This window comes from Okeania sp. SIO2C9, from assembly GCF_010672455.1.
Lineage (GTDB): Bacteria > Cyanobacteriota > Cyanobacteriia > Cyanobacteriales > Microcoleaceae > Okeania.
In genome coordinates this window covers 93397-151067 of sequence record NZ_JAAHGO010000016.1, presented here as the reverse complement: position 1 = coordinate 151067, position 57671 = coordinate 93397, and the positions used below count along the sequence as shown (strand labels likewise).

At 37.3% G+C, this 57671-nt stretch carries 46 protein-coding genes and 1 tRNA gene (1 of these 47 running past the window's edge); 20 read left to right on the top strand and 27 right to left on the bottom strand.

Annotation, left to right across the window (positions count from 1 at the left end; translation table 11 throughout):
* Both F6K23_RS15670 and F6K23_RS15665 read right to left on the bottom strand, forming a co-directional pair.
* Nucleotides 1-1169: the 5' portion of a response regulator gene (locus F6K23_RS15670; RefSeq protein ID WP_293157065.1), read on the bottom strand. 178 nt of this gene lie to the left of the window's left edge; only the first 1169 of its 1347 coding nucleotides appear in the window; its start codon is at nucleotides 1167-1169; its stop codon lies off the left edge, out of view.
* Nucleotides 1170-1570: 401 nt separating this feature from the next.
* On the bottom strand, nucleotides 1571-2461 hold the full coding sequence (locus F6K23_RS15665; RefSeq protein WP_293157062.1) for an alpha/beta fold hydrolase: 891 nt from the start codon (nucleotides 2459-2461) through the stop codon (nucleotides 1571-1573).
* 283 nt (nucleotides 2462-2744) lie between these two features.
* Here F6K23_RS15665 and F6K23_RS15660 point away from each other — a divergent pair, with 283 nt between their 5' ends.
* The 4 genes from F6K23_RS15660 to F6K23_RS15645 all read left to right on the top strand — a co-directional run bounded on the left by F6K23_RS15660 (nucleotide 2745) and on the right by F6K23_RS15645 (nucleotide 8930).
* Nucleotides 2745-2942 carry a hypothetical protein gene (locus F6K23_RS15660; RefSeq protein WP_293157059.1) on the top strand — a complete coding sequence of 66 codons (198 nt, stop codon included), beginning with the start codon at nucleotides 2745-2747 and terminating at the stop codon, nucleotides 2940-2942.
* Nucleotides 2943-4324: 1382 nt separating this feature from the next.
* Nucleotides 4325-5935 (top strand): choice-of-anchor L domain-containing protein, encoded by a 1611-nt coding sequence (locus F6K23_RS15655; protein ID WP_293157056.1) that lies wholly within the window; start codon nucleotides 4325-4327, stop codon nucleotides 5933-5935.
* Between the two features lie 530 nt (nucleotides 5936-6465).
* Entirely contained in the window at nucleotides 6466-6591 is a 126-nt protein-coding gene (locus tag F6K23_RS15650; RefSeq protein ID WP_293157053.1) for a hypothetical protein, read from the top strand.
* Between the two features lie 440 nt (nucleotides 6592-7031).
* Nucleotides 7032-8930 (top strand): TonB family protein, encoded by a 1899-nt coding sequence (locus F6K23_RS15645; protein ID WP_293157050.1) that lies wholly within the window; start codon nucleotides 7032-7034, stop codon nucleotides 8928-8930.
* 1692 nt (nucleotides 8931-10622) lie between these two features.
* On the opposite strand, the gene F6K23_RS15640 is transcribed toward F6K23_RS15645, so the two are convergent.
* From F6K23_RS15640 to F6K23_RS15620, 5 genes are all read right to left on the bottom strand, one after another.
* A tRNA-Arg gene (locus F6K23_RS15640) sits at nucleotides 10623-10695 on the bottom strand.
* Nucleotides 10696-10920: 225 nt separating this feature from the next.
* On the bottom strand, nucleotides 10921-11541 hold the full coding sequence (locus F6K23_RS15635) for a DUF6940 family protein (RefSeq protein ID WP_293157047.1): 621 nt from the start codon (nucleotides 11539-11541) through the stop codon (nucleotides 10921-10923).
* A gap of 351 nt (nucleotides 11542-11892) precedes the next feature.
* The gene (locus F6K23_RS15630; RefSeq protein WP_293157044.1) at nucleotides 11893-12192 is read right to left on the bottom strand and encodes a hypothetical protein; all 300 of its coding nucleotides are present in this window, start codon (nucleotides 12190-12192) and stop codon (nucleotides 11893-11895) included.
* A 277-nt stretch (nucleotides 12193-12469) separates the two neighbouring features.
* Nucleotides 12470-14395: a heavy metal translocating P-type ATPase gene (locus F6K23_RS15625; protein ID WP_293157041.1), complete on the bottom strand. Its 1926-nt coding sequence runs from the start codon at nucleotides 14393-14395 to the stop codon at nucleotides 12470-12472.
* Nucleotides 14396-14699: 304 nt separating this feature from the next.
* Nucleotides 14700-14906, bottom strand: a complete 207-nt coding sequence (locus F6K23_RS15620) for a hypothetical protein (protein ID WP_293157038.1) — start codon at nucleotides 14904-14906, stop codon at nucleotides 14700-14702.
* A gap of 601 nt (nucleotides 14907-15507) precedes the next feature.
* Here F6K23_RS15620 and F6K23_RS15615 point away from each other — a divergent pair.
* The 6 genes from F6K23_RS15615 to F6K23_RS15590 all read left to right on the top strand — a co-directional run bounded on the left by F6K23_RS15615 (nucleotide 15508) and on the right by F6K23_RS15590 (nucleotide 21345).
* The gene (locus F6K23_RS15615; protein WP_293157035.1) at nucleotides 15508-16140 is read left to right on the top strand and encodes a FeoA family protein; all 633 of its coding nucleotides are present in this window, start codon (nucleotides 15508-15510) and stop codon (nucleotides 16138-16140) included.
* 197 nt (nucleotides 16141-16337) lie between these two features.
* On the top strand, nucleotides 16338-16487 hold the full coding sequence (locus tag F6K23_RS15610) for a hypothetical protein (RefSeq protein ID WP_293157032.1): 150 nt from the start codon (nucleotides 16338-16340) through the stop codon (nucleotides 16485-16487).
* A gap of 403 nt (nucleotides 16488-16890) precedes the next feature.
* Nucleotides 16891-17103 carry a zinc ribbon domain-containing protein gene (locus F6K23_RS15605; protein ID WP_375340769.1) on the top strand — a complete coding sequence of 71 codons (213 nt, stop codon included), beginning with the start codon at nucleotides 16891-16893 and terminating at the stop codon, nucleotides 17101-17103.
* A 204-nt stretch (nucleotides 17104-17307) separates the two neighbouring features.
* Nucleotides 17308-19638: a Fe(2+) transporter permease subunit FeoB gene (gene feoB / locus F6K23_RS15600; protein WP_293157029.1), complete on the top strand. Its 2331-nt coding sequence runs from the start codon at nucleotides 17308-17310 to the stop codon at nucleotides 19636-19638.
* 210 nt (nucleotides 19639-19848) lie between these two features.
* A complete protein-coding gene (locus F6K23_RS15595; RefSeq protein ID WP_293157026.1) occupies nucleotides 19849-20073 on the top strand; it encodes a FeoC-like transcriptional regulator in 225 nt (74 codons plus the stop codon).
* 1026 nt (nucleotides 20074-21099) lie between these two features.
* Nucleotides 21100-21345, top strand: a complete 246-nt coding sequence (locus F6K23_RS15590; RefSeq protein WP_293157024.1) for a hypothetical protein — start codon at nucleotides 21100-21102, stop codon at nucleotides 21343-21345.
* A gap of 294 nt (nucleotides 21346-21639) precedes the next feature.
* Here F6K23_RS15590 and F6K23_RS15585 read toward each other — a convergent pair whose 3' ends face one another.
* Nucleotides 21640-22752 (bottom strand): YgcG family protein, encoded by a 1113-nt coding sequence (locus F6K23_RS15585; RefSeq protein ID WP_293157021.1) that lies wholly within the window; start codon nucleotides 22750-22752, stop codon nucleotides 21640-21642.
* A gap of 299 nt (nucleotides 22753-23051) precedes the next feature.
* Here F6K23_RS15585 and F6K23_RS15580 point away from each other — a divergent pair, with 299 nt between their 5' ends.
* Together F6K23_RS15580 and F6K23_RS15575 are read left to right on the top strand one after the other, a co-directional pair.
* A complete protein-coding gene (locus F6K23_RS15580; protein WP_293156978.1) occupies nucleotides 23052-23252 on the top strand; it encodes a hypothetical protein in 201 nt (66 codons plus the stop codon).
* Nucleotides 23253-23349: 97 nt separating this feature from the next.
* Nucleotides 23350-24207, top strand: coding sequence for an alpha/beta fold hydrolase (locus F6K23_RS15575; protein ID WP_293156976.1), 858 nt, complete (start codon nucleotides 23350-23352; stop codon nucleotides 24205-24207).
* Between the two features lie 357 nt (nucleotides 24208-24564).
* Here F6K23_RS15575 and ilvC read toward each other — a convergent pair whose 3' ends face one another.
* Nucleotides 24565-25563 (bottom strand): ketol-acid reductoisomerase, encoded by a 999-nt coding sequence (gene ilvC, locus F6K23_RS15570; RefSeq protein WP_293156973.1) that lies wholly within the window; start codon nucleotides 25561-25563, stop codon nucleotides 24565-24567.
* A 597-nt stretch (nucleotides 25564-26160) separates the two neighbouring features.
* On the bottom strand, nucleotides 26161-26673 hold the full coding sequence (locus tag F6K23_RS15565; RefSeq protein ID WP_367267712.1) for a pentapeptide repeat-containing protein: 513 nt from the start codon (nucleotides 26671-26673) through the stop codon (nucleotides 26161-26163).
* A gap of 223 nt (nucleotides 26674-26896) precedes the next feature.
* Between F6K23_RS15565 and F6K23_RS15560 the strand changes: the two genes are divergently transcribed.
* Nucleotides 26897-28426, top strand: coding sequence for a SagB/ThcOx family dehydrogenase (locus F6K23_RS15560; protein WP_293156967.1), 1530 nt, complete (start codon nucleotides 26897-26899; stop codon nucleotides 28424-28426).
* Between the two features lie 267 nt (nucleotides 28427-28693).
* Here the strand turns inward: F6K23_RS15560 and F6K23_RS15555 are convergent, their stop codons facing one another.
* Entirely contained in the window at nucleotides 28694-28942 is a 249-nt protein-coding gene (locus F6K23_RS15555) for a hypothetical protein (protein WP_293156964.1), read from the bottom strand.
* 625 nt (nucleotides 28943-29567) lie between these two features.
* On the opposite strand from F6K23_RS15555, the gene F6K23_RS15550 reads away from it, so the two are divergent.
* Entirely contained in the window at nucleotides 29568-29930 is a 363-nt protein-coding gene (locus tag F6K23_RS15550; protein WP_293156961.1) for a PleD family two-component system response regulator, read from the top strand.
* A 702-nt stretch (nucleotides 29931-30632) separates the two neighbouring features.
* Here the strand turns inward: F6K23_RS15550 and F6K23_RS15545 are convergent.
* The 7 genes from F6K23_RS15545 to F6K23_RS15515 all read right to left on the bottom strand — a co-directional run bounded on the left by F6K23_RS15545 (nucleotide 30633) and on the right by F6K23_RS15515 (nucleotide 38463).
* Nucleotides 30633-32330, bottom strand: a complete 1698-nt coding sequence (locus F6K23_RS15545) for a mechanosensitive ion channel family protein (protein ID WP_293156958.1) — start codon at nucleotides 32328-32330, stop codon at nucleotides 30633-30635.
* 1049 nt (nucleotides 32331-33379) lie between these two features.
* Nucleotides 33380-34114: a hypothetical protein gene (locus F6K23_RS15540; RefSeq protein ID WP_293156956.1), complete on the bottom strand. Its 735-nt coding sequence runs from the start codon at nucleotides 34112-34114 to the stop codon at nucleotides 33380-33382.
* A 109-nt stretch (nucleotides 34115-34223) separates the two neighbouring features.
* Nucleotides 34224-35006 (bottom strand): ABC transporter permease, encoded by a 783-nt coding sequence (locus F6K23_RS15535; RefSeq protein ID WP_293156953.1) that lies wholly within the window; start codon nucleotides 35004-35006, stop codon nucleotides 34224-34226.
* A gap of 971 nt (nucleotides 35007-35977) precedes the next feature.
* Nucleotides 35978-36643: a 2OG-Fe dioxygenase family protein gene (locus F6K23_RS15530; protein ID WP_293156950.1), complete on the bottom strand. Its 666-nt coding sequence runs from the start codon at nucleotides 36641-36643 to the stop codon at nucleotides 35978-35980.
* A gap of 459 nt (nucleotides 36644-37102) precedes the next feature.
* Nucleotides 37103-37279: a hypothetical protein gene (locus F6K23_RS15525; RefSeq protein ID WP_293156947.1), complete on the bottom strand. Its 177-nt coding sequence runs from the start codon at nucleotides 37277-37279 to the stop codon at nucleotides 37103-37105.
* Nucleotides 37280-37339: 60 nt separating this feature from the next.
* Nucleotides 37340-38101: an HpcH/HpaI aldolase/citrate lyase family protein gene (locus F6K23_RS15520; protein ID WP_293157146.1), complete on the bottom strand. Its 762-nt coding sequence runs from the start codon at nucleotides 38099-38101 to the stop codon at nucleotides 37340-37342.
* Nucleotides 38102-38328: 227 nt separating this feature from the next.
* Complete coding sequence (locus F6K23_RS15515; RefSeq protein WP_293156944.1) at nucleotides 38329-38463, bottom strand: hypothetical protein; 135 nt, start codon at nucleotides 38461-38463, stop codon at nucleotides 38329-38331.
* 379 nt (nucleotides 38464-38842) lie between these two features.
* Between F6K23_RS15515 and F6K23_RS15510 the strand changes: the two genes are divergently transcribed.
* Nucleotides 38843-39571, top strand: a complete 729-nt coding sequence (locus tag F6K23_RS15510) for a hypothetical protein (protein ID WP_293156941.1) — start codon at nucleotides 38843-38845, stop codon at nucleotides 39569-39571.
* Between the two features lie 169 nt (nucleotides 39572-39740).
* Here the strand turns inward: F6K23_RS15510 and F6K23_RS15505 are convergent, their stop codons facing one another.
* From F6K23_RS15505 to F6K23_RS15495, 3 genes are all read right to left on the bottom strand, one after another.
* Entirely contained in the window at nucleotides 39741-40349 is a 609-nt protein-coding gene (locus F6K23_RS15505; protein WP_293156938.1) for a hypothetical protein, read from the bottom strand.
* Nucleotides 40350-40629: 280 nt separating this feature from the next.
* A complete protein-coding gene (locus tag F6K23_RS15500) occupies nucleotides 40630-42162 on the bottom strand; it encodes a glycoside hydrolase family 10 protein (RefSeq protein ID WP_293156935.1) in 1533 nt (510 codons plus the stop codon).
* On the bottom strand, nucleotides 42128-42343 hold the full coding sequence (locus F6K23_RS15495; RefSeq protein ID WP_293156932.1) for a hypothetical protein: 216 nt from the start codon (nucleotides 42341-42343) through the stop codon (nucleotides 42128-42130). Before F6K23_RS15495 ends, F6K23_RS15500 begins: the two co-directional genes overlap by 35 nt.
* Before the next feature lie 546 nt (nucleotides 42344-42889).
* On the opposite strand from F6K23_RS15495, the gene F6K23_RS15490 reads away from it, so the two are divergent.
* The 4 genes from F6K23_RS15490 to F6K23_RS15475 all read left to right on the top strand — a co-directional run bounded on the left by F6K23_RS15490 (nucleotide 42890) and on the right by F6K23_RS15475 (nucleotide 49155).
* Nucleotides 42890-43807 (top strand): hypothetical protein, encoded by a 918-nt coding sequence (locus F6K23_RS15490; protein ID WP_293156929.1) that lies wholly within the window; start codon nucleotides 42890-42892, stop codon nucleotides 43805-43807.
* Between the two features lie 387 nt (nucleotides 43808-44194).
* Nucleotides 44195-45118, top strand: a complete 924-nt coding sequence (locus F6K23_RS15485) for a DUF1822 family protein (RefSeq protein ID WP_293156926.1) — start codon at nucleotides 44195-44197, stop codon at nucleotides 45116-45118.
* 550 nt (nucleotides 45119-45668) lie between these two features.
* The gene (locus tag F6K23_RS15480) at nucleotides 45669-45830 is read left to right on the top strand and encodes a hypothetical protein (protein WP_293156923.1); all 162 of its coding nucleotides are present in this window, start codon (nucleotides 45669-45671) and stop codon (nucleotides 45828-45830) included.
* 265 nt (nucleotides 45831-46095) lie between these two features.
* Nucleotides 46096-49155, top strand: a complete 3060-nt coding sequence (locus F6K23_RS15475) for an NACHT domain-containing protein (RefSeq protein WP_293156920.1) — start codon at nucleotides 46096-46098, stop codon at nucleotides 49153-49155.
* 506 nt (nucleotides 49156-49661) lie between these two features.
* Here F6K23_RS15475 and F6K23_RS15470 read toward each other — a convergent pair.
* The 6 genes from F6K23_RS15470 to F6K23_RS15445 form a co-directional block, all read right to left on the bottom strand.
* Nucleotides 49662-50327, bottom strand: a complete 666-nt coding sequence (locus F6K23_RS15470) for an HAD family phosphatase (protein ID WP_293156917.1) — start codon at nucleotides 50325-50327, stop codon at nucleotides 49662-49664.
* A 1296-nt stretch (nucleotides 50328-51623) separates the two neighbouring features.
* Nucleotides 51624-51800, bottom strand: coding sequence for an XRE family transcriptional regulator (locus F6K23_RS15465; protein ID WP_293156914.1), 177 nt, complete (start codon nucleotides 51798-51800; stop codon nucleotides 51624-51626).
* On the bottom strand, nucleotides 51793-52053 hold the full coding sequence (locus F6K23_RS15460; protein ID WP_293157143.1) for a type II toxin-antitoxin system RelE/ParE family toxin: 261 nt from the start codon (nucleotides 52051-52053) through the stop codon (nucleotides 51793-51795). The genes F6K23_RS15465 and F6K23_RS15460 overlap by 8 nt, the downstream gene beginning before the upstream one ends.
* Nucleotides 52054-52389: 336 nt before the next feature.
* A complete protein-coding gene (locus F6K23_RS15455; protein ID WP_293156911.1) occupies nucleotides 52390-52704 on the bottom strand; it encodes a DUF433 domain-containing protein in 315 nt (104 codons plus the stop codon).
* 416 nt (nucleotides 52705-53120) lie between these two features.
* Nucleotides 53121-54848 (bottom strand): succinate dehydrogenase/fumarate reductase flavoprotein subunit, encoded by a 1728-nt coding sequence (locus F6K23_RS15450; RefSeq protein ID WP_293156908.1) that lies wholly within the window; start codon nucleotides 54846-54848, stop codon nucleotides 53121-53123.
* 951 nt (nucleotides 54849-55799) lie between these two features.
* Nucleotides 55800-56108, bottom strand: coding sequence for a hypothetical protein (locus tag F6K23_RS15445; RefSeq protein ID WP_293157140.1), 309 nt, complete (start codon nucleotides 56106-56108; stop codon nucleotides 55800-55802).
* A gap of 582 nt (nucleotides 56109-56690) precedes the next feature.
* Between F6K23_RS15445 and F6K23_RS15440 the strand changes: the two genes are divergently transcribed.
* A partial coding sequence (locus F6K23_RS15440; protein ID WP_293156905.1) for a globin family protein occupies nucleotides 56691-57671 on the top strand: 981 nt, incomplete at its 3' end.

Below are 57671 nucleotides of genomic sequence, written 5' to 3'. Positions count from 1 at the left end.
AAAGGGTCGAAAATTTTATCTTTAACTTTTGAGCTTATTCCTATACCATTGTCATTGATATGGATTGCTACTTTTTCTCCTAAATTATAGGTTTGTACAGATAGGGTAGGATTAAAATCTTGATTAGCAGTTTCCTGTTGTTCTAACTTAGTTTTGAGAGCATAGCAAGAATTATCAATTATGTTCATAAAAGCTTGAAATATATCAGAAAATGACAACTTAATTTTATTAATTGACTCATCGTAATTAATCTGAATTGTCATCGGAACATTCTCTTTTTCCCACAGCTTCTGACAACTCAAGTGCAATGACTCATTTAGCATATTATGAATATCGCTAAGTTGTAAGCTATTGTGGTCAATTTGTGTATGTCTTATCATACCTTTAATAATTTTTTCTGCTCTTTTACCGTGTTGATAAATACTATCTGAATTTTGTTTTATATCATTAATAATTTCTTGAAATTCTTCAAATTTTTCTGGTTCCATTTTATTACTTTCTAAAGCTAATTCTTCCATGAGTTCCTCAACTAAATCTGTAGAAAGTTGAGCAAAATTTTGAATAAAATTAAGAGGATTACACAGTTCGTGAGCAATGCCTGAAGTTAAAGTACCTAAGTACGCAAGTTTTTCTTTAGCAATAATCTGTTTTTGAGCTGTTTTTAACTGTCGCAATGTTTCTTTAAGCTTTGCTTCTGCTGCTTTTCTTTGTGTAATTTCTTCTAGCAGCAGTACATTTTTATTCTTTAATTTTTCAGTTAATTGTCGCAGCTGTATATGTACTTTTACTCTTGCTAAAACCTCATCTATTATGATTGGCTTAGTAACATAATCTACAGCTCCTAATTCAAATCCTGTAATTTTATCTTCTATATCTGATAAAGCAGTCATAAATATCACAGGAATATCTCTAGTTTCTGGGATTGCTTTTAAGCGTTTACAAATTTCAAAACCGTCAATTATAGGCATTAAAACATCTAACAAAATAATATCTGGGCTACTTTCTATTGCTTGTTTTAAACAATTTTCACCATCTACAGATACTAAGACTTTAAAGTTATAGCTCTCCAGAACAGTAATTGCCAATTTCAAATCGATTGGATTATCATCCACAATTAAAATAGTAGTTTTTTTATCCTTCTTTTCAATACTATTAGCGACTTTATCCATTTGATTTATACCTATTCTACATTCGATAAATTTTGCGATTAATTTTATCTTTTATGAATGCGGGTTTAATACCCCACTGTCATTTCAGTTATCAGTTATCAGTTATCAGTTATCAGTACCTCTGCCTAAAGTCAGAGGCTTGAAATATTGAAGTTGATTTTCTCTTGGTCGATTGGATATGGTTAGCAAACCCATCCATCCCACCCAACGGGGAAGCTCCGAAGATCGACCGCTTTTTCATCCCCTTGAAAGGGGGGACTTGATACCTGATTTCTTGGTCAACGAGGGTGCTTAAAATTGTTTGAGTTTTGTAGACACAAAGTGGCTTGTCGAAGACTATTCATAAACAATTTTTCCTTCTGCCTTCTGCCTTCTGCTTTCTTCAATAAATTATCAAACGATTAACTAATTTTTTGTAAAAAATTACTAACAGCTTTAATAAACTCTTCTGTTGATTCATAAGGTAAAACATTTCGCCCTGATATTTGACAACCCTCTCCTTGAGGCAACAACTTTAAATAACTATTAATTCTTTGCTCTGGCCCTTCAATTTGCTCAGTTTTACTAATAGTTGATGCTTGCTTTCCTACTAATACTAAAGTAGGTTGATTAATTTGAGCAATATCTTGACTAAAATCCTGTCTCCAAAACCCTGCTAAAAAAGAAAAAACAGCATATTGACTTTTGGGATTTTTTGCCCCTTTTTCTAAAGTATCTAACCATTCTTCATCTACTCGCTCTTCATGAGCAAATAATTGCTTTTTTGAAAAAGAATCTAAAAATTTTCGACTGCGTGCATAGCGATAAAAAACTTTACCAATAGGTGAATAAAAAAGATTCCATCTCAACTTTTGGTTAATCGGTGAATCAGCCTTTGTCATCAATTCCAACTGAGGCGGACCCGATAATATTAAACCATTAATTAAACTTGATTCTTGCTGTAGTTTTACCAGAGATACAGCCACAGGAAACAAAGCACCTTGTACAACTAAAATTACTGGTCTTTGTACAACCTTCTCTAAAAAATATTGTAATTGTTCAGCCCAGTCCATAGGATAGTAAGCCACAGATGGCATATCACTTTCACCACACCCTAATAAATCTGGACTATAGATAGGATTTAGTAAACTTTGCTCCTGCCATAAACAACAAAATCTATGCCAGAAATTTTTAGATAAACCTACTCCAATAGGATGCAGTAATAGTAAAGGTATAGTAGAACAGTCTCCTTCTTTATGAGGATAAAATTCGTAAGCACAGCGGTATTTTTTCCAGGTATAAAATTCTTTCATCTGTCAGATAATCAAACATTTTTTGCATATATTCATACATAAATATATAACAATCCTGAGATTTTCTCAAAATATATCATTAATATTATTATTACTCCAGAGTAATGATATAAATGGTTTAGCCAAGGACTTTACCTGTAGACTATTTTGCAATATACACTACAGTTCATGTACCATAAAAATTTTTTTTTGCCTAAGGAATGGATATACAGCAGTTTCCTACTTTTTAGAAGAAGCACATATATTGATGATTTTAGGGAGTAGGGAGTAGGGAGTAGGGAATATGGGTTGGCCGGATCTCGAACAAGCAAAAAATATTGGTAGTCCTGTAGATGTAGTGATATTTATAAGTAAATCCCTTTCACTGTCAGAAACAAAACTACAAAAATCACTACTTGTACACCACTACCAAAATATTTGGCGTTGCTTACAGCGCTTTTCGCTCTTGATGAACCACATCTTCACACATCAAACTTTGTAGGGACGTTCCATGGAACGTCCCTACTGTGGTCTACCCAAATGAAAACCTGAAAAACGTCGGGAGGAAAGTTCCCGGAAGATTTATCCCCTGGTTGAATAACGACACGCGGGTTTTAACCCGGAGTCAAATTCTGCTATACTAGAAATATCAACTAAGAACAAGGTTTGTCGCCATGACAAGATCGCGCTTTGCGGTGAGATTCCGGCGGACAGGAGACGGGGACGATGCTTCCTACGACGGCTGTTTGCGCAGCATTCCGCAGGAAAAGCAAGCAATGCAGCTAAAGCAGCGATTTATTGCTCCAACTTGAGTAAAACCACTCTGAAAGTAAGCTCACAGCTAGATTTCGGTCTATGCCGAGTAGTATAGAAGTCTGCCCTTCAGGCTTTAAGCAAATGTGGATTTATGAGGGGCTGCGTGCGGAATTTACTTCCGCACATTTATTCGCCCCGTCCCAAATGGGGGTGGACTAACCACAGAATCCAGGGTGTTTCAACCCCTGGAGATGTCAACGCTGTAAATGTCATGATAATTAGACATCTCCTCCACCCATAGGGAGTAGACAGTAGGCAGTAGGCAGTAGAGAACCCACCCCAACGTCCCTCCCCCTCCCAGGAGGGGAAATAATTGATGTATCTATTGGGATAATTGATTTGATTTTTTATTCTTGGATATGTCTATTAGCTGAAGGTAAAATTGAAAAACTTATGTTTTGCGTCCAAAGTTAATCTCAAAATCATTACCACGACTCAACGCCAAAATATTTACCCCGTCAGTTGTACCACATAAATAAGCAAATATACTGTAATAGTTGAGTTTGGGTTAATACCCTTGACTTCTTTACAGCGCTTTTCGCTCTTGATGAACCACATCTTCACAAGCAAAATCCTGTAGGGACGTTCCATGGAACGTCCTTACTGTGGTCTACCCAAATGAAAACCGCTGTAATTAAAAAATTTCTTTTTTGCATAACCTCGGTTTAGCTAAGAAATATATTATCTGTGAAAACAATAGGCCATAGCAAAGTCAATTTTATGGGATCTGCTAATAAATAATCAAGAGTAAAAAATTCTTATTTATAAAACTCTGGGCAATTTAAACTTGCTGCCTTTTGTTCGGCATACCTGTGAGCTTTAGACTTTGCTGTGGTGAGAGCTGGGGATAATTGTTAATTGTACCAAATGTACAAAATTCGATCCCCTAGAATAGACAATTTGGTGGTTCTGTAGACAGAATAGCAGGTAGAGACAAACAACACTTAGAACGGGAACAAGATCCTCCCACTGTCCATACCATTACAATGCAGGACTACCGAAAATTTAACTCAACATTAATTTGTGCAAATTTAGTTGTTAATTTTTTTTTAGGAGTTAGAAAATATTATGGCATTCGTAGAATTCGATCCAACAGTAGACACAGTCCAAGACCTAGTAGATGCAATTGTAGACCCAGGAGCTAGCTTGACAGTCATACCTGATTCTATAAATTTTGAAGGTGCGGTTGTTACACTCTCCCCTAGCGTTGGTGGCACCTCCCCAAATGGCATTGGTCAATCCTCATTTTATGATGGTACTCTGCCTTTAGGAATCGATCCAGGCATCTTGCTGACTTCTGGCGATGGCTCCCCACCCGACCAAAATACTGAAATTGGTTATAGTGTTGAACAATTGGGGAACTCCGATCCAGACCTTCAAGCTGTGGCCAGCAGTGCTTTTTCTGGAGCTGGCCAAGTCCTGGATGCAAACATACTAGAGTTTGAATTTGTAATCGAAGACCCCACCGTCAGGTCTATAACCTTTGATTTAATTTTTGGGTCTGATGAGTTTCCTGAGTTTTCCGACACCTCCTTTGTGGATGTAGCAGGAGTCTTTGTTAATGGAAACAATGTTGCATTGTTCAACAACGATCTTACTCAACCTTTAAGTGTTATCAGCAATAATCTCTCATTAGGCAACTTCATTGATAATGCCAATAATATTCTTCCCATCGAATATGATGGAGTCAGCTCTAAACTAACTGTTTTTGCCCCCGTCCAACAGGGAGAAAATACCGTTAAGTTCGGCGTTGCTGATACTGGCGACCAAGTCTTAGATTCAGGTCTGTTTATTGCTAACCTGAATACTAGCAACTTAGATATAGGCGATCCAGATAGCGGTGGCAGTGGTATTTTGCTAGAAATTCCTGGCAGTGAGAGTAATGACTTCTTAGCTAGCGATGACCCAGAAGCAGAGATAGATGAATTCTTTGATGGTGGTGATGGAGACGATGGTATCGCATCTGGCAATGGAAATGATGTCGTCGATCCTGGCGCTGGTGATGATACAGTTAACGCTGGTAATGGTGATGACTTCGTTGCTGCAAGCGCTGGTAACGACCGCCTCAACGGTGACGATGGTGATGATACCGTGAATGGTGGTGGCGGTCAAGACACTGCTAGTGGTGGTAATGGTGATGACGAGATAAGTGGAGCTGGTGGTAGCGATCAACTACTTGGAGGAGCTGGTGGTGACCTGATGGTAGGTAACTCTAATAACGATATTTTGTTAGGAGGAACAGGGGACGATACTCTACTAGGAGGTATTGGTCGCGATCGCCTCAATGGTGGAGCAGGAAACGATGTACTCACAGGTGGTGCCAGTGTTGACCGCTTTATCTTTAATAGTAATGAAGCATTTCAACCAGAGGATTTTGGTATAGACGAAATTACTGATTTTTCCCAAACACCAGGAGACATAATTCTTCTAGACCGCAACAGTTTCACCGCTATCAACAGTGACTCAGGAACAGGTTTCAGCATATCAGATGAGTTTGATGTAGTTAATAGTGATGCTGCGGCAGCAACCTCAGATGGAGTAATTGTTTACAACAGTAGCAATGGTAACTTATTCTATAATCCTAATGGTAGTGCAAGTGGTTTCGGTAATGGTGCTCAATTTGCAACTTTAACAGGTAGTCCATTGTTAGAAGCAGACGATTTCTCGATCAGAAATTAGCGATCGCTCTTTGGTAATAGTCAGACATTAGATATCTCCTCTAAAAGAGGGAACAGGGAACAGGGAAGAATAATTGATGATTTATGGATAAGAATTGATTTTGTTTTTGATTTTTACGCCTATGTCTATTAGATATCCTCAGAAATTACAGCGGTTTTCATTTGGGTAGACCACAGTAGGGACGTTCCATGGAACGTCCCTACAAAGTTTGATGTGTGAAGATGTGGTTCATCAAGAGCGAAAAGCGCTGTAATACTTTTTCCAGTAACCTCTGTAGAGACCTCCCATAGAAGGTCTCTATATTCTTTTTCAATATTTCAATAAATTGACATCAAATCCGTTTAATTCGGTATACAAAAATGTTCCATCTTCAACCATTACCAAATATTTCTCGATTTTCCGGTCTTATATAGAATCCGGGTAATTAGTTATCGTATTACTGAGGAGTAAGGAGTAACGAGTAACGAGTAACGAGTAACGAGTAACGAGTAACGAGTAACGAGTAATATCAAATCCAGTTGAATACTTAATTGTATTGTTGGGGGAGATGGGGAGATGGGGAGATGGGGAGATTGAATAATGAACATATACTATATAACCGGATTCTATATTACCGAAAAATTGTGGGTATGCGCCTCCCCTTGGATAGGGGATAATAAGCGGTCGTTTGCGCAGCATGACCTAGGATGGGATGGCGAGGTCTCGGAGCTGTCCGACCATCGACTCCTGTGAAAAAAAATTTTCATGAATTTGTCAATCCTCTCCTTGAAAAGAAGAGGTAATTATTCATTATTCATTATTCATTATTCATTGTTGAAGGTTGAAGGTTGCTCCATAGTACGTCGCCCATCCGATGACTCTCCTCCTCCCCTGCTCATACGCTCCCCCTCACCCAAGAAAATGTAGCAAAATTTTTGATATTTGTATTATATAATGTCCGGTTGAACAGTTATAAATAAATGAATTTTTTATCTCACACTTGTTGGGAATTGCTATAGCAACTTTCTCCCATTCTCTATTATCCATATTGAGAATGTTAAAATGCAAATTGCAACTCTATTATTTATTTTATCGATCGTTATAGGAGTTTCCTGATATGTCTGACTTTTCTTCCCTAGACCTAAATCAACCGATAGAACAACCTTCCATCATAGACACCCTCCGTCAACCAATATGGATAGCACTCTTCACCTCTTTGGGCATCCATGCCATATTAGGAATTAACCTACCAAAATTATCCCTATTCTCAGAGAAAGCCAAATTACCACCAACAGTAGGATTAATAGAATTAACACCAGAACAACTCGAACTCCTCCCTCAACCAGAAGAACCAGAAATTACATTCTCAACCATACCAACACCATCCAACTTATCCCCTATTTCACCACCATCTCCCAGTGAACTACCTGTTGTCCCCGAATCATCATCCTCAGAATTACCAACAATACCTGTAGACCCTTCAGATTACAACTTACCAGAATTACCACCAGAAGATTCTACTACCTCATCCTCTTCTACCCGCTCAAGATCCACTCCTTCCGTCTCTAGGTTGCCCAGAAATCCATCCCCAAGCGAATTTTCCTACAATTATCCATCTATTATACCAGGTAGGTCGTCATTACCAACAACACCAATATCTCCACCCCCACTACCTAGTACAAATAGTCAACCAGCAGAGATATTTCGAGTTGACCCACAACAACAATCAAATCAAAATCAAATAGATGAATATCAACTGAGAAAAAATTTGAACTTGACAGATAAAGTCTATGAATCAGGTTTATCACGTCGTCCAACTCTAGAGATCGACCCTCAAGAGCAAACTTCTATAGTTGAAAACTCAACTGGAGAGTCATACTCAGCTAATTTAAAATTGCCTCCACGACGTTACCAAGATAAAGTTGAAAATCAAATTGCTATTGCTCCAGATAAAAATGATACCGATACTCAAACTCAAACAGAGAAAAAACCTATAGCAACAGCAACTCCTCAAATACCTCCAACTCCTCCAACACCAGACCCTACAAAAAAAGGCAGACTGCCAGAAGCACCAATAGTTAGGCAGTTACGAGAAGGAAAAACTATTCAGGATATAGCAGAGGAAATCAAACAACCACAAAAAGTAGCTGTTGTCACTCCCGCACCAACTGAAACTAACAAGTCTCAACCAGAAGTTGAGGTTCAGGAAACTCCTCCTGTTGCTCCTACTCCTAAACCATCTCCCACACCAGAAACACCAAAAGAGTTTAAAGGTTCATTATTAGAAAAATTTGAACAACAAAAGCAACAAACAGTTACTGCAACTACTCCCGTCCCTCAATCATCTCCAACACCTGAAGAAAATGTGGCTGCTGCTACTGTCGAAGAAACAAAACCACCAACACCAGTAATAACAAATGTTGAACCATCCCTACCAGTACAGCAGCAACCTGAACCATCCCCATCAATACAGCAGCAAGCAGAATTTAAAGGTTCACTGTTAGCAAAACTACAGCAACAAAAGCAAGAATATGCTGCTGTCAATGAAGAATCAGAATCAAGAGATATTGCTTTAGGTGCTGTGGGTACTTATTTGCAGTGGGCAATAGAATTGGAATTAGAAGAAGATAATTTGACTGAACCTACAACTATTGCTGATGCTTATCCAGAAGCAGCTTGCGAGCAAAAGTTAGAAGGTAAAGCTACTGTGGGGGTATTAGTTAGTCCAGATGGCAGTATTACTAATGGACCAAAGTTATTGCTAGAAAGTGGTCATTCAGTGTTGGATGAAGCAGCTATAGGTGCAGTCAATAATCAATCTTTTTCCAGTAGCGATCGCTCAAAACTTTATCAGTATGAATTTAATTTTGATAGTTCTAACTGTAGTACAGCAAAGTCAGCAGAAGCAGAAAACACATCCATTGGAGAAACATTACCAACTCAGGATGGGCAAGAGGAGGAAGGTATACCTATTGAAGTGATGCCACCGGAAGCTGAAACAGCACCAATAGAATAAGGATATAGTAATCTTATAGCAGTTTTCACCCTTAGTATACCACAGTAGGGAGTTCTATGGAAATCCCTACAAGGGTTTTTATTCTTAGGAGTGTGTTCTATCTTTCTGAAAACCGCCATAATATAATTTTAGGATAATTATAGCGCTGTGCGCAGCTCCGGAAAGCAACAGCTCCGGAAAGCAACAGCTCCGGAAGGGGGAATAAAAAACCGATAATATAAGGCTTTTAGCTATTGAACACCTCTTGTAATTTGTAAATATGCCAGCGCACATTGCTATACTTATAATAAAGTTTTTGTTTGTAGTTGTGCTTTAGCTCTTACCGAAAAATTGTGGGTATGCGCCTCCCCTTTTAAGGGGATAATAAAGAAAATTTTCATGAATTTGTCAATCCTCTTCTTTTCAAGGAGAGGTAATTATTCATTATTCATTATTCATTGTTGAAAATACTTATGTATTAGGGATAGAGCAAAACTACGAAGCCCTATTATAACTATTATACCGTAAGCGTAGCTCCCCTGATATAGAATCCGGGTAATTAGTTATCGTATTACTGAGGATTAATGAGTAATGAGTAATGAGTAATGAGTAATGAGTAATATCAAATCCGGTTAAATACTTACAGCACTTTTGAGGATAGTGAGGTACACTTGTAGAGCTATTCTCATATTCCCTGTTCCCTGTTCCCTGTTCCCTGTTCCCTAGAGCAATAAAACTTTGTACCTCATAAACTAGAAAACTGCTGTAATTGTATTGTTGGGGGAGATGGGGAGATTGGGAGATTGAATAATGAACATATACTATATAACCGGATTCTATATAACGAGTAATATCAAATCCAGTTGAATACTTAATTGTATTGTTGGGGGAGATGGGGAGATGGGGAGATGGGGAGATTGAATAATGAACATATACTATATAACCGGATTCTATATGAAGGGGGCACATGATATAAAATACAGCGCTTTTCGCTCTTGATGAACCACATCTTCACAAACAAAACTTTGTAGGGACGATTTCCTACGGAATGCTCCGCAAACGCGAATCGCCCCCACTGTGGTCTACCCAAATGAAAACCGCTGATAAACAAAAATATTTCTACCTCTAGGTAATATTCGGCCCTCTTTTCAAAACAAGAAAAAATTTTTTATTATCAAAAAACTATATATCTATAAAAAATGCTCATGTAAACTCAGTGCATTTTCATTTGATTTCTTTAATTTCTGGGTCTGGGTGAAAATTAAGTAAAAAATGTCAGAGCTAGACCAAATAGTTTAATTGTTGAGCAATATTTTATCGGAAAATAATAAAACCTAAAAGGCTTACTAAAAAAGCTTTTGAGTTGAATATAGCCATACCTTGACATCCTCCCAACGCTGCTCTACGAGACAGCGCGGGATTCCTAACCATCGCGTTCTTAGGCCTTTCTGCTGCCTCTTGCAGAGGAGCTGCGCTAACAATGCACCAGCCTCCAAGGTCGAGCCTCTTTTCGGTCTTACAGTCGCTCCATAGACTGACACTGCTAGCCCAGCAGCCATATTTTAAGTCTAACACACTATTGAAAAAACCGCAAAATTGATTGGTTTTTCCTGCGGAATGCTCCGCAAACATGCCCTAGCTCCCCTTCGGGAGAGCGCGGGTCTTCAACCAACGTTGAGATAAAATAGCTCAAATACTATGTATACTTCAAAACGAGCACGGAGGGATTCGAACCCCCGACACCCAGAACCGGAATCTGGTGCTCTATCCACTGAGCTACGCGCCCTCATACTGATATTAACAATAGCATCTTAAGTCTCAAATTGGCAATAGGAAGAGCTATTATTTTTCTATGATATCATGTCCGTTTAATAGCGTGATAAAAAACTTTCTTCTTCCCTCCTGACTCCTGAGGAGGTATTCCTGACTCCTTCATGGTTATTTATAAGTATTCAACCGGACATGATATGATTCCTATTTTTGTTGTTCTAACATTCAGCAACTATCAAATCTAGACTCGATCTGATAAACTGTATATTTTGTATCCGTAATATTTTGGTCGAGAATCTAATCTAACATGAAGCCAAGCCACTCCGCCACCTGCTGTACTGACCCAAAGCGGGTGGTCTGAAATCTTTTGTTGCACAGTTTGTCCCACAATTCGCCACAATGCCTGTTTTTGACCATCTGGCGCACCGCGAATGAAGGCTGCTAGATGGGAATAAGCTGAAAACGCAGTTCCTCCCCAGGAGGGATTTGAATCCCTGGGAGATGGAGCTACAAGTATTGCATCTTTGCCTAAATTTTCAAATACAACAATTCCATTGTTAAGATCGTCGGTTGTGAAATAATCACTAAATGTCCTTTTGTCTGGGTTGCGTGCTAACCCTGGAGAGTTCAACAACACAAATTCAAATTGACGCTTTGAGGTATCTTTTGTAATGGATGGTGTTTCCCATCGATAGGCAGAAAAGGGAGACTCAGATAAAAGTGAAATGAAGAAAGAGCGAAAGTTTGACTCATACTGCCATAAGTTTAAAACCTCACTATATGGTATTGGTTGCCTATTTTGAGTCACTGTGTATTTATGAACACGACCATCATTCAAAATTTCATGGGTGGCATCAAACATTTTTATCGGAAGTATTTTCTAGAGTAATTCCCTAGAAAGTTCGGAACAAACTCTAGCTAGGAAATGTTGGCCACCAATGAGTTAGGCGATCGCTATAAATAGCTCAATTGCTTTACAAATTAAAATATTTTCTTGATGGCCAATAAAGTTTTTAATTTGGAGTAGCGATCGCCAGTATAGCTTTCAAACAATCTTTATAATTCTATCACCTATTGCTGTTGTAGCAGTTCCTGTGCCCGCATCAGGAGTCGCTATAGAACCCATTTGAGATCTATATAATTATGGTAGTCAAGTCTTTTCGCGCATTAATTTTGAGAAAAAATCTGAAGAAGGAGTGTTGAATTTTTTGTATTATCTCTCCCCACATCTTCCCTGTTCCTTTTTCCCTCTTACCTCCTGTCTCCTGTCTCCTGTCTCCTGACTCCTAGCTAAAAAAACTTGATATTTATAAAGATACCAAATGGGTTCTATAGACTGTCGCCCAAACGGCATACTTCCACTTCTTGTCCTTTGTTTGTAGTATTGTCGAGTTGACAATTGAGATGTGGTTTGTTGTCCGGTGTCATTTATCCCTGCAAGAGTGAACGACGGATCACCTGTTTCCCATTCCTCAAACCACTCTTCAAGGGTATGACCAAAACCCAGTCGCAACGACAGCTCATCATGCAATGGCTTAATGGCAGAAGTCTACACAGCTACAATTGGATATAGCGAGGTCTCCTCGCCATCCCACCCAACGGGGAAGCTCCGAAGATCGACCGCTTTTTTCCCTTAAAAGGGTCGACTTTAAACCAGAATTATTTAATTATTAATTATTAATTATTCGGTAACAAAATGTAGAGACCTCCTAACTCAACTGTTTGGAGGATCTGGAAGTTGGCTTACAAATATTTATTAATATAGTTAAGCTTTATAGTCATAATGATTATTATTTTAGTAAACGTAAACCACTTAATGTTACTAAAACTGTAGATCCTTCATGACCAAGTACCCCAAAAGGCATATTTATATTTCCAGTAAAGTTAGCCACTAATAATAGGAAAATAAACCCAATAGCAAAAGTAATATTTTGTTTAATAATACGGTTAGCGCGACGACCTAAATTTATAGCTTCTACTAATTTTTCTAAGCGGTCTGCCATTAACACAATATCTGCCGATTCTAAAGCAACATCACTACCTGCATTACCCATAGCAATACCAACTGTAGCTAGGGATAAAGCGGGAGCATCATTAATACCATCTCCTACCATTGCTACATTTCTATTTTGTTGTTGCAACTGTTTAATTACCATTAATTTATCTTCTGGTAATAATTCATAATAGACTTGATTTATACCAAGATTTTGAGCAACACTATCAGCAGTTTGTTGATTATCTCCTGTCAGCATAGCTATAGATTTGATATTCATAGACTTGAGTTTATTTATCATTTGACTAGCTTCTAAACGGACAGTATCAGCAACAGATATTAAGCCAATAATTTCTTGTGATTGTGCAACAAAAATCACTGTTTTTCCCTGCTTTTGGAGGCGGTTACTTTCCTCTAAAAAGTAGGAACTAAAATTATTTACTTCTGACTTAATTAAATTTTCTTTGCCTACTGTAATAATTTCACTATTAACAATACCTGTAATTCCTTCGCCAGTTTTTGCTGTGACATTAGTTGCTACTTGCCACTGAATATTTTTTGTAATTGCTGTTTGAGTAATAGCTTTTCCAATAGGATGTTCAGAACAAGATTCTAGGGCAGCAGCTAACTGTAAAACTTCATTTTCTGACTTACCTTTTCTAGGGATAATATCAACAACTTGTAGTTTACCAGTAGTCAGAGTTCCTGTTTTGTCAAAGGCGATCGCTTTGATTTCTCCCATCATTTCTAATTGAGCACCATTTTTAAATAAAATTCCTTGTCTAGCTCCATTAGCAATGCCAGATAATAAAGTGGGCATAATTGCTGCCATTAAAGCACAAGGAGAAGCAACTACTAAAAAGATTAAGGCTCGATAGATTGTTGTTTCCCAACTCCAATTTAATAAAAATGGCGGTAAAATTCCGAGTAATAGACCTGAAATAACTATAACTTTGGCATAAATTTTCTCAAATTTTTCCACAAATCTTTGAGAGGGTGGAGTTTCAGTTTTTGCTTGTTCAACTAAACGAATTACACGCTGAATTAAACTACTTTCTGGAGATTTATTTACTTGTAGTCTTAAAACACCATTACCATTTAATGTACCTGCAAAAACTTCATCTCCTACAGTCTTATCAACGGGTATAGATTCTCCTGTAATTGGAGCTTGATTAATAGTACTACTGCCTTCAATAATAATACTATCAGTCGGGATAAGTTCTCCAGGTTTAACTAAAATAAAATCTCCCATTTTTAATTGATTAACTGGAATTTCTGTTTCTTGATTATCAACTATTAATCTGGCAGTATCAGGAGTAATAGCCATTAATTTTTGAATATTACGTTCAGTTCGCTCCATAGCAAAAGTTTCTAGAGCACCACTAATAGCAAAAATTAAAATCAGCACTGCTCCATCAATTATTAAGTGATATTCTTGTTGCCATAAACCTAAAGCAGCAGCTCCCAAAGCAGCAACAATCATCAATAAATCAACATCTAATTCTTTTTCTGACCAGAGAGTTGTTATACCTTCTTTAGCACTTTCATAACCACCAATTAAATAAGCTGTTGCTAAAATTAATAGTGCTAAACCAACCCAATTAATTTCTAAACAAAACCAACTCAAAAAAATCAGTAAAGCACAAGTTCCTGCAGCAAATGCTTCTGGATAATATTTAGCAAGTTGGAGGTATTGAGATAGAGAAAAGTTTTTTTGATTCATAGGAGTTTATTTGACAATTAATAATGAATAATTAATAATTAATAATTACCGAAAAATTCAGGTATAAAGCCTCCCCTTTTAAGGAAAAAAAGCGGTCGATCTTCGCAGCTTCCCGAAGGGTGGGATGGATGGGTTTCCTAACCAGATCCAATCGACCAAGAGAAGAAAAAATTCCTTTTAACCCAATTCTCTTCTTTTCAAGGAGAAGTAATTCTAAATTCTAAATTCTGAATTCTAAATTCTTGAACTCTCTTTGAAAGCGGATAGGATTGACTAATCATAAAAATTTTTATTTATTATCCCCCTATGCTTTATCAACATCTTTCTTAACATGAAACGTAGACATTATATATAAGTTATGTTGAAGTCTTGGAGTGACTTTTTTAGGAGAAAAGTGTATTGAAAAGTACATTTTTTTGAGAACTGTAGACAAAATTTTTGCCCCCCACACTCCCCACACTCCCCACACTTCCCACACACACTCTCTACCGTTACTATGCACCACTACCACTTATGTTTTGTATAACTCCTATTAATAGGATGGGTTCATATTCTCAGACCCATTTCTTAATCATTTTTTAATTTAATCAGGGGAAATTTTCAATTAATTTTGATAGTATGGTAAGCATTAATGAAAAAAAAAATCAATTAATTACTAAATATTTTCTTATATTTTTTTAATTAATTGAAGTTGCAGGTTAAATTAATTACCGCAATTACCTCTAATTAATTACTGGTAGACTTATCAGTTTATAGAGTGTTAAAATCGTGAAAATCTTTGCTCTTTCAAGCTTGTAGCTATCAAATCATAAAAAATACCATAAACGAATGATTGCTATATCTAAAGTTTTAGCAATTTTTCAACCCGACATTCCGCACCACTATTGGTAGGGTTTGTATTTTGCCTTTGAGCGCTACTGATAGAGTAAATGCAAATAGTAATACACTGCCAATAGTGTGTTAACTTTTTAAAACCCCTTTATCTAGACAAAACCTGCGGAATGTGGCATCTAAATGAGAAATTTTTTAATTAAATTTTAACTAAAAAAAATGATTAAAAAATAAATCAAATTCAAGTGATTGTAAAACCTTAGTATTTTAAGAAGCTTGATATGGATTGGAAAGTGAATCACACAAATGAAAACCTTCTCTCTATCTCTAGTCATCGCATAGATAGGAGAATTGACTTTTTTAATGAGTTGAGTAATCGTCAAATTGATACGGATGAAGTTAGGGCAACAGTTAAGGATAATAACCCCTATCCCCTATCACAAACAACAGTTGGACAAAAGGTTTGGTTAGTTGGTTTTCAGGGAAAAGGAGGAATTAATCGCCTCTTAGGAATGGGATTAACTCCAGGGGTTCAATTGCAAATTGTCAGCGCTCAACCTAGTGGTTCGGTTCTAGTCGCCATAGAAGATAACCGGATCGGTGTGGGTTCAGGAATGGCTAACAAAATTTTAGTGAGTGACCAGTCTTCAACTCAAGGAGAAAACATGAAAAATCAAACAAAGACAATATTGTTGCGAGAAATGTCAGAGGGAACTGAAGGCCGAGTTGTGGGTTACAACCAAGTAAAACGAGGCTATAAGAAAAAACTGTTGTCGATGGGGATGACCCCTGGCGTCAAATTTGAGGTGATTCGGATAGCACCTTTGGGAGACCCAATAGAGATTTTAGTCAGAGATTTTCATCTGAGCTTACGCAAAGAAGAGTCAGATGCTTTAATAGTCGAGGCTGTTTAGATGGGTAGCTAAATTTTGGGATTCCGCAAGTATAGTGCTATGGGCAAGTTAAAAATTAAAAGTCAAAAATAAGGTTTGATAGGCTTTGTTGTATGAAAGCAGCAATATAGTTCCCGCACTTGCTCCGCAGATGTACAACAATAACGCACGCAAACTGCTGTAACTATTGTCCAACAGTTGTAGGCATTGATGTAGGTTTGAAAGAGTTTTTAACTACCAATACTGAAGAAACTGTTTCTGTTCCCAACTTCTATAGAAAATCTCAATCTAATTTAGCTAGAAAACAACGGAAAGTAGACAGAAAAGAAATTGGTTCTAATAACTGGAGGGGGCACAAAATAAAATAGCTAGATTGCATCAACGTATTGCTAGACAAAGAGAAAATTTTCATTTCATAAATTAGTTAAAGAGTATGATTTAATTGCTGTAGAAGACCTAAACATTAGAGGTTTAGCTAAAAACACTAAACTCTCAAAATCAATTTATGATGTAGGTAAATAATTAACAATGAATAATGAATAATGAATAATGAATGATATCAAATACGTTTGCTTCGGAGTAGTATAATTCTGTTGATCGTCATACAATCGGTAAGGGTAAATGGCAATTCGCCCCTACAATATAGACTCTTATCTTTAAAGATTAGATAACACCGATGCTACCGGATTTGATATGATTCTTTAATTATTAATTATTAATTATTAATTATTAATTATTAATTATTTAAGGTGTTCATGTAGGTAGGGGCGAATGGCTATTCGCCCCTACATCCTCACAATACATCACATGCATTGTAGTAATTGTGGTCACAAAGTACCTAAAACTTTATCAGTGAGAACTCATTCTTGTCCTCAATGTGGAACAGTTTTAGATAGGGACGAGAATGCAGCAATCAACATATTAAATAAAGCATTAAACGAGGTGGGTATCATCTTGTCTGCTTGTGGAGGCGTAAGACGTTAGTCAGCCTGTGAGACAAGAAACTTCTGAGATTTGGATTCAATTATCTCTGTTTTAGAAGCTCTCGTTAAATCAGAGATTATAACGAGAGAGAACTTCACTCATAACCAAAACCCTGTAAGGGCAAATCGCCATTCGCTCCTACTGTTATCTATCGAAACGAAAACTACTGTCAAAACAAATTCTCAATTGTAATCTTCAAAACTAATGCTAAAACCGATTATTGCCCTCATTGGTAATCCCAATTGTGGGAAAACAACCCTTTTTAACGCCCTAACAGGAGCCAACCAACGGACAGGTAATTGGCCTGGCGTAACTGTAGACCGCAAAGAAGGTCAGTTTCAACACCAAGGAAAAGAAATTACCCTAGTAGACTTACCTGGAGTTTACTCTCTCGACGTAGAAGAAGAGGGAACCGGGATGGATGAACTGGTGGCGCGGGATTACCTGCTTGCTGGGGAAGCCGATTTAATCATTAATATCATTGATGGCTCAAATTTGGAGCGTAATCTCTATTTAACAACGCAAATCATGGAGATGAGGCTACCAATGATTGTTGTCCTCAATATGATGGATGTAGCCCAAGACCGAGGTATTTTCATCAATGCCGATCTCTTACGAGAACGGTTAGGGTGTCCAGTTATCCCCATGAATGCTGCTAGAGAAGAAGGAATCAAACCCTTATTGAATACAGTAGGTGAACTGGTGAAAAATATCAATCGTTCGCCGAGCTATGTTGCTTATCCAGCAGTGATTGAAGATGCCTTAGCAGAATTGGTTCCCTACATCATTGAAAACAGTAGCAAACGCATTGTTGAACCTCGCTGGACCGCTTTAAATTTACTGCAATATGAAGACCAAGTTGCCCCAGAATTAGGAGGTAAAGACTTGGTAAAAATTGTGGTTAAAAATCGTCGCCAAATCCATCAGGTATTGGGGGAAGATATTGATATCATCATTGCCGACAGTCGTTATGGTTTTATTCGCCAATTAACAGAAGGAGCTACCGAACGCATTGGTGAAGCCAGTAGTACAATTTCCGATCGCTTAGACCGTATTGTCCTCGATCGTTGGCTAGGGGTTCCCATTTTCTTTTTAGTCATGTATATCATGTTTCTGTTTACTATCAACGTCAGTGCTACCTTTATTGATTTCTTTGATATTGCTGCGGGCACGATTTTTGTTGATGGTTTAGCTAATCTTCTGGAAGGAATGGGTATACCAGGGTGGTTAATTGCTCTCTTAGCTGATGGAGTTGGGGGAGGGATTCAAACTGTTGCCACTTTTATCCCCGTAATTGGGTTTATGTTCCTGTTTTTATCAATTCTGGAAGATTCAGGATATATGGCGCGAGCTGCTTTTGTGATGGATAGGTTAATGCGGTTAGTGGGATTGCCAGGAAAATCCTTTGTACCGATGTTAGTGGGATTTGGCTGTAATGTTCCAGCAATTATGGCTACACGGACTTTAGAAAATTCCCGCGATCGCCTAATGACTATTATGATGAATCCTTTTATGTCCTGTGGAGCGAGACTTCCCGTATATGCTCTGTTTGCTGCAGCTTTTTTCCCTATAGGCGGACAAAATATTGTGTTTGGACTTTATCTTTTGGGCATTTTGGCAGCAGTTTTTACAGGACTTGTGATGAAAAATACCCTTCTCAAAGGAGAAGTAAGTCATTTCGTCATGGAATTACCGCCCTACCATCTACCCCGAATGAAAGGGGTGTTAATCCGAACCTGGGAACGCTTAAAAGCATTTTTGTGGAAAGCTGGCAAAGTTATTGTCTTGATGGTGATAGTTTTGGGATTGTTAAACTCTATTGGTATGGACGGATCTTTTGGGAACCAAGACAGCGAAAAATCTCTTCTCAGTAGTACCAGTCGAGCTGTCACCCCTATTTTTGCTCCCATGGGAGTTACAGAGGAAAACTGGCCAGCAACGGTGGGAATTTTCACTGGAGTCTTTGCAAAAGAAGCTATGGTGGGAACCCTAGATTCGATTTACGGACAATTAGCGAAAGAAGATAATCTCGATGCAGAAACTGAGTCAGAAGGTTTTAGCTTTTGGGGAGGTATTGGAGAAGCATTTGCTAGCATTCCTGCTAATTTAGCCGATTTACCGAATCAACTACTCGATCCCCTGGGGTTAAATATTGGAGAGACTCAAGATGTAGAAACGGCGGCTGAGGAACAGGAAGTACAGTTAGGAACATTTGGGGCAATGGTGAAGCGGTTTGATGGCAAAGTAGGAGCATTTTCTTATTTGTTATTTGTGCTGCTCTACTTCCCCTGCGTTTCAGCAACGGCTGCTGTTTATCGAGAAACTAATATGGGATGGATGCTGTTTGTGGCCTTATGGACAACAGGATTAGCCTACATTGTAGCTACTGTCTTCTATCAAGTTTGTACCTTTGGACAACATCCAGCCTTTTCCTTGATTTGGATTGTAGGTTCATTGGTATTTACGGGTTGTACCTTGGTTATGATGAAATTAGCTCAACCCGTTCGGTTAAAAAGTCAGCAACAAATTAGTTAAAGAAGGAGTCAGGAGACAGGAGTCAGGAGTCAGGAGTCAGAAGACAGGAAACAGAATCAATTGGTTGTGGATTCCTAATAGACCTCTCCTAAAATCCCAAATCAAATCAATTTTTATCCATAAATTATCAATTACCAAATAATTAATAATTATTAATTATTAATTGTTCATTGTTAATTGCTGAATATTCCCTATTCTCTATTCTCTATTATGATTTTAACTGATATTCAAGGTCATTTAGAAAAATGTGGCAAGATATCCTTAGCTGAGTTAGCTTTGCATTTTCAGATGGATACTAATGCTATGCGTCCTTTACTCAAACGACTAATTCGTAAAGGAAGAATTCGTCTGATGGAAGGAGAAAAATGTGCTAGTTGCTGCAACTGTTCGTCAGAAATGATTGAATTTTATGAATGGGTTGCGTTAGAGAGTTGAAAAAAAAATCGGGGGAGATGACATTTTTGTTACTCTAGCTAAACTTTGAATGAAGCGATCGCAATTGATAATTCACTCTAAGGCGCAATGGTAGAGAAGCTACCATGAAGTGCCATGCTCGACCGAAAAGTTCTATATAGTTTTTAGAGTCGGAACTTTCCCTGATTTGACCTAATTTCTGAGTCCAAAACTCCTAAATTCTGTCCCAGTTTGATGAAAAAGTTCTGACACAAGCTAGAATCGGTACTGTGTTAACTTAGGCAATAAGCGCATTAAAGCTATATATATCAGTTGTTTCAGCGATAATGCCACTTGGTGCCACCTTCTCTAGCATTAAGCCAAAGACTGGGAGCAAACTAAGGTGACGTTCATTAATTTATAATGGATAATGGATAATTACCTCGGGTTTTAACTGTTACGGAATTGAATGTAAGGAAATATTATCAGGACTTACGCAACGACACTAATTATAGTGGTGATATCTTGAATTATGACCAAATTATGCACCATATATAGCAGTACTGCGTAAGTCCTGATTATTTCTTTATCAAAATAACATGGGTCGCGCCACCCCGCCTTTTAAGGCGAAATATTTTTGGAGCGGGGCTCAAATCCCCTACTTCCCCTCCCCTCCTGGGAGGGGTTAGGGGTGGGTTGGGAGGAGTTAGGGGTGGGTTAACTTCTAACTTCTGACTTCTGGCATTTCAATCTTATCAACGCATTAAAACTCTAATTAATTTTGATGAGTCTGTGCCAAAATAAACTGTTACACCAGATATTAAAGTAATTGAAGAGGCAAACAAGTTAGTAGCTGACTCCTATGCAATGAAAATTATTACTGAAGCTAGAAACAATTAATTATTAATTATTAATAATTAGGGTTTGCGTATGGAAAGTATTTTTGCTGGGGTAGGGGGTAGGGGGTAGGGGGTAGGGAGTAGGGAGTAGTTAGGGCGTAGAATAAATGGGAATTACAGAGTCAGTGGCAAAAAAAATAGTCAGAGTGATTTTTCAGCTTTTGCTTCGGTGAAAATTCTCACTTTTGTAACAATAGCTTGTGAAAAGCTCATACTTTTTTCAGACATAAATCGCCTCAAACCAATATCAGTCAATGCTTTTATATTTAATCAGCAAGCCCTAATTAACAATTATATCAAATCCGGTAGCATCGGTGTAATTAGATGGGGAGATGGGGAGATGGGGAGATGGGGAGATGGGGAGATGGGGAGATGGGGAGATGGGGAGATGGGGAGTGAGAGAAATATTTGGTAATGGTTGAAGATGGAACATTTTTGTATACCGAATTAAACGGATTTGATATTACCTCTCCTTGAAAAGAAGAGGATTGACTAAAAACAGAGGCTTTAAACCTTAATTATTCGTCATAATAGTTGCTCGTAGTTGCGCTTTAGCGCTGCTAGACTTGGGATGCTAAAGCACAACTATAACGCTAATTATCCGGACATCATCAGGACTTACGCATAAACGCTATTGGTCGGGTGTGTTAGCGATAGCGTAACGCACCGAAACTCCATATATACTTTCTTTGCGTAAGTCCTGATCATATTAGTCATAAGAACCTCCACTATCACTACTATCACTTCCAGAACTGCTACTACTATAACTATCATAACTACCACTGGAACTGCTACTACTGCTACTGCTACTACTATAGTTTCCAGAACTGCTGCTGCTAGTCACACTATAATTACTGGAACTACTACTACCAGTTCCTCCACCACTACTACTGCCACCACCAAAGTTTTCAGAACTAATGCTGCTAGTGGTTTCAGACCAATTACTTCCTGACCCTCCACCATCGCTACTACCTCCACCAAAGCTAGCATCATCACTACTACTATCATGATCACTATCATTCGTATCTCTGGAGCGATGACTACTTCTTTGAGTGTGCTTATCACTACCATTGTTTCTACTGCCTCCACTATAGCTACTGTAACTACTATAACTACGAGGAGTATAACTGCTTCTCGACGTCTTTCTGGTATTAATGTAAATCATAATTGTTAGAAGAATTGTCAGAAACACCAATACCAGTAAAATAGTAATTATGATGCCCATAATAAGTGTGTCATTTTGAGAAACTGAAGTTTCAGCTAGACTATATTTCCCACTTTTTAGACTATATTTCACAGTTTTTAGTGATGTTACTAATGCTGTTGTACCTACAACTACACCACTTTCAAATAATCCTAACTTAAATTTTGGGATAATGTTAGTATCGAGCAAGTTGCTAACTTTAGCATCTGGCAAAATTTCCTGTACTCCTTTCCCAGTTTCAATTTCCACACGACGATCGCCCTGAGAAACCAAAAACAACACCCCATTGTCTCGATCTTTTTTACCTATTCCCCAATAATTAAATAACTCAGTAGCAAACTTTTTTGGAGTTGCAGCAGGTTGAGTTTCTGAGACAGTGACAACTGCAATTTCTGAACCATTGCTTGCTTCCAGGTCTGAAATCATTTTGTTGAGTTTAGCTTCTGTGTCAGTGCTGAGTATTTCAGCCATATCTGTCACCCAACCACCGTAGTTTTGTCGGGGGTTTGGTACATCCTGGACAGTTAAAGCCAAACTTGGCAAAGAATATAGCATTAATGCTAGAGATAGAGAAATTGTCCAAAAAGCACTTTTAAAGATGACTACAGAAAATTTCATGTTTTTGACCTCCAGAGAGAAACATTAAATTAATGGACGAGTCAGAAAGTAACCAGTTTTGGTTATACAATTCAATATATTTCTTGAAGTTGAGGGGTTATGCAATTTATATCAAATCCTGTAGCATCGGTTTCAACAATTAATAATGAATAATGAATAATTACCTCTCCTTGAAAAGAAGAGGATTGACAAATTCATGAAAATTTTTTTTTATTATCCCCTTAAAAGGGGAGGCGCATACCCACAATTTTTCGGTAATTAGATTCTTATGGCAGGGAGATGGGGAGATCGAGAAATATTTGGTAATTGTTGAAGATGGAAGATTTTTTTATACCGAATTAAAGGGATTTGATATAATCAGGATATTCTGTTCCCTCCCGCTCAAATTGGTATTATCTTTATCCCTTATGGGTTTAATACCCCAGCGTCTGCACGGTGCAGATGTTGGTGGTGGGGTGAGAATCCCCATCGACCCCATTCTCCTGACTCCTGAGGACTGACTCCTGACTCCTTCTTCAAGCAAGTTATTATTTTTGTATGCTGGTGAATAATATCATCAGAAAAAATCTCATTTTAAACTCTATTTTTTTAAACGAAATGCTAGCTAAAATCAGAGATACAGAAATCTATTTTGATGTTGAAGGTGCTGCCCTAGTGCCAGATGGGGAGCGGATGCGAGAAAAACCTGTTGCTTTTGTAATTCATGGTGGACCTGGTGCAGACCATACTTCCTATAAACCTACCTTTTCTCCTTTGAGTCAAAAATTACAATTAGTATATTTTGACCACCGGGGACAAGGGCGATCGGCGAGGGGACCAAAAGAAACTTATACTCTCGAAAATAATGTAGAAGATATGGAGGCATTGCGCCAATATTTAGGGTTAGAAAAAATTGTGATTATTGGTACTTCTTATGGAGGAATGGTTGCTCTGAGTTATGCAGTGCGTTATCCAGAAAATGTTCAATCTTTAATTGTTATTGCTACTGCTGGAAGTTCTAGATTTTTGGAACTGGCAAAAGTTAATTTAGCCAAAAAAGGAACAAAAGAACAACAAGCGATCGCTCAATTTTTATGGGATGGTAAATTTGAGAATGAAGCTCAACTGCAAGAATATTTTCAAGTAATGATGCCCATGTATTCATTAACTTATAAACCAGAAACATCAGGAAAAAGTTGGAACAGAACTATTTTATCTCCCGATGCTATTAATGTTGCGTTTGGTGGTTTTTTACGTTCTTATAATGTGCTTGATGAGCTAGATAAAATAACAGCTCCCACTTTAATCATAGCAGGAAAACATGATTGGATTTGTCCTCCAGAATTGTCAGAAGAAATTGCTTCAGCTATTCCCAATGCCGATCTAAGAATCTTTGAAAATAGTGGTCATTTAATCAGGGTTGATGAACCAGAACCACTTATGGATGCAATAACTGGCTTTTTGGTTTACAAGTAATACTAAATTTGGTGCGCGAAGAGAAATTTATTGTGAAGGTAAGGCAGAAGGCAGAAGCGGTGCGACCCCGCGTCGGCGTCAGACGCAAGGGAATGCGCACCAAGAGAGGCAGAAGGGTTAGAAGGATTTGGAAAAATTAGTTTTTCATAACCGGATTTAATATTATATCAAACCCGGTAGCATTGGTATAATTATATTTAGGAGTCAGAAGTTCTTCTTTTAAGACTACAAAAATTGGCGTTGGTGAGAAGATGTATGATATCATGTCCAGGTAAGAGCGCGAACAAAAAACTTTCTCCTTTTCCTCCTCTTCTTTCTTCCCTTCTAACTCCTGACTCCTGACTCCTGACTCCTTCTTTAACCGTGTTTTTTTAGCCAGCTAAACATAGCGCGTAAGTCTTTACCCACTTCTTCCACAGGGTGTTCTGCTTGTTGGCGACGCATAGCAGTAAATACAGGTTTGCCTGTTTGATTTTCCATGACAAATTCGCGGGCAAATTGACCAGATTGAATTTCGCTTAAGATTTTCCGCATCTCGGCACGAGTTTGGTCATTAACGACGCGAGGGCCGCGAGTATAGTCCCCAAATTCAGCAGTATTGGAGATACTGTCGCGCATCTTTGCCAGACCACCTTCAACAACGAGATCGACAATTAGTTTGACTTCGTGGAGACATTCAAAGTAAGCTAATTCTGGCTGATAACCTGCATTTACTAAAGTTTCAAAACCAGCTTTGATTAATTCACTTAGGCCACCACAGAGAACAGCTTGTTCACCAAAGAGGTCAGTCTCAGTTTCTTCCCGGAAGCTGGTCTCGAGGATACCTGCGCGAGTGCCACCTATACCTTTAGCATAAGCCATAGCGCGATCGCGTGCTTGACCAGAAGCATCTTGGAAGATGGCAAATAAACAGGGTACTCCTTCTCCTTGTTCATAAGTCCGTCTAACCAAATGTCCAGGTCCTTTGGGAGCAACCATGACGACATCTACGTTTGATGGGGGAATAATTTGACCAAAATGAATATTAAAGCCGTGGGCAAAAGCTAGAATTTTTCCCTCTGTGAGATTAGGTTCAATTTCGTTCTTATAGACGGTTTTCTGCACTTCGTCTGGCAAAAGAATCATAATTAGGTCTGCTTTTTCGGCAGCTTGGTCTACTGGGTAAACATCTAGACCTGCTTCTTTTGCTTTGTGGGCAGACTTACTACCTGGATATAGTCCTACAATTACTTTTGAGCCACTATCTTTGAGATTGAGGGCGTGGGCATGACCTTGGGAACCATAACCAATGATGGCAATAGTTTTGTCGTTTAAGATGTCCAGGTTGGCATCGGTATCATAGTACATTTTGGCCATTATTTTTGTCTCCTATCTGCAACTATATATTATTTATGCAAAACTTCTATTGTATCAAATATCGGTAAAATTTTCTACTTTACACTCTATAAGCCAGGTGGTGGTGCATTGTCATGGTGGTTTATTGTAATTATTTTGATCGAGGACAAAAGCAGTGGGAGCATCTTGCTCCCTTGCTCGTATCTTGCTTCCATGAAGTGGCACTGGTCATCCCCATCTACTGGGGAGTGTGGGGATATGAGGAGATAGGGAAATCTAGAAAGATTTGGCAATGGGGCTCAGATGAAACATTTTTTTATACCGAATTCAGCCGATTCTAAGAAGATATATATTCATCTTCATCATTGAAGAGTATGGGAATATTTTTCAACCTTTTTCTCCTATTGCCTCTATCCCACGGACGACTCCATGGCTCAAAATTTTAATCAAAGTCAAGATACCATAAGAGTTTTATCAGCCAGGAATTTCAACCCTAGCTAATAGCTGATAGCCGATAGCTTTTAGCTAATAGCTAGTTAAAAAAACCCTTTCTACCAATCCTAATAATTTTCAACAGAGGTAATTATTAATTATTAATTATTAATTATTAATTACCTTCTAATACCCATTAGGTCCAATAGTAGTGTCATTGTGTTCTGCCATAGATAAATCAACTTTTTTAGCTCGAAATAAATTACACCATCCCAATTTAGCATTATCTAATTTTGCCTTCTCTAGATTAGCTTTTCTTAAATCTGCATGGCTTAAATCTGTGTCTGTGAGGTCCGCATTATATAAATTTGCACCTTGTAAATTGGCTCGATTCAAATTTGCACCACTCAGAATAGCATTACGTAAATTAGCTCTCGATAGATTTCCCTGAGAAATATTGGTATTAGATAAGTTAGCTTGATACAGTTTAATATCTCCCATTTCTACTTCTTGCAAATTACATCCTTTAAGATTAGCTTGATTCAAATTTGCATAAGGCATATAAGCTCTTGTTAAATCACAACCTTTTAAATTAATTCCTTCTAAATCAGCCTCAAATAATTCAATATTACTCAAATCAATGTCACAAAATTCTCTTTGACCCTCCGCGTATCTTGCCAGTAATTCCTCTGCACTCATTTTCTCCATCTTAATATTTTTAGAGCTAGTTGATTAGCAGTTGATAACTATCATTTATATATGAAATTGTGAGTATAAATACCCACTTTTTTATTAAGCTTAATATTAAGATGGCCTTATAAAAATTACTGCGATTCTAATCCTTTTTTAAGATTTGTAAAATTTTCATTCAGAAATGTCAAAATCATAACTATATCTAAATCTAATAAAACCTAACAAGAATATGACGGAAGTTAAACAATCCATCGCTCAACATTACCATGAGCGGACAAAATACGACCCAGAAACAATAGGAAGTAAGAATCACCAAATAGACTGGGAAAAACAACCAATACCATTCAAAGAATATAAAGTCGGGACAACTATTGACCTCAAACCCTATCTGCAAGAACAAATTGATCCAGAAAAAGATTTAGGAGAAGGAGAAAGGCTATCTAATTTATTTTTATGTAGCTATGGCTTAACTGGTAAAGTGGCAACAATGATGGGAAATCATTACTTAAGAGCTGCTCCCTCTGCTGGAGGTTTGTATCCTGCGGAGGTTTATTTAATTTCCCGTGGTACACCTCTATTACCTGCCGGACTATATAATTATCAGGCCAAAACTCATTCCTTGCTCAGATTTTGGGATAATAGAATCTGGCCAGAATTGCAAGATGCTTGTTTTTGGCATCCAGCTTTAGAAAATACAAAATTAGCGATCGCCATAACTACTATTTTCTATCGCTCTGCTTGGCGTTACGAAGACCGAGCATATAGAAGAATATTTTTAGATACAGGTCACTTACTAGGTAATATTGAATTAGCTTCTGCTTTCACCAACTACCGACCTCACCTAATTGGTGGGTTTACCGATGAAGCAATAAATCAAATGCTTTATCTAGATACTCAAGAAGAACAGGCGATCGCTATTATCGCTCTGGCAGATCTACTAGATATTGAACAAAATCTCTCACAATGGGAAAGTGCTCTACCTTCTAGCACTCAAACAGATTATCCTCTCATTCCAGATGGCGAGCTGCTAAAATATTTACATCAAGCTGCTCACATCAACTCAAATTCTCCAAAAGTGCCTAATTGGAAAACAAGAGAAACTCCTGAATACTCAGAAGATAAATACAACTTTCCATTCTGTACAAAAGTCTCCACTGTCACTCCCTCTATCTCATGGGGCAAAGACTTAAGAGCTTTAAGAAAAACAATTCTTAAAAGACGCTCTACTCGCGTGTATACTGGGGAACCAATTGCTTTAAAAGAACTATTAGCTGTATTAGATTTTACCTATCAACCCCATCATTATATTAATCAAGACTTAGATCGTAACCCTGATTATTTTGACCTAAGTTTAATCGAAACATTTATTGCTGTTTCAGGAGTAGATGGTTTAGAAGAAGGTTGTTATTATTATGCTCCAATAGCTCAAGAGCTACGGCAAATTAGGTTTAAAAATTTCCGACAAGAGCTACATTTTCTGTGCTTGGGTCAAGAGTTAGGGAGAGATGCTGCTGTTGTGCTATTTCATACCGCCGACCTCAAAAAAGCTGTAGCAAAATATGGCGATCGCGTTTACCGTTACCTCCATGCAGATGCAGGCCATCTTGGGCAAAGGCTAAATTTAGCAGCTATTTATCTTAATTTAGGTGTTAGTGGTATCGGTGGTTTCTTTGACGATCATGTGAATGAAATTTTAGGTATTCCTGTAGATGAAGCCGTTGTGTATATTTCTACCTTAGGCCAAGGGCGATCGCAATAATAGGATTGGGTAGCATAATTAAAAAAGTTTGACTGTGCTACGGCGTTGGTAAAGCGCGTGTATGATATTAATCTTAATTGCTTAGGAGTCAGGAGGAAAGAAAGAAGAAGAAACCCCGAGTAGAAGGATAAAGTTTTTTGGTCGCGTAAAGGTCATGGAGTTCTATCGCGCTCTTATCCAGACATGATATCATACCTCAAATTACCAACGCCCCTTTCTATAATGAAATCAAATCCGTTTAATTAGGTATAAAAATATTGTCCATCTTCACCAATGCCCGAAATCTTTATAACTGTTTTTCCTCCTAACTCCTGTACGTCGCCAATCCGACGGCTCTCCTACCTGACTACTACCTTCAAAAGATGGTAGTCCTGCATGGTAATGGTGAGGATATATATTTTTGAATTTTTCCCACACTCCCCATCTCCCCATCTCCCACACTCCCCATCTCCCCACATTCCCCTCCTGGGAGGGGCGCGCGGGTGGGTCCCCATCTCCCCACACTTCCTTTACCATTACTATGCACCACCACCCAAAAGATTTTATTTTTATATCGATGCTACCGGATTTGATATGATATAGCAGATGATATACCAATTTAATAAATATTTGCTACAAATAACTAGGTTATTTCTTAGGAGTCAGGAGTCAGGAAGATAGAGTCAAGAGTCATAATAAATAGGTTCGATACCATTTATTAGGTCGGAATTTATCTTTTTAGTCCAAGGGACATCTCCTGCACGTGTCTTTTAACTGCCCTGATTATTCGTAACATTCTTTCTCCAAATTGATATTGTGTACTCAATTTTAGATCAATTTGGTCAATTTTAATTGGTATTATTTAATTTTGATATAAAAAAAGTAGGAAAAAGCCAACAGGCAACAGTGGAAAAAGCATTTCTCTGTCTAAGATTCATCATCAATCTATGTCAAAAACCAACTCGTTCCTTGCGATATGTAGCAGTACGTGCTGGTATATTTACAAATTGCAGGAATTTCCTAATAGCTAAAATCTTATATGATAAGCTTTTTATTCTCCCTATTGCCTGTTGCCTGTTCCCTGCACGTTTGCGCAAGCATTCCGTAGGAAAGCGCTATATCAGTAGTCAATCATAGAATAAAAATATAGACAAAGTTAATTATGAGTAAAATCTTGGTAGTGGACGACCAAAATTCTCACCGGCAAATGATTATCAACCTCTTAAAAAAAAGTGGTCTCAAGGTGACGTCTGCTCATAGTGGACTACAAGCATTGGAGCAAATAGAAATACATAAACCTGACTTAATCATCTTGGACATTGTGATGCCAGATATTAACGGTTATGAAGTTTGCCGTCGTCTCAGAGCGAGTCCCTCGACAAAAGATTTACCAATAATTTTTTGTTCTATTAAAGGAGAAGATTTTGACCATTATTGGGGTATTAGACAAGGTGCAAATGCTTACATCGCCAAGCCATTTCAACCACGAGAACTGATCAGCACAGTGAAACGACTGCTAAAATGATTTTGCTAAGTGATAGTTCACAAGATAGATTTTATTTGTGTTTTGACTAGTGAACCTGCTTATATCAAGTCCAGATAATTAGCGGTAAAAAAACCTATCCTCTTACACAGGGCAAATCTCCCTATTCTCCGCGTTCCCTCGTCCCTGCTCCCCGCTCTCTAATCCCTTCCCTTATTTATAAGTATTCAACCGGACATGATATTATGGGGAACAAACCAGGTTTTTTAATCATCCAAAATCACAATCCTAAATCTTTTGAGTCTGACTTATATCATGTTCGGATATAAAAAAACTGTCTTCTCCTCTTGGGTATGACTTCTCCCTCTTTATTTATAACTATTCAACCGGACATATATATTAATTAGTCTTTTGGGCATTGCTAATTTTGGGTACGATATTATGTCCGCTGGTATCATTTGTGTAAAAGTTAGAGTGAATATCTACAGGAAATTTAGGGTTTTTCAGGCTTTTAAGCCTTCTTCTCCCTCTCCTAGATAACTAAAGCCTTCTTCCTTACTCTTACCTGACAATACTGATGCTACCGGACTTGATATAATTTGTATTTTTTGGCGATTGTTAAACTATTGAATGACAAATATTTGATATTCTTCAGTTTTTATTTTCATACCTTGATTCAGCAATGCTGTATTTTGCTCCAAATTTTTTATATCCCGTTAGCTTCAGCTTAATTTGCGGCGTTGGTTATTCATCTTCTTCATCCTCTTCATCCTCTTGATCTTCTTTCTCCTCTTCATCCTCTTCATCCTCTTCATCCTCTTCCTCCTCTTCCTCTTTATCCTCCAGGTCTTGATCTTCTAGACTCTTCTTACTTTTGCGATCGCCACGATGGGGAATTTCAATCCCTGCTTCTTCAAAAGCATCTACAATCATTTTACGCAAATACATTTCTATATCTTCGTTTGTGCCCGGTTTAACTTGTGTGGTCGTCTGAATTACTAACTGATATCTATCAAACTTTTCAACCCCGTTTACCTCAGTCGCTTCTAAAACATCCTCATTATCTTGCTTTAATTTTTCCCCCACTGCTTCTATAACTTTGTAAACGTGTTCGAGATTAGCATTATAAGCAACATTAACTGTTACGACTGCCTCACTATATCTGGAATGGTTAACAATACTACCAATTTCGCCATTGCGAATAATATAGTCTTTATCCTCAAAACGAATACGGGTAGTTTTAAGTTCGATCGCTGTCACATAACCTTTTATATCATCAATTTCCACAAAATCACCTACTAAGTAGTAGCCTTCAAATAAATTAAACAACCCAGCTACTAAATCTTCAACAATACTCTGTGCTCCCATGCTAATACCAAGACCAAGAATACCAGCACTTGCAAGTACAGGAGTAGAGTCAATGTTGAGGACATTGAGAATAGCAATAATTGCACCAACGTAGGTTAGATATTTGAGGGTACTCTCGAATAATGGTAAGAGAGTCTCTCGTCTCTTTCTGTCAATTTCATCTAATTCTTTGTCGTCACCAAGTAGAAATTTTCTGGCCAAAAGTTTGCCTATTTCTTCAATCACACGGCTAGTATAAAATATGCCGACGATCTGAATAACTTTAGGTCCAATAGTTGCTAGATAGGCAATAAATTCTAGTTGCTGAAACACCAAACTTGCCATAGACAAGTAAATTACATACTCAAGACATCGTTTTGACAAGGGGATGAGATGGCGGAGGCTATCATATAAGCGCAGCAGTTTGTTAGGACTGGAGTATTTTTCGCTCAGAGCATCTAGTGTGTCGATAATTATGATGTTGGCTTTGACCAGAAGTATGCCTACTGCAATAATGATATATATCCTCAGAGCAATATACATATATTGCGGAATTACTTCTGGTAGTTGGATAAATTGAGTACATAAGGTTAGACTCAACAGCCAAATAATGTTAATTAGGTTGAGACTAAGAAAGTTAAAGAAAGATTCTATACTTTCATCGTTAGCTGTAATATATTGAAATTTTTTGGTGCGGTCGGACAGGTTATCTATTAAACGTTGGATGTAAGGTTGGGTAATAGCTACCAAGAGTAACAAAAACAAACTTCTGCCTACTCCCATACCTAGATTTTCCCAGAATTCTTTGGGAATACTATTAATAAATGATTTGGTGTATTCTAGTAGATTTTCTCCTTGATATATTAACCAACTATTAAATCCTAATATCAGTATACCGAGTAATCCAGCACTCAGGGTTAATACAGTCTGGATATTCTTTTCGATATTTTGAATTGTAATTCTAATTTTCTTACTTGAAACAGCTTTGGTTAGTTGTTTTAAAATTTCTCCAGCTAACCAATTAATTACACCGAAAATCACGAGTAACAAACCTATTTCTGCTACTATTAGCAAAAAATTTTGTACTGCCAACATTTTGCACAATTCCTAGTTAGTTATTTAGTTGTTTTTTTAGATCCAAAAAAATTGAACTCTAATGTACCTAAAACAATAATTTTTCTAAATTATTTTATTCAAGTCAATTATAGCAATTTTTATCCGTTACAACAATGGAATCAAATATTGCGAAATTCATAGAATAGATATCTCCGATAATTCACTTAAATTCTTGTAAAAAGATTGTTAGATTTTAATTTATGCAGAGGTTTAATACTATGTAATCTCCTCAAGGGTTCGTATTTTTGCTTCACTATAGACATCTCCGATAATTCACTTAAATCCTTGTAAAAAGATTGTTAGATTTTAATTTATGCAGAGGTTTAATACTATGTAATCTCCTCAAGGGTTCGTATTTTTGCTTCACTATAGACATCTCCGATAATTCACTTAAATCCTTGTAAAAAGATTGTTGAATTTTAATTTATGCAGAGGTTTAATATCAAATCAGGTTAAACATTTATAGATTAGTTAAGTCTTTAGAAGTGAGGAGGAGAGAGAATCACAAAGATTTAGCAGTTATGACGATTCGAGATTTTTTTTATGTCCAATCAAACAGATTTGATATAATACCTATATAATCCCCTAAAGGGTTCGTATTTTTGCTTCACCGAAAAATTGGGTCTGAAGTCTCGCCCATAAGCGGGCGACTTTTTAGTTGTTTTTTTCAGTAAATCGGTATAAAAAAATCTTCCATCTTCAACCATTACCAAATATAGCGCTGTGCGCAGGCAACAGGCAACAGGCAACAGGCAACAGGGGGAATAAATTGCCGATAATATAAGACTTTCAGCTATTTGGCCTTTCCTGCAATTTGTAAATATACCAGAGCTCATTGCTATATTTCTCTCACTCCCCATCTCCCTATCTCCCCATCTCCCTATCTCCCTATCTCTCTAACTCCCCATCTCCCCATCTCCCCATCTCACCATCTAATTACACCGATGCTACCGGATTTGATATAACTCCTGACTATACGTCGCCAATGCAACGGCGACCCTATCCGACTACTAATTATTCAGTCCAAATTAGTTTGACTCTTTTTCCCTTGCTAATCTACTACTAACTGCTCTATAGTTAATACGGTAGACATCTAATCTTTCTACTGCTTCAGCAGCAACAAAAGTATCTTGAGGTATTTCTTGCAGTAAATCTATAGCTTCTTGCCATTGAGCTTGAGCTTCTTGCCATACCTCCGGTGGATGAGGTGGGTTTTGCACAATTACACTTGCTTCTGTGGCTAACTTTTTAGCTGTAACTAACTTAGAAGTTGCTGTTTTTTCTACAATAAGTTGTTCTCGGAGATTATTATAATCTTGGCGGTAAGTTTGAAGCTGTTTACTCGCCTCTTTTTCAACAGTAGTATCATCAGGAATTTCTTCTAATAATTTAATTGCTTCGAGTAACTTTGCTTCTGCTTCTTCCCAAGTCGCTAGAGGAAGTGGTGGATATTTAACCATATTCTTACCTTGAACATTTAGTTTTTTAGCATCTTTTAAATCTTTTTCAGCTTTTTGTTGTTCTAAAAGAGCTTGTTCTTCAGGAGAAATAATTACTATTTTTTGACTTGCTTGTAGAGCATAGACGACGATGCCTACTTCTATCATGAGAATAGATAACAATAAAATTATTAGACGTTTCTGTGAAAATTTTGTTTCTTCAGAAAGTTGTTCTTCCTGCTGTTGCTGTTGTTCTATTTCTTGTAGTAACTCTTCAGATTCTAAACTTTCCTCAAGTTCACTTAAAAGTTGATTTGGTTCCATAGCTAAATTAAGTACCTCTGCAACATTAATTTAACATTTAGAAGTAAAGAATAGGGGGCAGAAAATATATCTCAGTATAAATATCCAAATAATTTTGCCCACCTACTTATTAACTAGAAGCACTGGTATAGTAGCGCAAAGCCAGCCGCCAAAATCCAATAGAAGCAAATAATAACCCACTTGCCAAAATAAAAGAAACTATTATCCAAGTTCCTCCAATTCTACCTAAGATTGCTTGAGTTGGAATTGTTGTTAAAAATGCAACTGGTACTAGAAAAGTAAAAAAGAAACGATAAGCATTGGGATAGGCTCCCATTGGGTATCTTCCTGCTTCTAATAAGCCTTTCAGGACCTCTGTCACATTGTAAATTTTTACGAACCAAATACTTGTTGAACCCAAAATAAACCACAGACTATAAAGAGTAATTATCCCACAGACTAGGGGTACTAAACTAAACAAATAATTATCTATTCCTAAGCCTAATTTACTACCAGCATATTCCAATAACAGAATACCAAAAATTACATCTGGTATTCCCCAAGGAGAAACTGTACGAGTAGAAAGCCAAAATTGACTACTGATAGGTTTTAGTAGTACAAAATCTAGAGTACCTTCTTGTACGTGTGTGACAATGCGATTCAGATTTGGAGTCAAAAAAATAGCAGATATACCCTGTAAAATAGTAAAAATTGCTAAGACAATTAAAGCTTCTTCCCAATTCCAAGCATCAAATTTATAGCCTGTTCTATAAAATAAAAATAACCCAAATAAGCTACCTAATAAATTCCCTAAACTGCTGATTGCTGCTATAAAAAAATTGAAGCGGTATTCTAATTCAGCAGCGATCGCAGTCCCCCAAAATAATTTTAATATTTGTATGTATCGTTCCATTTTTATTTGATTTCATAAGAAAATTTACATCTTTAAAAATTATACAGCAATCCTATTTTAGTTGTAGGTAAAAATATCTTTTAATTTAGGGAACAGCGGTGCGACCCCGCGGGGTGCGACAGACGCAAGCGGTCGGACGGGAGCGAGGTCTCCTCGCCATGGGAATGCCGACTCCTGTGAGGGAACAGTGAATAGGGGTAAAAGTTTCAGAGTTTTTATATATCCTTAGATTTGTTAGAAATAATTTCTGATTGTTATATCAAAATAATGTTTAGTTTATACCAATTATATGTTAGGCTGAACAGAATTATGAAATTTATTCACTGATATTGTCTATTTCGCTCTACAGTCAACTCCGATCAAAATATTATCCTACGCAACTTTATATAAATTTGGTATTAATATCCTCTTTTTCAAGAAGATGAATTCGGGAGTTTTAGCAATTATTGAGTTAGAGTTACAGCAGTTTCGGAGTTGATCGGGTACAAAATTCTGGAGCAATAGGGAGCAGGGAGTAAATATTAATATTAAAGTGTACCTTACTATCCTAAAAAGTGCTTTCAATAATGGATAATTGATAATGGATAATTGATAATTACCTATCCCTAAAAGGAAGAGGATTGACCAACTCCGAAAAAATTTATTTTTTTTCCCTTGAAAGGGGAGGCTTCAAGGCGCGAATTATTGAATTATTGAATTATTGAATTATTAATTTTTCGGTAAATTTTCATTCCAATTAATGTATAGGAGGTGAAGGTGGGGTATTAAATTTAATTAATGGGGGATTAAACAGTGAGATTTATTATTTCCTATCCCCTTAGAATGAAGGTGGATAAAAAGAATATTGATACTATTGGGAAAAGGTAATTATGACAATATAATAAGTTTAATTTCCTCTTATTTCACAACAAATATACAGACAACTTATCCAAAGAATAAATCTCTATTTTTAATCCTTATTTCTCTCTTATTCAATGAATCAAACTTGGAGAAGTCAAAACAAATACATCCCGATATCCTGCTTCTTCAGTTACAGGTTTAATCGGAGTTGTAAAGTGGAAAAATTCATGGTCATTTACCAATAATAAATCCCCGGGATTGAGAATTTTACTAAACACAGGTTTTTGTTTTTTCGCAGCATAAAGATGGGTTGCACCTCCTTGAATATTATGTCGATCTACTGCAAATATGCCAATAAAATCTGTGCCATCTCTATGAATACCTTCCGGTGCTGGATTACCTGAATTATTAGGCGAACAAATAGTTCTTATTTGATGAACTCCAATATCTGCTTCTGGATGTAGTTTGCAGGAATCGCAGAAAGCTAAAATCATTTTTTTAAAGTTATCTAAGACAATAAGTCTGTCATCTAATTCGGCAAATTCTCTCTTAATGTCTCCTGCTAGAGGATTATAATTTTTACTTTGCAAAAGATAGCCATGAGGTTGTTTTATTAATTCTTCCCTAGAGACAATAAAACGAGAAAGTCTTCTATAACGATATTTTGCTTTCATGTAAGGGTCAACTGGAAGGTCAGAAAAAAACTTTTCAAAGCCTTCCATACTGATAGAATTTACCTTTTTATAGGTAAACATAAAAGCGTAATCTAAATGAATAGACTCTAAAACTTTTTGCATAAATATTTATCCCTATTTTATAGAGCAAAATTTTAGTTTTATACAACTATATTTTTAATATAGCTCAGATTTCTGAGAACTGTTGCTAAGTATTATACAAAGCATTAATTTTTGTTAAAAAATGTGGCGTTGGTGAAGGGCGTGTATGATATTAATCTTAATTATTTAGGAGTCAGGAGTCAGAACTCAGGAGTCAGGAGGAAAGAAAAAAGAAGAAAGAATAGTAGAGGGAGAAAGTTTTTTTGTTTGCGCTCTTATCCGGACAAAACATCATACCTCAAGTTACCAACGCCAACAAGTCTAATACTAATTGAATAAATGTTGGCTAAAAATAGCTAGGCTATTTATTAGGAGTCAGGAGTCAGGAGTCAGGAGTCAGAATGAATCGTTTTTATACTATATAGTCAAAGGGACATTTCCTGTAAAATCTTTTAGTCACTCCAATTATTGATAACATTCTTAGATTAACTTTTTTCCTCTTCCCTCTTCCGGTAGTCCTGCATGGTAATGGTGAAGATATATATTTTTTAATTTCTCCCACACTCCCCATCCCCCCATCTCCCCATCTCCCCATCCCCCCATCTCCCCATCTCCCCATCTCCCCATCTCCCCATCTCCCCACACTCTCTCTACCATTACTATGCACCACCACCCCTCTTCCTTCTTCCTTCTTCCCTCTTCCTTCCCAAGTAAAAATTAACCTTTTACAGCTCTGACCAAAGCTTGACAACCTTGTAAGAAAATACTCACATCTATACCTAATCCAATATACTGCACTCCACAATCAATCCATTTTTTTGCAGTCTCTGAATTATTAGTAAAAGTACCAACAGCTTTTCCAGAACTCCGAATAATTTCTACTGCTTTTTGCATTAATTCAACTACTCGAATATCATCAACTTGACCAGGAATACCTAAAGATTGAGATAAATCGTAAGGACCGAGAAAAATTACATCAATATGAGGAACTGTAACAATTTCTCTCAGATTTTCGACTCCTTTTGTACCTTCCACATGAACAACAACTAAAGATTCTGCATTCAATTTATCGGTAATATTACTACCTGCTGAAGTGTAAACTCCAGCGCGAGTTCCAAATGATAAACCACGGCAACCAATGGGATTATATTTAGCACTTTGCACTACTATTTCTGCATCGGTTATTGTTTCTATTTGTGGAACTTGTACACCCGCACTACCAATATCAAGAGCACGTTGAATTTGTGCAGCATCATTTTTGCTGACTCTAACAATAGGTGCAATACCAACACAGTCAGCAGCACGACAAAGGTCTTCTGCAACTAAAATATTTAGAGGTCCGTGTTCGAGATCGATAACTGCGAAATCAAATCCTGCTAGACCACAAATTTCTATGAATGCAGGGTAAGCACAATTCATAAAAGGACCGAGTACGACTTCGCCGTTTTTGAGTTTTTGTTTGAGTTGATTTTTTTGCATGGTTGATAAATATATAGAAAAGAGGTAATAGGGAATAGTAGTGGGAGCATCTTGCTCCCGTTCCTGGTATTTCTTATTCCTGTATACCATTACTATGTAAAACTACCAACAATATTACTAGAGAGTTTGGAGACCAAACCCCTACCAAGAATTTTAAATTTTTGGAATAATGCTTATAGAACCCATTTGAGATCTATATAATTATGGTGGTCAAGTCTTTTCGCGCATCAATTTTGACCGAAAATCTTGGTGTTGGTGTGTTGAATTTTTTGTATTATTTCTCCCCACATCTTCCCTCTTCCCTCTTCCCTCTTACCTCCTGTCTCCTGACTCCTTGCTTTTTGTATTATTTCTCCCCACATCTTCCCTCTTCCCTCTTACCTCCTGTCTCCTGTCTCCTGTCTCCTGTCTCCTGTCTCCTGTCTCCTGACTCCTTGCTAAATTTATGAAGATACGATCAGGGGTTCTATACATTATCCGGATTAATTCCTCTTTCCTTGAGCATTTATACTGCTCTGTATGCACGTTGTTTTTCCTGAATAGTTTTGTAGAATGAGCGTCTTGCCTTTTAGTTGTTTTATCCTGAACAAACACTCAGCTGTTGGTATTAGCGGTTAAAGAGATGATTTTTTGCTAGGGGTAACATTCTTAGTCGGGTATTCAGGGCGATCGCTTTGGATGACCTTTAAATTTTTACCTCTTGATTTACTAACGCCCAAATTTAAACTTTAGGTGCAACTGATGACTACTTCACAAAATCCAAACAATCAAAACACTCAAGCAAATCAAAAAAATTTCTTGCACAGATTTATTGAATCTTTCCGTAGAAATAGTACGGTATTTGTTGTTGCTACTATTGCTAGTATTATGATTTCTATCATAGGATTTGTTGTTGATTTTGTAGAATTTCAAGCAATTATCCATCCTCCAATAGATATTAGCAATTATAAATCGGGGTCGGTTTTGGTCAAAATCACAGGATGGTCAGAAACATCTTATAATTTTGCTGAACAAGATGGAACAGATGGACTCAGAGCTTTTTTTGTTCAGAGATTAAAAGGAAAATCTGAACAAACTTCTATGATTTATACAGACCATCAACCTACGGATCGAATGCTAAATAAAGGTGTATCTCCAGAGAAAGATATTAGTGTTCTTAAAAATGTAGACTACGAAGGCACAATTCCTGATATTACCAAACCCATATCAAAAAGAAATTCTCAAACGCTTCTTGCACGACTTATTCAGGCCAGTAGAAATGAAGAACCTGTTTGTCTTTTTGTTTATGGTATACGTGATAATGAAAAGTCTCAATTCTTGAATATTATAGACTTTAAAACAGTGAATCAAAATTTTCAAGATGAATATAATACTCTTATAAAAGAAGAAAATCCACATAGGAAACAAGATAAATTAGTTAAGTTAACTGGGGATGCTTGCTCTGGTCTTGGTAAACCCTTATTTGGGTAATTATCAAAATATCAGTCCTTGGTTGATAGATGTTTTTGACTCTCGAATATGAGCTTTCGTTAATCAGCAGAAACCTGGTTTTTTAACAACCATTAATATTTTGAGTGAATAGAGAAAATAAGGAACAGGGAACTCTAGGGTTTTGCGGACCAAACCCCTACAAATTATCCTATTTCTCATCATCCTCTTCTACTAATTGAACTAGCTTTTCCAAAGCACCATAAACTCTTGGCAAATTATCGATAGTGAAATTCCCAGAATCTTTGATAAAATTGTCTGCTACAAGCTTTCCAAACTGCCACAAATTACCATCTGTCACTATTCCATATACTCCCTTTAAAAAATTATCATTTATTTTCTGTGACGCGAATAACTCCGCCAGACATTGCCCCCAAACATACTCAAAATCATTTTTATTGGCTTCAACAACAATAACAATAGGCTTTTCTAATACAGTTTTACCAAGTTCAGAACGTCGTGAAAAAATATAGTCAGGTGTTCCAGAGAGAATTTCATCGTAAGAAATACTTTTGCGAATCCAAAATGAATACTTCTGATAATATTTCTTATAAACTTCACGCAATAGTGGCGAGATTATAATTTCACTGCGAGATGCTTCTGAAGCAAACAAGTCTATATTTTCTTTGTTAAATTCAAAGTCTTCGATCAAACTGTCTGAAGGCAATAATTCTTGACTAATTATTAAATTCTCTTCTGAATATTTAATTCTATACTTTTTTTGTACATCCGAAATTGTCTTAAAATCACTGAAAGCCATATTTAATGTTATGTTCGGTTGAATAGTTATAAATAAACAACGGAGGAGTCAGGACTCAGGAGTCAGGAGGGAAGAAAGTTTTTTATGATTAATTGATATAACAAAGATTCGATCAATATTGGTTACAAATAGTAGGGACGTTGCATAGAACGTCTCTACTTTCGGTCTACTAATTTTGAAAAGCGCTGTAGGAAAATTTAGGTTCTATTTGTAAGGTTGCTCAAAGTCCTGGTTACAAAAACAACTTCTAAATTCTGAATTCTAAATTCTAAATTCTGAATTACTGCACCGTTACCACTTCTTCTACACTTTCATTTGCCAAGCGATCGACTGCTCGTAAAGCATAAGTTCCTGGGGTAACTCTCACCGCATTAGTAGCAGAATTTAATACTTGTACAAGTGACCATTGATTACCATTTTGCTGATACAACGCCCAAGAGCGAACATCTCCAGTATTATCAGCACTCCAACTAATAACATCAGAATTAACTTGTATTCCTGTAGGTGGTGCGGGAGGTTGGTTATCTAACCACGGCATCGCTGGAGGTAATGCTGGAGTCGGATAAACTGAACTTTTGAACACATTATTCACACCTGCAAAATTATCTCGAAACATCTTCATACTAAAAAAGATATTTCCTAAAGAAAGTTGACTTGCTCTCTGACGAGAAATAGCAACTTGTCTCTCAAACTCAGATACTGACCAACCCGCACCTTGCAACTGACTTAAATAGTTTCCCGCATAAATATGACGACGTTGTGGGTTTTGTTGTAACCACCAATTTAACAAAACTGGATAACTTTGTTGAGGGGGGTCGATTCGCCAATAAAGTTGCGGTGCTAAATAATCTACCCAACCCTGCTCCATCCATAATTTTACGTCAGCATATAAACTTTCATATTGATCTAACCCGACAATACCAGGAGGGTTCCCTGGGCGATAAATGCCAAATGGACTAATGCCAAATTTTACATAAGGTTTCTCAGCGTGAATACCTTGGTAAAGACGTTGCACCATATTATTCACATTCTGTCGTCGCCAGTTAGATAAAGAGAGGGTACCGCCAGATGCTTTGTATGCGTTATAGGTTTGGTAGTCGGGGAACTCTTGTCCCCGTTTAGGGTAGGGGTAGAAATAGTCGTCAAAGTGAATGGCATCAACGTCATAACGACGGACTACATCCATAATAGTGTTGAAAGTTTGGTCTTGAATAACTTTCGCCCCTGGGTCCATCCAAATGTTGTTGCCGTATCTATAAGCATATTGGGGATATTTGACCGCCATGTGATTTCCAGCAAAGGAACCATCATTGGGACTAAGTTGAGCGCGGTATGGGTTAAACCAAGCATGGAGTTCGATATTGCGTTTATGACTTTCGGCGATCGCAAATTCTAGTGGGTCGTAATATGGTTGTGGTGGGGTTCCCTGTTTGCCTGATAACCAACCACTCCAGGGTTCGATGGGAGAATCATACAAAGCGTCTCCATTGGGTCGAACTTGCAAGACTAAAGCATTGAGGTTAAGTTCTTGCATCCGGTTGAGGATGTTGAGTAATTCTGATTTTTGTTGCGCAACAGATAGACCTCGTTGGGATGGCCAGTCAATATTGGCAACGGATGCTACCCATACTCCTCGAAATTCTCTGGGGGAAAAGGAGGAGGGTTGTTGAGCAGTGGCGGTTGGTAGATAGGTGTAGATTTGAGTGAGGGTTAGTCCAAATATTATTAGGGAAACCCAGAGGAGGTTTTTGGGTCGAAAGCGGATATTTTTAGGGATGTTAATTTTGGAAAATAGTTTGCTGATTAAGTTCATTTTTGGACAATTTGGATAATTGGCGTTGTTGAATGGTAATAATTTTTAGATCTGGACTTACGTAAAATATCAAATTAGACCCCATCTGTAGGGGCAAATGGCATTCACCCTCCCCATCTGTAGGGGCGAATGGTATTCGCCCTCCCCATCTGTAGGGGCGAATGGTATTCGCCCTCCCCATAAGTAGAGTCTCTGGGTAAGTCCTGTAGATTAAGTATCAACGCAAAACATAAGTTTTTCAATTTTATAGCGCCGTGCGCAGGCAACAGGCAACAGGCAACAGGCAACAGGGGGGATAAAAAGCTTATAATGTAAAGTTTTAGCTATTGGACACCTCCTGTAATTTGTACATAAGCCAGGGCACATTGCTTTACCTTCAGCTACTTACCATTACATTTCAGGAACGCTAGTTAATGAAGTCAAAAGTCAAAAGTCAAAAGTCAAAAGTCAAAAGTTAGAAGTTATTTTTGGCATAATTTTTTGACAAGCTTTCGACTGTATATTCAGAGGCTTTTTTATCTTTAACCAAAAAATAAGGTCTTAAGCCTCCTCAAGGGGATGAAAAAGGGGTCGTTAGCGCAGCTTCCCGAAGGGTGGGATGGATGGGTTTCCTAACCATATCCAATCGACCAAGAGAAAATAAAGTTCAGTATTTCAAGCCTCTGACTTTCCTGCGGAATGCTGCGCAGAGGTACTGATAACTGATAACTGATAACTGATAACTGAAATGGCGTCTAGAGTAATGGACGAACAACTTAAACAACTCTTACAAAAAATCTGTAACTATCCGACCGGAAGTCTGAAATATCAGCAAACAGTGGGCAGTTTATTAAGTCTAACTCCTCGGTTCCCTGGTATTCGCAGAGATGCTCACCCAAATTATTTGGAGGCGCTCAATAATACTTTATTTGATGTCAGACAAAATTTGGCACAGTTTCTCGATCGCTCAGATATTGACCAAGTTTCTGCTTCGATGTTGCGGGAGCATTATGTTAGGTGGGTGAATGGGTTTCTCAAATATGACATTCTTGACTTATACTGTCGCCATGGTCAGGAACTGAGTCTGAATGTCACGCAACCAGATAAGGATGAGGGAGAATGGATTGAAAATTTATCTGATGATGGTTTTACTTATCTGACTTTAGACTCTTTGGATAGTTTGATGCAGCAGGAAGAAAGTCAAACTACTCAAAACAAGGGTTTAATTTTGGAATTGTATATCGAAACAGATCCAGAGGGGAAGTTAAGTAGTTGTCATCCACAAAATTATCCTAACTGTAATGCTCAAGCTATTGTGCAATATTTTTATTTGAGCGATCGCGCGGAAAAAATCACAGTTAAGGAAGATTGGGTTATTGTTAGAGGTCGCAAAGGTTTAACTATTAAAAAAAGTAGTAAGCGGATAACTTTAGTTGCTGCGGAACCGAAAAAAACATGGCAAAGTTTTGCTAAAGAACAGGGAATTAATTATCAAACTTTGAAGGCTCATTGGCAACGTAAATGTTTGCCTTTGTTACGGGAAATTGTTATGGATATTGAGAATAATTTGGATTATTACAGTAGATTTATTGCAGAAATAGGCAACAGGCAACAGGCAACAGGCAACAGAAAAGAGAAGCATGAGAAAATGGATAATTTGTTTTAATTTTTTACTTTAGCAACAGGTATAGTCAACATTTTTAGGATAAATTTACTATAGTTTTCCAACAATTTAATCCAGGAATTGCTAATACCAATTTTTTCTAAAACTGCGCTTAATAATTGTTGCTCAGACCTTATTGCACTGACTATTCTCGTCTTGATATTAAATGCAACTTTATGGAGAAATGGTATAAACAAGTTCCCTTTGAACCAATATTCCCTTCTGCCTTATGCTCTCTGCCTTTCTTGACAACAGGTCTAGTAAACATTTTTTAGGATAAATTTACTGAAAAATCATGGAGAAAAAAATCCTTTGATCCAATCCTCTTATTTTAAAGAAGAGGTAATTATTAATTCTAAATTATACATTCTAAATTCTAAATTCTTGAACATGAATAATTACACTCAATTACGTCCGGTTATTGTACCTTTGGATATTAAAATACATCAAAAAGCATCGGCGTTAGCTGCCCAACAATCTCATCCAGAAATAGCTAAACAAGTTTACTTAAATATTTTGGCTGTTTCTGCTGTTTCTCATTTACTGAAGTGGTTAGAATTTGAGACTAATTTAGAACAGACTAATAGTTTTAATCCGCTTCTGAGTGGGTTATTCAATGCTACTGATTTGATAGTAGAAAATCGGCAGTTATTTTGTATGCCTATTTTGCCTGGAGAAACAGATTTTTATGCCAGTTTAGATATAGCTGAAAATTTTATTGGTTATGTGGCGGTGCAATTTCAGCAAAGTTTAGATAAGGTGGAAATTTTAGGATTTTATCCAGCAGTTAAGAATGATTTACCGGAAAAAATATCTCTGGCAGAATTACAACCTCTGGATAATTTATTTAAGTTTCTGGAGAAAAATAAACAGGAAGTTTTACCCCAGAATCCTTTGGTTAATTTAGGTAATTGGTTTGCTGGAATTTTTGAGGCAATTTGGTTATCTCCTGAAGCAGTTTTAACCCCAAAGTTAGGTTTTGCTAAAAGTAGTTCTGTTGATACGGTTAAAAGAGCAAAAATTATAGATTTTGGTTTACTTTTAAATCGGCAAAAAGTCGCTTTAGTTGTTACTATTCAGCCGGAATTAGATGCGGAAGTAGGGGTATTAGTGCAAGTTTATCCTATTGATGAACAAGAATATTTGCCTCCTGGTTTAAGATTAAAAATTGAATTAGAATCAGATATTGAGGAAGTAGAATCTAGGGTGGCAGACCAATTAATTCAGTTAGAGTTTAGTGAAATTCCTGGTAAATGTTTTTCTGTAAAAGTCATTTTAGATGATGGGGAAATAGTTGAAAATTTTCTAGTTTAGCTTCAGGAAGGAGGAAGCAATTTGTAGGTTGGGTTGACGCAGGAAACCCAACATTGATACCAAATAATATCAAATCCACTTGTTTTAGAGCAGACTTTGTAGCTGAGGTTGAGGCAGGTTAGCGGAGCTTATCCAGAGGATAAACCCAACAATAATCAAGAAGTTTTTTTGGGTGGCGCTACCCCTTAATCCAACCTACTAGTTTCTTTCAATATCAAAGCAGTTCATTTCCCAAAAAAAACATGGAAAATCAAATCACAATCTACCTCTACTATTGATACCAAATAATATCAAATCCACTTGTTTTAGAGCAGACTTTGTAGCTGAGGTTGAGGCAGGTTAGCGGAGCTTATCCAGAGGATAAACCCAACAATAATCAAGAAGTTTTTTTGGGTGGCGCTACCCCTTAATCCAACCTACTAGTTTCTTTCAATATCAAAGCAGTTCATTTCCCAAAAAAAACATGGAAAACTAAATCATAATCTACTTCTACTATTGATACCAAATAATATTAAATCCACTTGTTTTAGAGCAGACTTTGTAGCTGAGGTTGAAGCAGGTTAGCGGAGCTTATCCGGAGGATAAACCCAACATTGATACTAGGGAAGCAGACCAATTAATTCAGTTAGAATTTAGTGAAATTTCTGGTAAATGTTTTTCTGTAAAAGTCATTTTAGATGATGCAGAAATAGTTGAAAATTTTCTAGTTTAGCTTCAGGAAGGAGGAAGCAATTTGTAAGCAATTTTCCCTTCTGCCTCCTGCCTCCTGCCTTCTGCCTTCTGCCTTTTTCAAACCAAATAATATTAAATCCATTTGTTTTGGAGCAGACTTTGTAGCTGAGGTTGAGGCAGGTTAGCGGAGCTTATCCGGAGGATAAACCTAACAATAATCAAGAAGTTTTGTTGGGTTAAGCGGTAGCGCAACCCAACCTACTAATTTCTTTCAATATCAAAGCAGTTCATTTCTTAAAAAAATCATGGAAAATCAAATCACAATCTACTTCAACTCTGGCAACTTTCAAGAAGGCTTTCATCTAACTATCCAATCAAATAACACCCCAAAAATTCCTATAACCTTAATAGCAGCACCCAAAATTTCCAACCTATATAAAAACTGGCAAAAACAATATATTTCTCTCACCCCCACCCCCAGAGCAGGATTTAAAAAAAACCAAATTACCAATATTTCTAGCTCCGAATGTTTCCATTATTATCAAAGACTCTGCCAAGAAATTAACATTTGGTTTTCCCCTATTAAAAATCTCTTACCCAATACTGAAAAAATCATCCTCATTATCAACACTCAAAATATTTCAGACACCCACACAGCAGAAATATTACATAAACTACCTTGGGGAAAAATAACCCTACCAGAAAATTCGATAATCGAAACTATACTCAGCTTTTCCGAAGGAAAAAATACCCCAAATATTATCTCTGAAATACCCAGGCAAGTCAAAATATTAGGCATCCTCGGAGACAATACAGGTATCAACATTTCCCAAGACAAAGACTTAATTCAAAAACTTAGAAGAAGAGGAGCTATACCTAAATTTTTACCTCAATCAAATCAAGAACTTAAACGACAAGATTTTGCACAACTATGGGATGAACCTTGGGATATAATCATCTTTTCCGGTCACAGTCAAACTCATCAACAACACTCTGGTATTATTCATCTAAATTCTCAAGAATATTTAGACTTCCAAGAAATTAGAAATACTCTGATTACTGCTAAACAACAAGGTTTACAATTGGCTATTTTTAATTCCTGTGATGGTTTGGGTTTGGCTCAACAATTAGCAGATATTGGCATTACTATTATTATCTGGCGAGAAATTACACCAGACCAGGTTGCTCCTCTATTTCTTAAATACTTTCTCACCTCTTTTACTAATAATAATTCTGTCTATACTTCCATGGAACAAGCTAGACAAAAATTACAAGAATTACATCCAGAAATTGAACAAAAATTACCAGGAATTACTCAATTACCAATAATAGTTCATCATGGCAAAGTTACACCTCCTACTTGGAGTCAACTACGGGGTAGAAGTGGGGGTAGAGTTGGTGGTGCTGACTGTAATTTGGAGAATTTACTGACTCGTCAACAGTTGCGTAACCGGAAGAATTTATTGGAGGCGGTTAAATATGAAGTAGTGGCACGTTTGAGTCAGTCTTTGCATAATCAAATGGAAGTGTTAATTAATGTTCCGAAACAGTTTCAACCTCAACAGGTAAAACGTATTTGGGATGTGAGTGTGAAAATAGGCGATCGCCCGACTCTGAAATTATCTGGTGATGCGGATATTATTGATGTGTTTGATGACTCTGTGGTTGGAGGTCGGTTGTTAATATTGGGTGCTCCTGGGTCTGGGAAGACAACGACGTTGTTGGAGTTGGGTCAGGAGTTGGTGATTCGTGCTCAGATGGATGGGGAATTGGGGATACCTGTGTTTTTGAATTTGTCTTCTTGGAGGGATGAGAAGCAGTCTATTGAGGAATGGTTGGTGGAGGAGTTGCGCTGGAAGTATGGGGTGAGTCGGGATATTGGTAAAAGGTTGGTGGAGGGTAAGCAGTTGTTACCGATGTTGGATGGTTTGGATGAGTTGGAGTCGTCTCGACAGGGTTTGTGTGTGGAGGCGATAAATAGGTTTTTGTTGGGGGAGTGTCGTCCTGGGTTTTTGGTGGTTTGTAGTCGGTTGGAGGAGTATGAGTCTGTTGGGGGTGGGTTGTGTTTGAATGGGGCGGTTTGTTTGTTGCCTTTGAGTGATTCTCAGGTGGAGGGTTATTTGTTGGGGTTTGGTAAGGGTGAGTTATGGGAGTGGGTGAGGGGTGATGTGGAGTTGTTGGAGTTTGTGAGGGTGCCGTTGTTTTTGAGTATGGTGGTTGTAGCGGAGGTTTCTTTGAGGAGGTGGGGTGAGTTGAGAAGGGATGAGCGGTTGGATTTTTTGTTGGATGCTTATGTGTGTCGGATGTTGGAGCGTAGGGTTGATAGTCGGTTTTATGGGGAGAAGGGGATGCCTAGTGATGGGAGGACGTTGGAGTGGTTGGGATGGTTGGCGTCTGGGTTGGAGAAGCATTCATTGACTGAGTTTTTGATTGAGAGGTTGGAACCTATTTGGTTGGATAGTAAGAGGGATAAAAGAATTTATAAGGTGATTTTAGCTCTAGTTTATGGCTGTTTTAGCTGGTTTATCTTTAAAAATACACACGTTACGTTTATAAACGTAATTGCAGCATTATCTATTAATACTGATGACAAAAACAATGGTTTTTACGAAAATCCTGCTACAACAGAAGTAATGAAATTTTCTTGGAAACAGTACCAAGAAGCTTGCAGAACAATTTTGTTAATACCAATCAGGATCAAACAGATATTTACAATACATAGAAAAGAATTATTTATGGGGATAAAAAAGGCGTTTCAGAATAAAATATTTTTGGGATATCAAATATTATCCTCTTTATTTTCATTGTTATTTTTATTAGCTTTTTTTGAGGATGGTCCTGATGAGATGAATTTAGGATTGTTTATATTCTTTGTATTTTTCAATTTAATGCCAATTTTCTTCTTGGTTTTCCCAACAATTATACTGGTTATCATGAGTCCTGTAATACTGATAATCTTTGGAGGTCTAGAAACTCAAGAATTCAACCATAAAACATATCCCAATGAAGGAATTTGGCGAAGTTTACTAAATGCTATATTTCTGACAATAATAATACTTCCTATTTCAGTAATTATGGTTCTATTTTCAAAATCAAATAACTTTGAATTAATTAGCGGTATATTATTGTTTCTGTCAAAATTTTTGCCATTTTTTGCGTTCATAATACTTGGGATGTCTGTTATTCAACACTTAATCCTCCGCATTATCTTTTTCCTCACAAAAAAAGCCCCCTGGAATTACGCCCGCTTCCTCAACTATGCCACGGAAAAAATGTTACTTCAGCGAGTTGGAGGAGGTTATCGATTTATTCATAGATTACTCCAGAAACGTTTGGCATGGCGATACAATAATCAGCAAAAATAATACTCTTTTTCCAATTTTTATATTACCAAAAAATGAAGTCCAAAGTCTCCCCTTTTAAGGGGATGAAAAAGCGGTCGAGGGATGGCGAGGTCCCCTCGCCATATCCAATCGACCAAGAGAATATTCAGTTCAGTATTTCAAGCCTCCAGCTTTAGTGGTCGGTACTGATAACTGATAACTGATAACTGAAATGACGTTCGCCAGTCATTGTTTTATCTCCTTTTCATAAACTAATACTTCTTGGAAATAAACATTTTTAGCTTTTATGTAACTAAGGATTTATATTTACCATCATAACTTTAGTTTTTTTAAACTTCCTTTTGACTTATGTGAGATAAAATCCGCTGGCTTTGGAGTAATATAATTCTACCGTCAGTAGGGGAAAACAGCCGTTTGCCTCTACAATATTGACTATTTTTCCCTAATTATGAATTATACTAATGCTACCGGATTTGATATGAAACCCTATTAAGCTAAAACCAATTTACAAGGTTAAAAACTTATTTCTACATACCAGAAATATTCCAAATATCTAAAAGTTTATGTAATTTTTCATCACTAAAATCATTAATAACAATACTCGCTCCCACCTCTAATAAAGATTCAGGTTCATGGGTAGAAGCAACTCCTACTGTATAAATTCCTGCTCCTACCGCCGACTTAATTCCCGAACGAGAATCTTCAAAAACAATTGCTTCTTCTGGGGAAATTTCCAATTTTTCTAAACATAATTTATAAGGTGCAGGATCTGGTTTTGCTACAGTCATTACTCCACCTAATATTACTAATGGAAAAGTATCTGTTAGCTGCAAAACATCTAACATAAATTCAGCATTTTCTGGAGGTGCATTTGTCACAACTGCTTTCTGAAGTTTTTGGTTTTCTACCCATTCAATAAATTCTAATAATCCTGTCATTGGTTTTAAATTTAAGGCAATTTCTCTAAATCTTTCCTCCTTATAATTTGCTAGTTCTTCTGCTTCTGTAGTTGATAGTTGTGGTAGTAAATCTTGAATAATTGCTGGATTAGTTCTACCACTAATATATTGTTTATAAGAATTATGGTCAATTATTACTCCGTGATTATTTAAAATTTCTTTCCAGGTTTCGTAATGCAAAGGGTCTGTATTTGCTAGGGTGCCATCGAGGTCAAACAAAATTGCTTTTAGCATCTTAATTTATATAGATAGATAAATGATATTTACTTTTGGGGTCTGAACGGAAATTTTACTTTTTGATGGAATGGAAAATATTGAAAGGTAATTAGAGGAGAGTTTTTGGGTAATAGAAAAAATGACTATTTGATTTTACTACTGATTTTCAAATAATACGAATAAGTTTTTGCTAAGTATTTTCTGATTTCTGGGAAAAATTTATCGGGGGTGGGAAGAGTCTACTCCGGCGTTAGTATCAAATTTCTATTTCTGATTTGTCTCTATTGCCCAATACGCAATAGAAGTTTTTGCCTAGTATTTTCTGATTTCTGGGAAAAATTTATCGGGGGTGGGAAGAGTCACCTCTGGCGTTAGTATCAAATTTCTATTTCTGATTTGTCTCTATTGCCCAATACGCAATAGAAGTTTTTGCCTAGTATTTTCTGATTTCTGGGAAAAATTTATCGGGGGTGGGAAAAGTCTACTCCGGCGTTAGTATCAAATTTCTATTTCTGATTTGTCTTTATTGCCCAATACGCAATAGAAGTTTTTGCCTAGTATTTTCTGATTTCTGGGAAAAATTTATCGGGGGTGGGAAAAGTCTACTCCGGCGTTAGTATCAAATTTCTATTTCTGATTTGTCTTTATTGCCCAATACGCAATAGAAGTTTTTGCCTAGTATTTTCTGATTTCTGGGAAAAATTTATCGGGGGTGGGAAGAGTCTACTCCGGCGTTAGTATCAAATTTCTATTTCTGATTTGTCTCTATTGCCCAATACGCAATAGAAGTTTTTGCCTAGTATTTTCTGATTTCTGGGAAAAATTTATCGGAGGTGGGAAGAGTCACCTCCGGCGTTAGTATCAAATTTCTATTTCTGATTTGTCTCTATTGCCCAATACGCAATAGAAGTTTTTGCCTAGTATTTTCTGATTTCTGGGAAAAATTTATCGGAGGTGGGAAGAGTCACCTCCGGCGTTAGTATCAAATTTCTATTTCTGATTTGTCTCTATTGCCCAATACGCAATAGAAGTTTTTGCCTAGTATTTTCTGATTTCTGGGAAAAATTTATCGGAGGTGGGAAGAGTCTACTCCGGCGTTAGTATCAAATTTCTATTTCTGAATTAGTATTTTCTGATTTCTGGGAAAATTTGTCGGGGGTGGGAAGAGTCACACCCAACGTTAGTATCAAATTTCTATTTCTGAATTGTTTCTTATTTTAAGATCTCAATATCTCGATTTAGATAATTGAGAAACTGAAATAATTGCTCAGAATCAAATTCTGGTAACAGACCATTGATAAGTCTCGAAATTTTTTATTCACTAATACCTAATAATTCTGATGCTGTAGCAAGAGTGAATTGACGTTTATTAATTAGTTCACATATACGATTAGCAATTTTTGCCTTAGCTAGACTTTTTTGAGCATTATTAATACCTAGATCGGCAAACACATTGCCACTACTTGCAGTTACTAAAATTTCATCACTCATTATTATTATCCTCTTGATTATTTATCAACGATTCATCAAAATGTTGTTGGGCTATTTTTAGTCGTTGCTTAATTAATTCAATATCTTTTTGAGGTGTTTTTATCCCTTTTTTTGATTTATTCTGAAAAGCATGAATAACATAAATAACACCTTTTAATTTTACTGTATAAACAGCTCTATAAGTATCTCCATCAAAGTATTCTACTATTTCAATTATCCCTCCACCTAAACCTTTGAGAGGTTTAACACTTATGTATTTACTACCTACTTGTGCTTAATACAAAGCAAATCCAATCTCATCTTTTACAGATTCGGGAAACTCTCTTAAATTTTTTAATGATATCAAATCCGGTAGCATCGGTGTAATTAGATAGTTAATCTAGGAGTCAGGAGTCAGTCCTCAGGAGTCAGGAGGGAAGAGAATTTAGAAACATTTGCTCTTGGATGAAGATGAAAATTTTTTTTATACTGAATTAAGCGGATTTAATATGAATCCCCAATCCAAAACAGGGGTTTAATTTTTTAGTCACTAGCCATAATATAAGTATTGTGACATATTTTTATAGATATTTTAGAGCTGGGAAAAATCTTAATTAATTAAGCGATCGCGTACTCCTTGAGAGTGAAATTTAGCCTCATTTTTTCGACGTACTTCTTGTGCTATTTTTTGTCGTTCCTGCAAATACTTTTCTACTTCTTCTTGATGCCTTAAATAATAGACAAAAACTGCATAAACATCTGCTAAATTTAATGATGGATATGCCAAACAAATTTCTTCTGCTGTTGCTCCTTGTTGAAAAACATAAACAACTTTATCTAGGGTAACTCGTGTTCCAGCAACTAGAGCTACACCATTCGTATTTATCGTCAAAGGAATAGGTTCTGCTGCAATTGAAATTGTCATAATATTTTTGTTAATAATAAGGAAGAAGCAAGAAGGAAGAAGCAAGAAGAATTCAGGCGTTGCTGATTATGGGTATGATGCAAGCCCCCCTAACCCCCCAATGCGTGGGGGGAATAAAACTCTAAAAGTCCCCCAATTTTGGGGGATTTAGGGGGCTTGAGCAGAACCAAACAATCGCGCATTCATACTTCAATTCAGGAACGCCAGAATTCATTAATGGATAATGAACAATGAACAATAAACAATGGATAATGAAAACTATCTCTAATTATCAATTATCAATTATCCATTGGTAATACCATTTTGAAAAAACAATTTTACAAAGAGTAAGTCTGGTTAAAAGACTTTCTAAAAAATGGTATTAAAGCCATTCATTCTGACTCCTGACTCCTGATTTCTGACTCCTAAAATCCTACTTAATACTTCCGTTCCTGTGGTTCAAACATTGTAACTGCCACAGGTCTATAATTAATATCAATTCCTGCCAACGAATAATATGCCAAAGTATGCTGTAAAAACTGCTCGTCATTTCGTTGCGGAAAATCTTCCCGACTGTGAGCACCGCGACTTTCCTGACGACTCAACGCCGAACTTAAAATTGTCTCACCCACCACAATAATACTCTGCAACTCCAACGCCTCAATAATCTCCGTATTCCAGCACTTACCCTTATCATCCAAATAAACCTCCTGATACTGCTCCTGTAACTGCTCCAATTTTCTCATCCCCTGCTCCATCACATCTTGAGAACGGAACACACCACAATGTTCGCTCATCGTATCCTGAAATTGCTGCCGTAAAAAATCAATCCTATATTCTCCAGAACGATCTAACAAACCCTGAATTTGTGACCGCGCCTCCTGAATATAAGGTTCTTCCTCAACATCAGGTAACTTTCGACCTTCTACAAAATCAGCGATCGCTGCCCCAGTCCGTCGCCCATATACCACACATTCCAACAAAGAATTACTTCCCAAACGGTTCGCCCCATGTACCGAAACACAAGCACATTCACCTGCAGCAAACAACCCATCCACCAAACTATCAGCACTAGCAAAAACTCTACCATCAGTATTAGTAGGAATGCCACCCATAGAATAATGAGCAGTGGGACGTACTGGCATCGGTTCGTTCACCGCATCAATACCTACAAGACGATGTGCCTCTTCCCAAGCAAACGGTACTCGACTCATAATTTTTTCCCGCCCCATGTGACTCAGATCGAGATAAACAAACGGACCACCCGCAGTACCATCCATATTAATTCCGCGACCAGCACTAATTTCCAAAGTAATAGCACGGGAAGTAATATCGCGGGGTGCCAACTCCATGCGACTAGGAGCATAATTTTTCATAAAGCGATCGCCATCACTATTAATCAGATAAGCACCTTCACCGCGCACAGCTTCAGAAATCAAAACTCCTGCTGGATATAAACCTGTAGGATGAAACTGTACAAACTCCATATCTTGCAGAGGAAGACCAGCTATTGCTGCCATTGCTAAACCGTCCCCAGTAGAAGCATAATCATTGGAAGTGGTATTAAATACTCGACCATAACCACCAGTGGCAAACATTACTGCCTTTGCTCGCAGGACAACAATTTCACCATCCAGAATATGGTACATAACCACACCTTTTGCCTGACCATCTTCGAGTATCAAGCGCATTACATACCATTCCTGATAAATATGCACCCCATAACGTCGGAGGTTATTTACCAATTCATGCAAAATAGCGTGACCAGTTTTATCCGCAGCGTAACAAGTGCGGTTGTGGGAATGACCGCCGAAAGCACGTTGAGCAATGCGACCATCTGGCAACCGAGAAAATAATACCCCTAAATGTTCGAGGTCAATAATTACATCTGGCGCTTCTTTTGCCAAAATTTCTACTGCATCCTGGTCAGCGAGATAGTCCGAACCTTTTACAGTATCAAAAGCATGTGCTTTCCAACTATCTTCAGGATCTACATTTTGGAGGGAAGCTGCTATTCCACCTTGAGCTGCTACCGAGTGGGAACGAATGGGGTGAGTTTTGGCAACAACTGCCACATTTAAGCTGGGATTTTTGCGAGCTATTTCTACCGCAGCGCGGCTACCTGCTAGACCGCCACCTACTATGATTACGTCGTGTTCTAACATTAAGTAAATATCTAATAGTTTTATGCTTTTATTATTTTATACCAAATAGATATCTCCAGAAAAAAGGGAGTAGGGAGTAGTAGGGACGTTGCATGCAACGTCCGTACAGAGTAGGGGGAAATAATTTATATATCTAGTTCCATAATTGATTTTATTTTTTATTTATCATTAGAGATGTCTAATTTAACAAAAAATAGCGAGAAGTCCCGCGTTCTCCTCGTCGGGAACGTCGTATGGGAAAGCGACTATGTTATAATATAAGAACACAGGGGGAGGGCATCACCTCTGTATAAACTGCAACTCCGCGTGCGGGTTGAAGAATCCCGCGTTGTCGCTCAAGCACAACGTCGGGAGTATGTCAAAAAAAGGTATTTATATCATTTTCGGACAGGTCATTTCATTTATCAGTTATTGGCGTTGCGGAATTAAAGTATGAATGCGCTGTTTGGTTCTAGTCAAGCCCCCGCGCATCCCCCGCGCATTGGGGGACTTTTAGAGTTTTATTCCCCCCACGCATTGGGGGGTTAGGGGGGCTTGCATCATACCTAGAATCAGCAACGCCCAGTTATTAGTACTTTTTCTGAGATAAAAAACCCACCTGTTTCATTAAGCAGGCAGGTTTTTTATTTTTTAAGTGCCTCGAATTAAATGAGAACTTTAGTTTTCGGTGTTGCTCAATTCAAAGTCAGTAAGCATTTCCTGACCGAATGCGGAAGCTCACAGCTATTAGCAGTCAGCTCTTAGCTTTTTAATGAATGAACCAAGTATTTGCTTAACTTCTACTACATTTTTGAACAAAGAATTGAAGCACAAGAACAACAAGCTTAAATTGTCCACTAAAAGTAATAAAGCTGATAACGCAGTTCTGACCATAGGAAACTAGCTGATAGCTGACCGCTGACCGCTGTTTGCGCAGCATTCCGTAGGAAATGCTTACCAAAGTCAAAACATTTAGCCTAGAGAAGTTGCTGCTTGCTGACCAGACATTGACGTTTGAGACTCTTCTTCTTCGTTAGGTTCTGCTGAAAGTACTTCAATATGATTTAATAGGGTAGTTACAAAAGCAAAAAGTAGGAAGGGTAGAGACAAAACCACGATTAAAGCAATAGCTCCTAGAGCATAAACTTGGCTACTGCTAGTCCAAAGGGCAACTCCTCCAGCTATGCTCAAGAATACCACTATTAACCAAACAATAATTTGGCCATAAATGTCGCCGAAAGTGAGTGTGCATCGGATACTATATTTTTGCAAATTATTCATCATTTTTACCTCGTTGCATTACCTCAAATTAATAAGTTAGACGTATTGTCAAACCATAGTAATTTATAGGTTAGACCAACTGTCAAACTAGAGTAAAATTTATTACGATCAAAATCGTAATTGTTACAACACTTTACAGTTTTTAACTGTAAAATAATATAGCTGTTACAAAAGTAACAATTAAATCTTTTTTATCTTTTTTTTATCTACATTAGACATCTCTGAAAAAGAATAGACTTTTTGCAAAAGTAGACAACAGCTTATCTGGGAATAAGGAAGAAAATTTATAAAAAAAGACATAAAAAATGATCTATTATGTGTAGTTTCTGGAGATTTCTATTTTTCTCTTTCAAGCTATTCTTAATTTCTGGCAGAACCATCACAAGTTAATGTGTGATTTGATACTGAAAACAATTATCTATAATAATCAATAGACATCTCCAGAAAAGAGGGAATAGGGAATAGGGAACCTACCCCTCCCCCCCCAGGAGGGGAAAGAACTGATAATTTCTGTACGATAATTGATTTTATTTTTTATTTTTGGAGATGTCTAATAGTTAATATATAAATTTTACATAAAAAATGCAATCAAAAATTGAAATTATAGAAAAAAGTTTTGAGAAAATTAAACTTGATGCTAATGAATTTGCCGCCAGTTTCTACGAAAACTTATTTGCAGAATATCCAGAAGTTAAACCACTATTTGCTAATACTGACATACAAAAGCAACAAAAAAAATTGCTTGATGCTTTAATACTGATAGTCGAAAATTTGCGTCATCCAGAGATACTAAAAGAAGTCGTGCAAGCATTGGGAACTCGCCACATTAATTATGGGGTGCTACAACAACATTATCCCCTTGTAGGTAAAGCACTACTAAAAACATTAAAGCAGTATCTTGGGGAATATTGGACCCCAGAAGTAAAAGCAGCTTGGATATATGCTTATCGTGGGATGGCAAAATTGATGTTGCAAGGTGCAAACTATCCACCGGAGAAGGAGCGATCGCCCACTACTGAGACTACAGAAACTGAAACCCAGACCAAGGAAAACCCCCACATCAAGAACACCGAAACCGAAGTTCAAGCTATACCAACTCCACCCCCACAACCAACCCCCACTTCCCCAATAAAACTCATTGAAACCAGCTTTGAAAAAATCAAACCCCGTGGAGCAGAATTTGCTGCCAGTTTCTATGAAAATCTATTTGCAGCATACCCAGAGGCAAAACCACTATTTGCGAATACTGATATACAACAGCAAGAAAAAAAGTTGCTTAATTCCTTAGTGTTAGTAGTCGAAAGTCTGCGCCAACCAGAGGTTTTAGCACAGGTGTTGCGCGCTCTTGGTGCCCGTCATATTAATTATGGAACTCTTCCGCAACATTATTCTCTAGTTGGGGAAGCATTTTTGAAGACTTTAGAACAGTATCTTCAGCAAGATTGGAATTCAGAACTCAAGAATGCGTGGGTATTTGCTTACGAACAAATTGTGCAACTGATGTTTGAAGGTGCAGGGTATTCTCCAGAAACTTCAAACACAGAAGTTGAAACTACCTCGCAA

Bases quoted from the DNA above. Each gene is read 5' to 3' on its own strand.
- F6K23_RS15540 (WP_293156956.1), bottom strand. From the start codon at position 34,114: ATGGAACCAAATCAACTTTTAAGTGAACTTGAGGAAAGTTTAGAATCT.
- F6K23_RS15535 (WP_293156953.1), bottom strand. From the start codon at position 35,006: ATGGAACGATACATACAAATATTAAAATTATTTTGGGGGACTGCGATC.
- F6K23_RS15505 (WP_293156938.1), bottom strand. From the start codon at position 40,349: ATGGCTTTCAGTGATTTTAAGACAATTTCGGATGTACAAAAAAAGTAT.
- F6K23_RS15445 (WP_293157140.1), bottom strand. From the start codon at position 56,108: ATGAATAATTTGCAAAAATATAGTATCCGATGCACACTCACTTTCGGC.
- F6K23_RS15645 (WP_293157050.1), top strand. From the start codon at position 7,032: ATGTCTGACTTTTCTTCCCTAGACCTAAATCAACCGATAGAACAACCT.
- F6K23_RS15465 (WP_293156914.1), bottom strand. From the start codon at position 51,800: ATGAGTGATGAAATTTTAGTAACTGCAAGTAGTGGCAATGTGTTTGCC.
- F6K23_RS15595 (WP_293157026.1), top strand. From the start codon at position 19,849: ATGATTTTAACTGATATTCAAGGTCATTTAGAAAAATGTGGCAAGATA.
- F6K23_RS15530 (WP_293156950.1), bottom strand. From the start codon at position 36,643: ATGCAAAAAGTTTTAGAGTCTATTCATTTAGATTACGCTTTTATGTTT.
- F6K23_RS15625 (WP_293157041.1), bottom strand. From the start codon at position 14,395: ATGAATCAAAAAAACTTTTCTCTATCTCAATACCTCCAACTTGCTAAA.
- F6K23_RS15660 (WP_293157059.1), top strand. From the start codon at position 2,745: ATGGGTTGGCCGGATCTCGAACAAGCAAAAAATATTGGTAGTCCTGTA.
- F6K23_RS15450 (WP_293156908.1), bottom strand. From the start codon at position 54,848: ATGTTAGAACACGACGTAATCATAGTAGGTGGCGGTCTAGCAGGTAGC.
- F6K23_RS15555 (WP_293156964.1), bottom strand. From the start codon at position 28,942: ATGGTAAAGGAAGTGTGGGGAGATGGGGACCCACCCGCGCGCCCCTCC.
- ilvC (WP_293156973.1), bottom strand. From the start codon at position 25,563: ATGGCCAAAATGTACTATGATACCGATGCCAACCTGGACATCTTAAAC.
- F6K23_RS15605 (WP_375340769.1), top strand. From the start codon at position 16,891: ATGGCTATTCGCCCCTACATCCTCACAATACATCACATGCATTGTAGT.
- F6K23_RS15575 (WP_293156976.1), top strand. From the start codon at position 23,350: ATGCTAGCTAAAATCAGAGATACAGAAATCTATTTTGATGTTGAAGGT.
- feoB (WP_293157029.1), top strand. From the start codon at position 17,308: ATGCTAAAACCGATTATTGCCCTCATTGGTAATCCCAATTGTGGGAAA.
- F6K23_RS15585 (WP_293157021.1), bottom strand. From the start codon at position 22,752: ATGAAATTTTCTGTAGTCATCTTTAAAAGTGCTTTTTGGACAATTTCT.
- F6K23_RS15455 (WP_293156911.1), bottom strand. From the start codon at position 52,704: ATGACAATTTCAATTGCAGCAGAACCTATTCCTTTGACGATAAATACG.
- F6K23_RS15550 (WP_293156961.1), top strand. From the start codon at position 29,568: ATGAGTAAAATCTTGGTAGTGGACGACCAAAATTCTCACCGGCAAATG.
- F6K23_RS15490 (WP_293156929.1), top strand. From the start codon at position 42,890: ATGGCGTCTAGAGTAATGGACGAACAACTTAAACAACTCTTACAAAAA.
- F6K23_RS15560 (WP_293156967.1), top strand. From the start codon at position 26,897: ATGACGGAAGTTAAACAATCCATCGCTCAACATTACCATGAGCGGACA.
- F6K23_RS15665 (WP_293157062.1), bottom strand. From the start codon at position 2,461: ATGAAAGAATTTTATACCTGGAAAAAATACCGCTGTGCTTACGAATTT.
- F6K23_RS15615 (WP_293157035.1), top strand. From the start codon at position 15,508: ATGGATTGGAAAGTGAATCACACAAATGAAAACCTTCTCTCTATCTCT.
- F6K23_RS15485 (WP_293156926.1), top strand. From the start codon at position 44,195: ATGAATAATTACACTCAATTACGTCCGGTTATTGTACCTTTGGATATT.
- F6K23_RS15565 (WP_367267712.1), bottom strand. From the start codon at position 26,673: ATGAGTGCAGAGGAATTACTGGCAAGATACGCGGAGGGTCAAAGAGAA.
- F6K23_RS15500 (WP_293156935.1), bottom strand. From the start codon at position 42,162: ATGAACTTAATCAGCAAACTATTTTCCAAAATTAACATCCCTAAAAAT.
- F6K23_RS15515 (WP_293156944.1), bottom strand. From the start codon at position 38,463: ATGTGGGGAGAAATAATACAAAAAGCAAGGAGTCAGGAGACAGGAGGT.
- F6K23_RS15655 (WP_293157056.1), top strand. From the start codon at position 4,325: ATGGCATTCGTAGAATTCGATCCAACAGTAGACACAGTCCAAGACCTA.
- F6K23_RS15475 (WP_293156920.1), top strand. From the start codon at position 46,096: ATGGAAAATCAAATCACAATCTACTTCAACTCTGGCAACTTTCAAGAA.
- F6K23_RS15635 (WP_293157047.1), bottom strand. From the start codon at position 11,541: ATGTTTGATGCCACCCATGAAATTTTGAATGATGGTCGTGTTCATAAA.
- F6K23_RS15520 (WP_293157146.1), bottom strand. From the start codon at position 38,101: ATGCAAAAAAATCAACTCAAACAAAAACTCAAAAACGGCGAAGTCGTA.
- F6K23_RS15545 (WP_293156958.1), bottom strand. From the start codon at position 32,330: ATGTTGGCAGTACAAAATTTTTTGCTAATAGTAGCAGAAATAGGTTTG.
- F6K23_RS15470 (WP_293156917.1), bottom strand. From the start codon at position 50,327: ATGCTAAAAGCAATTTTGTTTGACCTCGATGGCACCCTAGCAAATACA.
- F6K23_RS15525 (WP_293156947.1), bottom strand. From the start codon at position 37,279: ATGGTAGAGAGAGTGTGGGGAGATGGGGAGATGGGGAGATGGGGAGAT.
- F6K23_RS15510 (WP_293156941.1), top strand. From the start codon at position 38,843: ATGACTACTTCACAAAATCCAAACAATCAAAACACTCAAGCAAATCAA.
- F6K23_RS15495 (WP_293156932.1), bottom strand. From the start codon at position 42,343: ATGGGGAGGGCGAATACCATTCGCCCCTACAGATGGGGAGGGCGAATA.